42 protein-coding genes and 1 pseudogene (2 of these 43 cut by a window edge) are annotated in these 57,671 nt (G+C 56.1%); 20 read left to right on the top strand and 23 right to left on the bottom strand.

Annotated elements, in window-relative coordinates; translation table 11 throughout:
- Positions 1 to 533 carry the final stretch of a lysophospholipid transporter LplT gene (lplT, locus tag B9Z44_RS00920; protein ID WP_108401443.1) on the top strand. It extends 673 nt beyond the left edge of the window, so only the last 533 of its 1,206 coding nucleotides appear in the window; its start codon lies off the left edge, out of view; it ends in the stop codon at positions 531 to 533.
- Here the strand turns inward: lplT and B9Z44_RS00915 are convergent, their stop codons facing one another.
- Positions 534 to 1,727, bottom strand: a complete 1,194-nt coding sequence (locus B9Z44_RS00915; protein WP_108401442.1) for a glycosyltransferase family 4 protein — start codon at positions 1,725 to 1,727, stop codon at positions 534 to 536.
- A 151-nt stretch (positions 1,728 to 1,878) separates the two neighbouring features.
- Here B9Z44_RS00915 and B9Z44_RS00910 point away from each other — a divergent pair, with 151 nt between their 5' ends.
- Positions 1,879 to 2,487 carry a hypothetical protein gene (locus B9Z44_RS00910; protein WP_108401441.1) on the top strand — a complete coding sequence of 203 codons (609 nt, stop codon included), beginning with the start codon at positions 1,879 to 1,881 and terminating at the stop codon, positions 2,485 to 2,487.
- Between the two features lie 55 nt (positions 2,488 to 2,542).
- On the opposite strand, the gene B9Z44_RS00905 is transcribed toward B9Z44_RS00910, so the two are convergent.
- Complete coding sequence (locus B9Z44_RS00905) at positions 2,543 to 4,174, bottom strand: aminotransferase class III-fold pyridoxal phosphate-dependent enzyme (RefSeq protein ID WP_245912734.1); 1,632 nt, start codon at positions 4,172 to 4,174, stop codon at positions 2,543 to 2,545.
- A 152-nt stretch (positions 4,175 to 4,326) separates the two neighbouring features.
- On the opposite strand from B9Z44_RS00905, the gene asd reads away from it, so the two are divergent.
- Entirely contained in the window at positions 4,327 to 5,106 is a 780-nt protein-coding gene (gene asd, locus B9Z44_RS00900; protein WP_245912733.1) for an archaetidylserine decarboxylase, read from the top strand.
- A 3-nt stretch (positions 5,107 to 5,109) separates the two neighbouring features.
- On the opposite strand, the gene B9Z44_RS00895 is transcribed toward asd, so the two are convergent.
- Positions 5,110 to 6,342 (bottom strand): MgtC/SapB family protein, encoded by a 1,233-nt coding sequence (locus B9Z44_RS00895; RefSeq protein ID WP_108401439.1) that lies wholly within the window; start codon positions 6,340 to 6,342, stop codon positions 5,110 to 5,112.
- A 124-nt stretch (positions 6,343 to 6,466) separates the two neighbouring features.
- Between B9Z44_RS00895 and ppk1 the strand changes: the two genes are divergently transcribed.
- On the top strand, positions 6,467 to 8,596 hold the full coding sequence (gene ppk1, locus B9Z44_RS00890) for a polyphosphate kinase 1 (RefSeq protein WP_108401438.1): 2,130 nt from the start codon (positions 6,467 to 6,469) through the stop codon (positions 8,594 to 8,596).
- Positions 8,597 to 8,618: 22 nt separating this feature from the next.
- On the top strand, positions 8,619 to 9,119 hold the full coding sequence (locus tag B9Z44_RS00885) for a SixA phosphatase family protein (protein ID WP_108358906.1): 501 nt from the start codon (positions 8,619 to 8,621) through the stop codon (positions 9,117 to 9,119).
- Here B9Z44_RS00885 and B9Z44_RS15435 read toward each other — a convergent pair.
- Entirely contained in the window at positions 9,088 to 9,543 is a 456-nt protein-coding gene (locus B9Z44_RS15435; RefSeq protein ID WP_108401437.1) for a hypothetical protein, read from the bottom strand. The two genes, B9Z44_RS00885 and B9Z44_RS15435, sit on opposite strands and share 32 nt — an antisense overlap.
- A 73-nt stretch (positions 9,544 to 9,616) precedes the next feature.
- Positions 9,617 to 11,125 (bottom strand): exopolyphosphatase, encoded by a 1,509-nt coding sequence (gene ppx, locus B9Z44_RS00875; protein WP_108401436.1) that lies wholly within the window; start codon positions 11,123 to 11,125, stop codon positions 9,617 to 9,619.
- Positions 11,126 to 11,221: 96 nt separating this feature from the next.
- On the opposite strand from ppx, the gene B9Z44_RS00870 reads away from it, so the two are divergent.
- Positions 11,222 to 13,132: a PhoX family protein gene (locus B9Z44_RS00870; RefSeq protein ID WP_108401435.1), complete on the top strand. Its 1,911-nt coding sequence runs from the start codon at positions 11,222 to 11,224 to the stop codon at positions 13,130 to 13,132.
- 13 nt (positions 13,133 to 13,145) lie between these two features.
- Here the strand turns inward: B9Z44_RS00870 and B9Z44_RS00865 are convergent, their stop codons facing one another.
- The 6 genes and pseudogenes from B9Z44_RS00865 to B9Z44_RS15240 form a co-directional block, all read right to left on the bottom strand.
- A complete protein-coding gene (locus tag B9Z44_RS00865; RefSeq protein ID WP_108401434.1) occupies positions 13,146 to 14,477 on the bottom strand; it encodes a leucine-rich repeat-containing protein kinase family protein in 1,332 nt (443 codons plus the stop codon).
- Between the two features lie 16 nt (positions 14,478 to 14,493).
- Positions 14,494 to 15,843 (bottom strand): chromate efflux transporter, encoded by a 1,350-nt coding sequence (chrA, locus tag B9Z44_RS00860; protein ID WP_108401433.1) that lies wholly within the window; start codon positions 15,841 to 15,843, stop codon positions 14,494 to 14,496.
- Positions 15,840 to 17,510, bottom strand: a complete 1,671-nt coding sequence (locus B9Z44_RS00855; protein ID WP_108401432.1) for an FAD-dependent oxidoreductase — start codon at positions 17,508 to 17,510, stop codon at positions 15,840 to 15,842. Before B9Z44_RS00855 ends, chrA begins: the two co-directional genes overlap by 4 nt.
- Positions 17,511 to 17,516: 6 nt before the next feature.
- Positions 17,517 to 17,789, bottom strand: coding sequence for an oxidative damage protection protein (locus tag B9Z44_RS00850; protein WP_104797267.1), 273 nt, complete (start codon positions 17,787 to 17,789; stop codon positions 17,517 to 17,519).
- Positions 17,790 to 17,845: 56 nt separating this feature from the next.
- Positions 17,846 to 19,507, bottom strand: a complete 1,662-nt coding sequence (locus B9Z44_RS00845) for a rhodanese homology domain-containing protein (RefSeq protein ID WP_170108508.1) — start codon at positions 19,505 to 19,507, stop codon at positions 17,846 to 17,848.
- Positions 19,508 to 19,576: 69 nt separating this feature from the next.
- A pseudogene (locus B9Z44_RS15240) lies at positions 19,577 to 20,059 on the bottom strand (cysteine dioxygenase family protein); the annotation flags it as partial.
- Positions 20,060 to 20,147: 88 nt separating this feature from the next.
- Between B9Z44_RS15240 and B9Z44_RS00840 the strand changes: the two are divergent.
- Positions 20,148 to 20,669 (top strand): disulfide bond formation protein B, encoded by a 522-nt coding sequence (locus tag B9Z44_RS00840; protein WP_233246863.1) that lies wholly within the window; start codon positions 20,148 to 20,150, stop codon positions 20,667 to 20,669.
- Here B9Z44_RS00840 and B9Z44_RS00835 read toward each other — a convergent pair.
- Both B9Z44_RS00835 and B9Z44_RS00830 read right to left on the bottom strand, forming a co-directional pair.
- A complete protein-coding gene (locus tag B9Z44_RS00835; protein ID WP_108401430.1) occupies positions 20,636 to 21,334 on the bottom strand; it encodes a response regulator transcription factor in 699 nt (232 codons plus the stop codon). The two genes, B9Z44_RS00840 and B9Z44_RS00835, sit on opposite strands and share 34 nt — an antisense overlap.
- A gap of 45 nt (positions 21,335 to 21,379) precedes the next feature.
- Entirely contained in the window at positions 21,380 to 23,140 is a 1,761-nt protein-coding gene (locus B9Z44_RS00830; RefSeq protein ID WP_108401429.1) for a sensor histidine kinase, read from the bottom strand.
- A gap of 491 nt (positions 23,141 to 23,631) precedes the next feature.
- On the opposite strand from B9Z44_RS00830, the gene B9Z44_RS00825 reads away from it, so the two are divergent.
- The 4 genes from B9Z44_RS00825 (at position 23,632) to B9Z44_RS00810 (ending at position 38,408) form a co-directional block, all read left to right on the top strand.
- Positions 23,632 to 25,173, top strand: coding sequence for a ShlB/FhaC/HecB family hemolysin secretion/activation protein (locus B9Z44_RS00825; RefSeq protein WP_170108450.1), 1,542 nt, complete (start codon positions 23,632 to 23,634; stop codon positions 25,171 to 25,173).
- A gap of 14 nt (positions 25,174 to 25,187) precedes the next feature.
- Positions 25,188 to 31,829: a two-partner secretion domain-containing protein gene (locus tag B9Z44_RS00820; protein ID WP_108401428.1), complete on the top strand. Its 6,642-nt coding sequence runs from the start codon at positions 25,188 to 25,190 to the stop codon at positions 31,827 to 31,829.
- A 154-nt stretch (positions 31,830 to 31,983) separates the two neighbouring features.
- Positions 31,984 to 33,576 carry a ShlB/FhaC/HecB family hemolysin secretion/activation protein gene (locus tag B9Z44_RS00815; protein WP_170108449.1) on the top strand — a complete coding sequence of 531 codons (1,593 nt, stop codon included), beginning with the start codon at positions 31,984 to 31,986 and terminating at the stop codon, positions 33,574 to 33,576.
- 11 nt (positions 33,577 to 33,587) lie between these two features.
- Positions 33,588 to 38,408, top strand: coding sequence for a two-partner secretion domain-containing protein (locus tag B9Z44_RS00810; RefSeq protein ID WP_108401426.1), 4,821 nt, complete (start codon positions 33,588 to 33,590; stop codon positions 38,406 to 38,408).
- Between the two features lie 53 nt (positions 38,409 to 38,461).
- On the opposite strand, the gene argA is transcribed toward B9Z44_RS00810, so the two are convergent.
- On the bottom strand, positions 38,462 to 39,808 hold the full coding sequence (gene argA / locus B9Z44_RS00805) for an amino-acid N-acetyltransferase (protein ID WP_108358798.1): 1,347 nt from the start codon (positions 39,806 to 39,808) through the stop codon (positions 38,462 to 38,464).
- 164 nt (positions 39,809 to 39,972) lie between these two features.
- Here argA and hrpA point away from each other — a divergent pair, with 164 nt between their 5' ends.
- From hrpA to B9Z44_RS00790, 3 genes are all read left to right on the top strand, one after another.
- The gene (gene hrpA / locus B9Z44_RS00800) at positions 39,973 to 43,875 is read left to right on the top strand and encodes an ATP-dependent RNA helicase HrpA (RefSeq protein ID WP_245912826.1); all 3,903 of its coding nucleotides are present in this window, start codon (positions 39,973 to 39,975) and stop codon (positions 43,873 to 43,875) included.
- Between the two features lie 132 nt (positions 43,876 to 44,007).
- Positions 44,008 to 44,289, top strand: a complete 282-nt coding sequence (locus tag B9Z44_RS00795) for a type II toxin-antitoxin system RelE/ParE family toxin (protein ID WP_108358797.1) — start codon at positions 44,008 to 44,010, stop codon at positions 44,287 to 44,289.
- A 12-nt stretch (positions 44,290 to 44,301) separates the two neighbouring features.
- Positions 44,302 to 44,658 (top strand): HigA family addiction module antitoxin, encoded by a 357-nt coding sequence (locus B9Z44_RS00790; RefSeq protein ID WP_108358796.1) that lies wholly within the window; start codon positions 44,302 to 44,304, stop codon positions 44,656 to 44,658.
- Between the two features lie 121 nt (positions 44,659 to 44,779).
- Here the strand turns inward: B9Z44_RS00790 and B9Z44_RS00785 are convergent, their stop codons facing one another.
- The 9 genes from B9Z44_RS00785 to lptF are packed head-to-tail and all read right to left on the bottom strand — an operon-like array spanning position 44,780 to position 52,802.
- Positions 44,780 to 45,184 carry a YkgJ family cysteine cluster protein gene (locus B9Z44_RS00785; RefSeq protein WP_108358795.1) on the bottom strand — a complete coding sequence of 135 codons (405 nt, stop codon included), beginning with the start codon at positions 45,182 to 45,184 and terminating at the stop codon, positions 44,780 to 44,782.
- Positions 45,181 to 46,104, bottom strand: a complete 924-nt coding sequence (locus tag B9Z44_RS00780) for a class I SAM-dependent methyltransferase (RefSeq protein WP_108401425.1) — start codon at positions 46,102 to 46,104, stop codon at positions 45,181 to 45,183. Before B9Z44_RS00780 ends, B9Z44_RS00785 begins: the two co-directional genes overlap by 4 nt.
- 8 nt (positions 46,105 to 46,112) lie before the next feature.
- Complete coding sequence (locus B9Z44_RS00775) at positions 46,113 to 47,051, bottom strand: cyanophycinase (RefSeq protein WP_108358793.1); 939 nt, start codon at positions 47,049 to 47,051, stop codon at positions 46,113 to 46,115.
- Positions 47,048 to 48,025: a selenoneine biosynthesis selenosugar synthase SenB gene (gene senB, locus B9Z44_RS00770; protein ID WP_108401424.1), complete on the bottom strand. Its 978-nt coding sequence runs from the start codon at positions 48,023 to 48,025 to the stop codon at positions 47,048 to 47,050. The genes B9Z44_RS00775 and senB overlap by 4 nt, the downstream gene beginning before the upstream one ends.
- Before the next feature lie 7 nt (positions 48,026 to 48,032).
- A complete protein-coding gene (locus B9Z44_RS00765) occupies positions 48,033 to 49,196 on the bottom strand; it encodes a pyridoxal phosphate-dependent aminotransferase (RefSeq protein ID WP_108401423.1) in 1,164 nt (387 codons plus the stop codon).
- 10 nt (positions 49,197 to 49,206) lie between these two features.
- Positions 49,207 to 50,148 carry a CysB family HTH-type transcriptional regulator gene (locus tag B9Z44_RS00760; RefSeq protein ID WP_108402749.1) on the bottom strand — a complete coding sequence of 314 codons (942 nt, stop codon included), beginning with the start codon at positions 50,146 to 50,148 and terminating at the stop codon, positions 49,207 to 49,209.
- Positions 50,149 to 50,205: 57 nt separating this feature from the next.
- Entirely contained in the window at positions 50,206 to 50,592 is a 387-nt protein-coding gene (locus B9Z44_RS00755) for a sirohydrochlorin chelatase (protein WP_108401422.1), read from the bottom strand.
- Between the two features lie 9 nt (positions 50,593 to 50,601).
- On the bottom strand, positions 50,602 to 51,702 hold the full coding sequence (lptG, locus tag B9Z44_RS00750; RefSeq protein WP_108358789.1) for an LPS export ABC transporter permease LptG: 1,101 nt from the start codon (positions 51,700 to 51,702) through the stop codon (positions 50,602 to 50,604).
- Positions 51,699 to 52,802 (bottom strand): LPS export ABC transporter permease LptF, encoded by a 1,104-nt coding sequence (gene lptF / locus B9Z44_RS00745; protein WP_108358788.1) that lies wholly within the window; start codon positions 52,800 to 52,802, stop codon positions 51,699 to 51,701. Before lptF ends, lptG begins: the two co-directional genes overlap by 4 nt.
- Positions 52,803 to 52,826: 24 nt before the next feature.
- On the opposite strand from lptF, the gene B9Z44_RS00740 reads away from it, so the two are divergent.
- The 6 genes from B9Z44_RS00740 to B9Z44_RS00715 form a co-directional block, all read left to right on the top strand.
- Positions 52,827 to 54,305, top strand: a complete 1,479-nt coding sequence (locus B9Z44_RS00740) for a leucyl aminopeptidase (RefSeq protein ID WP_108401421.1) — start codon at positions 52,827 to 52,829, stop codon at positions 54,303 to 54,305.
- A complete protein-coding gene (locus B9Z44_RS00735; RefSeq protein ID WP_108358786.1) occupies positions 54,302 to 54,748 on the top strand; it encodes a DNA polymerase III subunit chi in 447 nt (148 codons plus the stop codon). Before B9Z44_RS00740 ends, B9Z44_RS00735 begins: the two co-directional genes overlap by 4 nt.
- A 40-nt stretch (positions 54,749 to 54,788) precedes the next feature.
- Positions 54,789 to 55,931 carry a branched-chain amino acid ABC transporter substrate-binding protein gene (locus B9Z44_RS00730; protein WP_108401420.1) on the top strand — a complete coding sequence of 381 codons (1,143 nt, stop codon included), beginning with the start codon at positions 54,789 to 54,791 and terminating at the stop codon, positions 55,929 to 55,931.
- A gap of 193 nt (positions 55,932 to 56,124) precedes the next feature.
- A complete protein-coding gene (locus B9Z44_RS00725; protein WP_108358784.1) occupies positions 56,125 to 56,316 on the top strand; it encodes a hypothetical protein in 192 nt (63 codons plus the stop codon).
- Between the two features lie 161 nt (positions 56,317 to 56,477).
- Positions 56,478 to 57,521, top strand: a complete 1,044-nt coding sequence (locus B9Z44_RS00720) for a rod shape-determining protein (protein ID WP_108401419.1) — start codon at positions 56,478 to 56,480, stop codon at positions 57,519 to 57,521.
- A 52-nt stretch (positions 57,522 to 57,573) separates the two neighbouring features.
- Positions 57,574 to 57,671, top strand: partial view of a hypothetical protein gene (locus tag B9Z44_RS00715; RefSeq protein ID WP_108401418.1) — the beginning only. It continues 331 nt past the right edge of the window; 98 of the gene's 429 nt are visible here — the first part of the coding sequence; its start codon is at positions 57,574 to 57,576; its stop codon lies off the right edge, out of view.

The following is a 57,671-nucleotide window of genomic DNA, read 5'->3' as shown; positions in this document are numbered from 1 at the left end:
TGTATGTCACCACCTTGTATTGGGGTGTGGGTGCGGTGATGCAGTTTGCTGTGCTCTTGTGGGCGCAGGGTTCGTTGGGCATGACACTCAAGTTCGGGGCTTACTTGCAAGCCTTGGTGGCCGTTGGTGTGGTTTTTGGGGCTTACATGGCTGGACGGTCATTCAAGCTGCACTCGGCCCGACAGGCTTTGCCTTGGGGCTTGTGGTTGGCGGTGTTGCTGCCGTTGATGGTCACCATTTCAAACCTGTGGCTCGCCATTGCGCTGTTGCTGTGCGTCGGTGTGGCGGGCGGCATGTTGTTGGTGCCCATGAATGCCTTGTTGCAACACAGGGGCATGCAAGTGCTCAGCTCAGGACGGTCAATTGCGGTTCAAGGCTTTAACGAAAACCTTTCCGTGCTGTTGATGTTGGCCGCCTACAGTGCTTTGTTGGCTTTTGGAATGTCATTGACTTACATCATGCTGCTGTTGGCGGTCCTGCTGGTTGCAGGCATCGCGCCGCTTTGCCTGCTGCTTTGGCGTCAGTTCCGCTGATTACCCCATCTCGATGGTGCGCTGAAAGATGTCTTCCACTTGTGCCGCAATTTCATCCCAGCCCAGGTGCGCCACGCTGGCACGTGTGAATTCACGTGCCAGACGCAAGGTGTTGGTCTCTCGGGTGATGTCCACGGCACGTTGGATGTAGGTCTGTGGCTCGTTGCTGTCAACCAGCCAACCATTTTTGTGATTTGTGACGAAGTCGCTGGCGGCTGCGCAGTCAAACGCCAACACGGGAGTGCCACTGGCTAAGGCTTCTAAGGTGACATTGCCAAAGGTTTCCGTCAAGCTTGGAAACAGCAGCAAGTCTGCGCTGGCGTACAAGGTGCTTAATTGATCGTGGCTACACATGCCCATGAAGATGGCATCTGGGCACTTTGTTTGAGTCAACGCGCGCATGGGGCCATCACCTGCAAACACCATCTTCACGCGCCGGCCTGCGGCGATGAGGGCTTGGTAGGTTTGAATGGTCAGGTCTAAATTCTTTTCAGCCGCCAATCGACCGACCGACAGCAGCACCATCGTGTCAGGTGTGACGCCCCAGCTGGCTCGCATCACGTCGCTGTGCTTGTCGGGGTGGAACAGGTGAGTGTCCACGCCGCGTGCCACCACTTTGAGGTTTTTAAAGCCCATGGCGTCCAGTTGATACTTCATGGCTTGTGTGGGCACCATGGTGAAAGCCGTGCGGTTATGGAACTTGCGCAGGTAGGCCACGATGGGTTTGCTTAACCACCCCACGCCGTAGTGCTGACAGTAGCTGTGAAAGTTGGTGCGGAAATCTGAGGTCACAGGCAAGCGAAGAATGTGCGCCGCTTGCAACGCCGACCAGCTCAGCGGACCTTCTGTGGCAATGTGTACCAAGTCGGGGCGCTTGATGCTCCAAGCTTTGAGCAGGGCTTTTTTGCTAGGCAAGCCCAGCTTGAGCTGTGGGTAGCGTGGAATCGGTAGCCCGCGCAACAGCAATTCAGACCAACCCGTTTGTTCATGTCCTTCGTCATTTTTGTCTTGACGTGGACGAATCAGCTGAATGGTGTGGTGACGCAGACCCAAATGATGAACCAGTTTCGCCAACGTGACAGCCACGCCATTGACCTCAGGGGGCCAGGTTTCGGTCACAACGGCAATGCGCAAGAAGCGTTGTGCGGGTTCAAAGTTTTCAACTGTGATGGGTATGTTGGGTGATCGTTCCATGCAGCCATGTTTGCTGTTGAATTTAACAACTTGATGACATGACAGGTTTTTGATGTTTTTATTTCACCTGCATTTCTTATCTGTTGTCATTGTTTTTTCACATGACAAGCTCATGATCGCTAAGTCTTGAAACACATGAGGACCATCAGACGTGAAAAACTTTTTAGAAGCCTTGCGCATCCAGCGTTGGGATGACCATCGCTATTACCACCACTGCCGCATCAATCAATCTTTGCATTTGCTCAGTGCGATTTGTTTTTTGATCTCGTATGCTTTATTGTTTGTGAATCCCGCTTGGGCCGCTTTGTTGGCTTGGTTGGTGTCGATGGTGGCGAGACAATCGGGCCATTTCTTTTTTGAACCCTTGGGCTATGACCATGTGAACGAAGCCAGCAACGAGTTCAAAGAAGAAATCAAAGTGGGCTTTAACCTGCGCCGTAAAGTGGTGTTGCTCAGCATTTGGGTGTTGCTGCCGCTGGTGATTTATTACTTCCCTGGCATGTTGGATGTGGTGCCTACGCATGAAACATGGGTCGAGTTTTCGGAAGCTGTGGGCTACTCGTGGTTGGCCTTGGGTGTGGGTGGTTTGTTGTTTCGCACCATTCACTTGTGCTTCATCAAAGATGTGCAAACAGGTTTGGTGTGGATGATCAAAATTCTCACAGACCCATTCCACGACGTGTACCTGTATCACAAAGCACCTTTGCAGCTGTTGCGTGGTCAGCGTTTTGACGAAGCGTTTTTGCACTCAGCTCAATAAAATACGCCATTGAAGATTGAAAGGCGTTCAGGTGTTTCACCTGAACGCCTTTTTCTTAACGAAACAAGGTTTCTTTCAAGATGCTGCGACGGATGCTTTTGTGGGTCAGTTCAGGTGAATGCCACCACCAGCCATCGTTTTTCATTTGCGTGGCGGCCATGACAAAGCGTTGCACCACTGTTTCAAAGTCATCGTCGCTGTAGTTCAGGCTGAAAATCAAACGACCTGTGCCGACCCAGCTCAATGCCAAGCCATGGATGCGCAGGTAGTACTGCAGCATCCAGTGGTAGCGGCTCGGTTGTGTGTAAGAGAGGGTCCACACACTCGACATATTCGCGGCTTGCAGCGGGATGTCGTTGGCTTGCATGACGCTGTTGAACCGCTGCGCGCGAGAATTCCAGCGTTCATCCAGACCTTCGTACACGGCTTGAATTTCAGGTGTTTCTATTTGGTCTAAAAAAGCAGACATGGCACCCATCACCACGGGATGCTCTTTGAAGGTGCCGCGTGCAAAGCAAATATCCGCAGGGCGGTCGGCATGGAAGCGGTGCATCCACTCTTTTTTGCCACACACCACACCCACAGGGAATCCGCCCCCCAGTGTTTTGCCGTAAGTCACCATGTCGGCTTTGACGCCGAAATATTCTTGTGCGCCACCGGGGGCCAAACGAAAGCCTAAGAAGACTTCATCAAATATCAGCACCACGCCGTTGTCGGTGCACGCTTGACGTAGTTTGTGCAACCACGCGGTGTAAGCCTGTCGGTCATATGCCGCTTTGCGACTGCCGTCGACCAAAGTGGTGTCACCCGGTGCATTGGCGTTGGGGTGCAGGGCTTGCAGCGGGTTCACCAGCACGCAGGCAATGTCTTTGCGTGTACGAATCACGTCTAAGCTGCGTTCACTCATGTCACTGAGTGTGTAGGTTTCGCGCGGTGGCATGGGGTTGCCAGGGCCTGGTTGCACGTCTTCCCACCAACCGTGATAAGCGCCACAAAAGCGCACCAAGTTTTTACGCTTCGTGTGGTAGCGAGCCAAACGCACGGCCTGCATCACAGCTTCAGTACCAGACATGTGAAACGACACCTCATCCATGCCTGAAATTTTCTTGAGACGCTCTGCGTTGCTGGCAACACACGGGTGATACGCACCCAGCGTGGGGCCCAAGCTTTGTGTTTTGGCCATGCCGTCGGCCATCGTCTTTTTATAAAAATCTGCACCAAACACATTCACGCCATAAGAGCCAGTCAGGTCGTAAAACGATTGACCGTCTAAATCGGTCACGTAAACGCCAGTGGCTGATTGCAAAAACGACCCCACCTTCAAATGTTCTTGGACCAAGGGGCTGAACTGAAAGGGTACGCGGTAAGCGGAGATGAACTGCATGTCCGAGATGCTCTCTCTAGCCGCTGCCGTGGCTTGAATGCTCAAGGGGTGACGCGCTTTGAGCACTTCGGCAATTTTGAAAAAAGCTTGTCGACGAAGATTTTGTACGTCGAATGGCGCGTTGTCACATTTAAAGAACATTGGTTCATCAAAATGGTAGCCGGGCAACAGGCGAGCCAAACGTTTGGCCATGCGTGAATGACCTGCCAGCGAGCGGTGCTTGGCGCGTGAGAGTTGTAGTCGTCGATAGATAGACGGTGCCAATGTCGCCAATACGCCCAAGCTCATCCATGTGGTGTTCACAGTCAATTTCCTTGTGTAAGAGATCTACCTTTGTATTTAAATTAAGTGACAAGACGATGAAGATTCGACATCAATTGCAAAATTTTCTCCTGCAAGAGGACCTCAATTTTTTACTCACAAACCGTATACCGCGTATCACTTTGACGCGATTCATGGGGTGGTGGAGCCAGCTGCGCCATCCATGGGTTGTCAAAGGCTCTATCGCGGTGTGGCGCTGGTTCACCGATTTGGATTTGAGTGAGTCAAGGCAACAAACATTTGCCAGCGTTCACGAATGCTTCACACGTGAACTACGACCAGGTTTGCGCCCCATCAATGCTGACCCTGCTGTGATGACTTCGCCTTGCGACTGCATCGTGGGGGCATGTGGCGAAATTCGGGATGGCACGGTGTTTCAAGCCAAGGGCTTCCCGTACACCTTGGACAGCTTGTTGGGTTCTATGGAATTGGTGCAACGCTGGCCCAGCTTGTTAGAGGGCGGCACATTTGTCACTCTGCGTTTGACCAGCAGCATGTACCACCGCTTCCATGCGCCTTGCGATGCAGATTTGAATCATGTGACCTACATCTCAGGCGATACATGGAACGTGAACCCCATTGCATTGACGCGTGTGAAAGAGTTGTTTTGTAAAAACGAGCGTGCCGTGTTGCAAATGAAAACCACCCAAGGCATGCCGTTTTTGATCGTGCCTGTGGCTGCGGTGTTGGTGGCAAGCATGCGGTTTCACGCTGTGGATGTACTGTTGAACCTTCGTTACAAAGGCCCCAATGAAATCCCCTGCGATGCGAGTTATGTCAAAGGGCAGGAGATGGGGTGGTTTGAACACGGCTCGACCATCTTGGTGTTTGTGCCGCCAAGTTTTGGATTGGCCGATGGCATTGAGAGTGGCAAGCGAATTCGCATGGGGGAGTGTTTGCTCAAAAGGCTTTGAGTGTTATTCAAGCATCAGCATGGCGGCAGTGGCTGAGATGAGCATCATGCCCAAACCAGAAGCCATGCGATGGCCATAGCCTCGACTACCGCTGGCATACGATAAAAATAGTTTGGACAGGGCGCTTGATGCCAAGATAGCGATGACGCCCCACCGGGCATAAGCAGATTGAATGGGGTCCTGTTGGCTGAGTTGCGCAATGCTCACAGCGGCAGCGTGAATTTCGACCAATCCCACAAAGACTGATGCTGCAAATGTGCCTGAATCACCCACGAGATTTCTGAGCCAAGCAGAACAGAGTGTGACTGCGCTGATGGTGAGCGCAATGATCAACGCGTGCGATGCTTTGAAGGCATGGTGTGTTGATGGGAGTAAAAGGCTTTCTTTCGTGTCTGTTTGTTGTATGAAATAAATTGCACAGATCAATAAAGCAAGGCCTGCTGAGATGAGCGGCCACTTGACGGACAGCATCAACTCTGGGCTGCTTGTTGCAAGCACCATCGTGAACAAGATGAGCGAGGAGAGGGTTGACAGCAATGCGGCGGCGCTAGCCATTGATTCGAGTTCAGGTTTTTCATGTGCTTTTCTTGCATAGGTTGCGACCGCAACGGTGGAAGAAATGAAACCACTGAAAAAGCCAGCCAATGGCAAGCCCCAGCGCACACCCGATGCACGCATACAAACGTGAGCCACGATGCCAACGCCCATGATCAACACAACAATCTTCCACATGGCGTAAGGATTGAGTGCATGCCACGGGTCAATCGCTGTGGTTGGTAAAAGAGGCAAAACCACCAAGGTGGAAGCGCACAGCATCAGCGCATCCTCTAATTCATGTTCAGTCAATATCTCTTGGCTAAACCGTCGCAATGGCTTTTTGACAAATAGCAAACATGCGACAACGACGCCGATGGCTGCAGATAAAGAGGCGTCTTGCATGGCAAGACCCGAAAGAACCAAAGTTAAAAGCAAAGCAAATTCACCGGTCATGCCTGGGTCTTGTTGTGCCGAATGCCGGTAACCAATGGCAATCAACACGCCTGTGATGAGCAAGGTGGTGACAAAAGTAGATGGCCCAATGCTGAAGGTGAGTGAGCCCAATAAACCTACGATCGCATGTGTGCGTACACCTGCTTTCATCACGCCAGGTTTGTGTAAACGTTCACGAACCGTGCCAATGAGCATGCCAATGCCTAAGGCTGTCAGCAGACCAATGAGTGATGTATTCCAATTCATCTGCGTATCTTAGTGAGTCACGGTTTTTTGAAAATATGTATGTGAATTAAATGCAACCGTCACAAATGTCACATATTTGTCACGATAAATCGTCACACTCAATATCTGTAAAACAGGTGAAAAAATGACGACAGTCGCAACTGGCAAAGAGCCGCATACACAAAGAAATTCAAAGGTTGAATGGCTGGACCGTGATTTGAGTTTGCTCGCCTTCAACGCGCGCGTGCTCGATTGGGCCAAACGCGCAGAGGTGCCGCTGTTAGAGCGTTTGCGTTACCTGTGCATTGTGTCGTCTAACCTGGATGAGTTTTTTGAAGTCCGCGCCGCGCTGCACAGCAGCGTGGAGCATCCCAAGGCACCGCTGGATGCCGCAGGTACACACGCGCAGCACTCGCTCAGCAAAGTGGCCCATGCCTTGGTCGAAGAGCAATACGCGTTGTACAACGATGTGCTCACGCCTGCGTTTGCCAAAGAGGGCGTGCGTATCTTGTCGCACGGCGATCGAACTTTGACGCAGCACCAATGGGTGAAGTCTTTTTTTGAACGTGAAGTGCGTCCCTTGCTGCTGCCTGTGGGCTTAGACCCAGCACACCCGTTCCCACAAGTGGCCAACAAGTCGCTCAACTTCATCGTGCGCTTGTCAGGCAAAGATGCGTTTGGTCGTGACAACGAAATTGCGATTGTCAAAGTGCCACGCAGTTTGCCGCGTTTGATTGCTTTGCCTGAGAAGCTCTGTGGCAAGCGTCAGTTGTTTGTGTCCATTTCCAGTGTGATTCGTGCGCATTTGAAAGACCTGTTTCCGGGCCGCGATGTGGGGCAGTTTTCACAGTTCCGTGTCACGCGCCATTCGGATTTGTCCGTGGACGAAGAAGATGTGAAAAACCTGCGCACCGCGCTGCGCAAAGGCCTGGTGCATCGCAATTACGGGCAGGCTGTGCGCTTGGAGGTGTCGTCGGGTTGCTCAGAGTATTTGTCTGAATTCTTGTTGCATCAGTTTGAGTTGCCGCACTCGGCGCTGTACCGCGTGCATGGCCCTGTGAACTTGGTGCGTTTGAATCAGCTGATTGATTTGGTGGACAACCCCAAATGGTTGTTTCCGCGTTACACCGCCAGCTATCCGCAACAGATGGTGACCAATGGGTCTCTCTTTGAGCGCTTGCAAAGTGGTGATGTGATGATTCACCAGCCTTACGAAAGCTTTGATGGCGTGTTGGCGTTCTTACGCGAAGCCGTGCGCGACCCCAATGTGTTAGCCATCAAGCAAACCATTTACCGCACGGGCGCTGATTCGGTGCTGATGGAGTTGCTGCGAGAGGCGGTGCAACGCGGCAAAGAAGTGACAGTGGTGGTGGAACTCAAAGCACGCTTTGACGAAGAGGCCAACATCAACTGGGCCGAGAAGCTGGAATACATCGGTGCACAAGTGGTGTACGGGGTGGTGGGTTTGAAGACTCACGCCAAGATGCTGCTGGTCACGCGTCGCGAAGGCCGCAGCATTCGTCGCTATGCGCATTTGTCCACGGGCAACTACAACCCACGCACAGCCAAGCTCTACACCGACTTGAGCCACATCACCTGTGACCCCAAGCTCACACAAGATGTGGAGAGCGTGTTTAACCTGCTGGCGAACCAAAGCAAGATTCCACGCTTGAACAAGCTGATGATTGCACCGTTCCAGCTACAACGCAGCTTGATCGACAAGGTAGAGAAAACAGCACAAGCCGCTGCACAAGGTGTGGCCAGCCGCATCATCTTGAAGATGAACACGCTCACTGATGAAAAGCTGATGGAGGCGCTGGTGCATGCTGGGCAGGCCGGCGTGCAGATTGATTTGATCATTCGCGGTGCGTGCATGTTGCCCGCGCAGCGTCCGGGTGTGACCGACAACATCCGTGTGCGCTCCATCATTGGTCGCTTTTTAGAGCATTCACGTGTGTTTTATTTCCGCACAGGTCATGATGAGTCTTTGTATTTGTCGAGCGCCGATTGGATGAACCGCAACATGCTTCGCCGTGTCGAATTGGCATGGCCTGTGGAAGATGCTGCCTTGCGCCAACGTGTGATTGATGAGTGCTTGGTGGCTTACCTGCACGACAACGTGGACGCATGGAGCTTGAATGCCGACGGGCAGTACACGCGTGTGCAACCCATCAAGCCCAAACGTACATCCATCAAGGCGGCGCAACCGATAACACCTGTGCCATTGCATGGCGCGCAAGCCGCGCTGATGGCGCTGTATGCCGCCAAATCGTGAGACCGTCAACGAAGGGCAAACCATGGATTTGATTTTGTGGCGTCATGCAGAAGCAGAAGTTGCCCCTGAGGGCGGTGACGACTTGTCGCGCTCACTCACCAAGAAAGGCGAGCGTCAAGCCATGCGTATGGCAGCTTGGCTAGACCGTCATTTGCCTGAAGGCACGCGGGTGTTGGTCAGTCCCTCACGGCGCACGCAACAAACTGTTGCACCCTTGGGTCGTAAATTTAAATTGCGCGATGAATTGGTGCCTGAAACATCCGTGGAGGATGTGCTGCACCTTTTGAAGTGGCACCCCGAAACTGGGCCGCAACTCAAGGGGCCTGTCTTGTTGGTGGGGCATCAACCTTATTTGGGCGAGCTGGTGGCCAAGCTGCTGGGCATGCAAGAGCACACATGCCCTGTGCGCAAGGGCGGCGTGTGGTGGTTGCGCACCCGCCTACGCGACGGTCAACCCCAAACGGTGTTGCTGACCGTCGCATGTCCTGAACTTACTTCGAGTTCTTGGGACGACCGGTCTTGATGGTCGGTACATTGCTCAATGCTGCTTTGAACTGAATGTCGCTCATGGCGGCGAGGGCTTTGACGCCAGCGCGCAGCAATTCGCTTTTCTTCACAGCTTGACCGAGTTTGCCTGCGCGAACTTTCAGGCTGTCGATGACCACGTATTCGTCTTTAGGAATGGTGAAGCTGTCGCGTACCAATTTTGGTTTTTTGACTTTGGCTGGTTTCACCACTTTGACGGCTTTCACGGGCTTTGGTGCGGCTGTCTTGATGGGGGCTTTTTTAACTGCAGTTTTTGTCGTTGCTTTTTTCACAACTGGTTTTTTAACGGCAGCTTTTTTCGTGGCGGTTTTTTTCACAACAGGTTTTTTGGCTGCTGGAGTTTTGACTGTTGGTGCTTTAACGGCAGCTTGAACGAGGGCTTTTTGAGCAGTGGTGTTCACTTGTAGATTCCTTCAAAATTAATGAAGTAAACAGTTTATACGGTTTAATTAAATGCACCAAGTGTCACATATGTCACTTGTTTGTCACAAACTCAAATGCCCAAGGTGTTTTTTGCCATGAGGCGCTTTCTTGTTTCAGTAAGTGCGTCGATTGCGGATAGTCATTGACCCATGCATCAGAAGCGGTCAGGGTGATGCGTTGCTTGTGATCATCGCAGTGCAGCTTCAATATTTGGTGTTCGGGGTCTTTGCGCGCGTGGCAAAGAATCAGGCTTAGGCGCAAGGCCATCAGCAGTTTGGCAAATTCGGTTTCTTCCAGTTCGGCTTCTAATTTTTTGAGCTTGCCGCGTTGGCCCAAAACCAACAAGCCCAATCGGTGAAGCTCGGGCATGCTAAAGCCCAAAAGGTCAGCGTTGTCTAGGATGTAAGCGCCATGCTTGTGGTAGTCGCTATGAGAAATCGCAACACCTACCTCGTGCAGCTGAGCAGCCCAGCTCAGTTTGCGGCACCGTCGTTCCATGTGCGTGGCTTCATCGCTGCTCAGCTTGGGGTACATGAACTGCAACAGGTGCACGGCCACACGACCCACGCGCTGGCCTTGGGTGGTATCGACTGAGAATTTCACAGCCAACCGTTGAATCGACAAATCGCGCGTGTCTGTGTTGTGATCTTCGCGTTCCACCATTTCAAACAACACGCCATGGCGCAAGGCACCTTGTGCCACATGCAGCTTTGTGATTTGCAGCAGCGTCATCAAAGCGCGCAAGACACTCACGCCACCACCAATCACGGCGCGGCGGTCGTCTTTCAGACCTTCGAGTTGAACTTTGCTGGCTTGGCCTGCGCGAACCAAGCACTTCACCAACCAATCCAAACCTTCTAAGCTGATTTCGCCTTCAGGGAAACCAGACAAAGCCAAGATGTCGGCCACCGCACCTACCGTGCCTGATGCACCGTAGGCTTTTTGCCATTGGTCACGTGGGTACGCGGAGATGGCTTCTTCAAGCACAGCTTGTGCGGCAATTTCAGCGCGGTAAAACGCTTGTTCTGTGAACTCGCCCGTAGGGAAATACGTCATCGACCATGCCACGCTGCCCACTCGGAACGAGGCAGTTTCTCTAGCGTCTAAGCCTTGGCCTAGCACCAGCTCGGTGGAGCGTCCGCCAATGTCAATCACCAATCGACGTTCGTTGTCGCTTGGCAGCATGTGGGCGACGCCTTGGTAAATCAGGCGTGCTTCTTCGGGACCTGCGATGACTTCGATGGGGAAGCCCAAAATTTCACAGCCCTTCATCAAAAACGCTTCACGGTTTTTGGCTTCGCGCAACGTCTGTGTCGCCACAGCGCGGACCTGTGATTTTTTGAACCCAGCCAACCGCTCTGCGAATCGTGCCAAACAGTCCCAACCGCGCTGCATGGCTTCTTCGGTGAGGTTACGGTCGTCGTCTAAGCCATTGCCTTGACGCACCGTTTCTTTGAGGTAGGCCACACGCTGAATTTGACCGTGGTCATAGCGACCAATTTCGAGACGGAAGCTGTTGGAGCCTAAATCAATCGCTGCGAGGAGTGTGCCGTGTTTCATGAAAACAATATTACCGTTTATTCATGACAATCTTATGTCATTGCTTTGTCATGAATTGCGCTTAAAGTTTGCGTCACTTATTTCATTGAGGCTGCTATGAATACCTTTGACGAAAACGACCAACGCAACCATCCACGTCCGGAGGACACTGATTTCAGCCACATGGTGAACACCCTGTTGAGCCGTCGCCAATTGCTGGGCGCAGCAGGGGCGGGAGTGGGTTTGTTCTTGGGCGGTCAAGGTTTGGCGCACGCGGCCCCCGCAAGCGCGAACGCTGGCCTACGCATTGGCTTCACACCCATTGCCGCCAATTCTTTGGACACCATCACCGTGCCTGCAGGCTACCAGTGGCGCGTGTTGGCTTCGTGGGGCGATGCCATCCTGCCTGGTGGCACTGCGTTTGACCCCGCCACGCGCGGCACAGCCATCAGCCAAGGTTTGTCCATCGGCGACAACAACGATGGCATGAGCTTTTTCAGCTTGGGCGCTGACCACGGTGTGATTGCCGTCAACAACGAATACGCCAATTACGAATACCTGTTTGTCAACGGCCGTTGCAACAGCATCGAAGACACCCGCAAAGCACAAGCTGCCCATGGCGTGAGCGTGTTTGAAGTGCGTCGCATGGGGGGCGTGTGGAAGCTGCAACCCCAGGCCCGCTTGAACCGTCGTATCACGACTAACACCGACATGCGTTTGAGCGGCCCCGCCGCAGGCAGCGCTTTGTTGAAAACCCAAGCCGACCCCACAGGCACCGTGGCCTTGGGCACGTTCAACAACTGCGCCAATGGCCGCACGCCATGGGGCACGTACTTGACTTGCGAAGAAAACTTCAACGGCTACTTTGGCACCGCCGAGAGCCTGCCCCAGAATGTGGCTGAGAACGCCGCTTTCAAACGCTACGGCATCAGTGCCAAAGGTGCGGGCCTGAACTGGCACCCCTTCGATGGTCGATTCGATTTAGCCAAGAATCCCAACGAACCCAACCGTTTTGGCTGGGTGGTCGAGATTGACCCGATGGACCCCACCAGCACGCCCATCAAGCGCACGGCCTTGGGCCGTATCAAACACGAGAACGCTGAGGTGGTGGTGAACGCCGACGGCCATGTGGTGGTCTACATGGGCGACGACGAAAAGGGCGAGCACATTTACAAATTTGTGTCTGCTAAAAAGTTCGATGCCAAGAATCCAAAAGCCAATCGCGATTTGCTGGACGAGGGCACCTTGTATGTGGCGCGCTTCACCACGGTGGACGGCAAAGCCCAAGGCGATGGTGAATGGCTGGAACTGACCCATGGCAAAAATGGCTTGACCGCAGAGGCGGGTTTCAAAGACCAAGCTGAAGTGCTGGTACACACACGTTTGGCTGCCACGGTGGTGGGCGCCACCACCATGGACCGCCCCGAGTGGATTGCGGCGCACCCCACACAAGCGCAGGTGTATGTGACCCTCACCAACAACAGCGACCGCGGCACCAAGCCAAACCAAGCGGTGAACGGTCCCAACCCACGCGCCAAAAACGTGTACGGCCAAATCGTGCGTTGGACACCTAAAGGCAATGACCACACGGCCAACCAATTCACATGGGACATCTTTGCGTTGGCAGGCAACCCCACACTGCACAAAGACGCCTATGCAGGCTCGGCCAACATCACGCCCGACAACATGTTCAACAGCCCTGACGGTTTGGCCTTTGACCGCGATGGCCGCTTGTGGATTCAAACCGATGGCGACTACAGCAACGCCAAAGATTTCGCAGGCATGGGGAACAACCAAATGTTGTGTGCCAACCCTGTGACAGGCGACATCAAACGTTTCTTGGTCGGGCCAGTCGCATGTGAAATCACTGGCATGGCGTTCACGCCTGACCATAAGACGATGTTTGTGGGTATTCAACACCCAGGTGAAAAGTTGGCAGCTTCGCACTTTCCACAAGGGGGCGATGCCGTGCCGCGTTCATCCATCATCGCCATCTCACGCCGCGATGGTGGCGTGGTGGGCGCTTAAAGATTTAAGCGTTTCAGTGGCTCAAGGCCGCTAGCTCGGCGCACACCTGCGCCAAGCTAGGGCGCTGGGATGGTGTGTCATGCAAGCACCGTTGCGCGAGTTGGGCCAAGGCTTGAAGTTGGCGGGTCTGTGAATGAGCGGACGCGGCGTCACACTGCATCGTCAGTTCTTCCAGCAAACAACCCAGAGCACGTACTTCGAGTTTTTCCAAACCCTGCGCAAGTGCAGCATCGTCCGCATCAAAAAATGCCGCAGCGCCAAAGTCGCTCAAAAGGGCATTGCCTTCAGACGTGTGCAAGATGTTGTGCGCGTACAAGTCGCCATGCAAGATGCCGCGTGCGTGCAAGTGCTGCGTGACGGATGCCATGCCAATGGCCATGCGCAGTGTGGCGGGCCAGCCAAAACGTGGGTGGGTGGGGTACACATCACGCGTGCAACTCTCTAAGCTGGGAGGGTCTGCCAAGTTGCCAAATTCGGGCGGGATCAGCGGCATGACCAAGGCTTGTTTGTCGTCTGGATGTTCGACCACGCGCGCCATGGCCGACACCAAATGCGGATGCGCGCCTGCGTGCATGCAGGCCGCCATTTCGCAGTCAGGCAAGCCATCGCTGGTGACGGCACCTTTGAATAGCTTCACCGCTACGGCTTGTTCACCTTCGCGAGTCCGCAGAGTGGCTTGGTGAATCACACCAGACGCGCCTTCACCCAGTTGGTGTTGCAGTTGTAGCTGAGACCACGCGATGTGCTGCATGGGCGCATTGGCTATCGCCGCAGATTCCAAATGTTCGCAGAATGGGTTGCTTGCGTAGGCCAGCCAAGTCAAGCGTGGCATGTTGAGCAGCCAGCTGGGAAATTCAGTCAACGCATTGGCTGATATGCGAAGGAGTTCTAAGCGGCTGCACTTCGCCAGCTCTGGTGGCAGGCGACGTAGATGATTGCCAGCCAGTGCGAGCTTTTGCATCTTCGTGCATTGCCCAATTTCAGCGGGAAATTCAGTGAGTGCGTTGTCCGTGAGAATGAGCCAGCGCAACATCGGAGGCAAAGCCTTGGGCGAGACATGCGCGATGCGGTTGGCTTTGAAGCCCACCATGCTGAGCTGCTGACATTGGCCCAGCACTTCGGGCAATTCGGTGAACGGGTTGTCCGAGCAAAAAATCACGCGTAGCTTGTGCAAGCGTGGCAGGTCATCGGGCAGGGCGCTCAGTTGGTTGCCCGATAAATCTAAGATTTCCAGCGAATCAGCCAATTCAAAAATTTCGCGTGGAAACTCGGTCAAGCCGCAGCGCAGTTGCAAGCGTTCGATGCCAGCCAGTTCGCCACGACGCAGTTGTTCAAGGGTGTGCATGCTTCAGCGCAAGGAGTTAAAGCGGAATGAGCTTGATGGCCAAACCCACCAAGGCACACAGGGTGATGACTTCCATCACGCCGCGTTTGTATTTGAACAAGGCCACTGCTGCCGCGATGGCAATGAGTGCCGAGCGCACATCAAACGCACCTGCAAAACCTTCGGGCCACAACAGGTGGTAGCCAAAGAACAAAGCGAGGTTGAGCACAACGCCGACCACCGCCGCAGTGATGGCGGTGAGGGGGGCGGTGAATTTGAGGTTACGGTGCGTGCTCTCGACCAAGGGGCCGCCCGCCAAGATGAAAATGAACGAGGGCAAGAACGTGAACCACGTCACGAGGCAAGCGGCCAAGGCACCTGCAGCGAACAAACTCTCAGGCCCCAGCAGCGCTTTGACATAACCACCGATGAACGCCACAAACGCCACCACCATGATGAGCGGACCGGGTGTGGTTTCGCCCAAGGCCAAGCCGTCCATCATTTGTGTGGGTGTGACCCAGCCAAACTGACCGACCGCACCTTGGTACACATAGGGCAGTACGGCATACGCGCCACCAAAAGTGAGCAAGGCCGCTTTGGTGAAGAACCAACCCATTTGCGTGAAGCTGTGGTCCCAACCAAACACCGCACACAGCACGCCCATGGGCACGGCCCACAACACGGCACCGGCCAACAATACTTGGACCAAACCTGCGTAGCTGAAATGCGCATGTGCCGGTGTGGGCGTGTGGTCGTCAATCAAGGCAGGGCCATACGAAGCGTTGGAGGCACCATGCCCACCGCCGGTTTGAAAGGTGTGAGGCGACACGCGGCCACCCACATAGCCCACGGCAGCCGCCACACCCACGATGAACGGAAAGGGCACATCGAGTGCAAAGATGGCCACAAATGATGCCGCAGCGATGGCCCACAACACGTTGTTCTTCAGCGCACGCGAACCAATGCGATGGGCCGCTTGCACCACGATGGCCGTGATCGCAGGCTTGATGCCAAAGAACAAACCGGCCACCCAAGGCACATCGCCAAACGCGATGTACACCCACGACAGCGCAATGAGGATGCCCAACGACGGCAACACAAACAACGCTCCCGCCACCACGCCGCCCCAACGCTTGTGCATGAGCCAGCCGATGTACGTGACCAACTGTTGTGCTTCAGGCCCAGGCAACACCATGCAGTAGTTGAGTGCGTGCAAGAAGCGTCGCTCAGACAACCAACGGCGGCGTTCCACCAGCTCTTGATGCAGGATGGCAATTTGCCCCGCAGGTCCACCAAAGCTGATGAAGCCTAGCTTGAGCCAAAACCAAAAGGCGCTGGCCAGGCTGACAGGGGCAGGGGCTGTGTGATCGTGTGAGGTGTGAGTCATTTATTGAACCGCGTGGCATCTAAAAACTTGGCCAATCGTGCTTCGATGGGCAAAGGCTCGCCATGCCATTGTGTAGCCAGCAGTTCACTGCACAGCAAACCCAGTGTCAAACCGCGCGAGCCCATGGCCGCATTCATGTACAAGCCCTCGGGTGTGTTGGGCACGCGTCCTGTCATGGGCAAGCGGTCGTGCACGCCGCAGCGCACACCGGCCCAACCGTGTACGCGTGGGGCGTCTGTGCCCACGGTGGCAAACAAGGGGGCGAGTGCGGCAGCGGTGTCTGGCTCTAAAGCCTGCAAGCGTTCTAAGTTCTCGGCATGGTCGGCGTCCAGCAAGCGCGCATCGCCGTTGATGCGGTCGTAGGTGGCGCCGGTGTACCAAGCGGGTCCGTCGGGCGAGGTGATGTTGTGCACAAAGCTGCCATTGCCGTTCACAGGTGTGGCAGGCATGTACGTACCCGCAGGTACATCGGCCATCAAGCCCCAAGACACCTGTCCGCGTAGCGGGTTGATGCGCGGTGCGCTGCCGTCCTCAGTGGCGGTGGCAATGAGAGCCGCAGAGCCAGGGCCTGCTGCTAACACCACGCGCGATGACTCGACTAAGACTTTGTTACCTTGCAGAACTTGCCACTTTGATGCGCTTGTGTTTGCAAGGTGAGCGGGATTTGTGGTCTGCGGTGTTGGTGCGTTGGAAGCCTCGTGCTTCTCGTGCGTGATGCACTTGAGTGCATCCACTTTCGCGTGGCCTTGCCAACGAATGTTGGGATGAGCTAACAACGCACGCACCAATTGCGCAGGCCTGAGCCACGCGCCGTGTGGGTGCCAATACGCGTCATCGGGGGCGGGCGGTGGTGCTTTGTGTGTCCAGTCGTTCGCGGTATGTGCGTGTTCGTGGAGCCAGCTCAGTGGCACACCGCCGCGTCGGGTTTTGCCGGGCAGGCGGCGTTCACGCACGCCGGTGCAACCCCAATCCACACCTTCGGTCAGCAACAAGCGCATGGTTTGTTCCATGAGTCGCAAGCCTGCACGCGAGAGACGTGACACACCACTGTCGTCGTGCGAGGTGTGTGGCGCGACCACGCCCACGGGCAAGCCCGATGCACCCGCAGCAGGCGCATCCCCTGCATCCAGCACCGTCACTTGCCAGCCGCGTTCGGCCAGTGCGCGTGCTGTGCCTGCGCCTGCAATGCCTGCACCAATGATGGTGACGGTGCGCTCGTTCAAAGCGGGGGCATCGACAGGTGGGGTGCACAGGCCCATGGGGTGTGCGCGTAGCACGTCGGCAAACTCGGGCCAGTCTTTGTGTTGACCCACGCACAGCGTGAGCGAAAGGCGGGCATGGCTGTGCGAATTCTGTGATGTCTCAGTCGTGTGGCGGCGTGCATCGCCATTCAGCGCAAACCGCAAGCGATGTATGCCAGGCAGCAAGCCCCAGCATTGTTCGGCCAGTTGTTGTGCGAATGAAAGAAGCTCTGTGTGTGCAGCGGCAGTTGTTAGCAACGCATCTGCCTGCAAAGGCTGTGCGGTGTGTGCCACCACATGCAAGTGCGTGGGGCGTGCAGCATCTGCGGTCCAGTCGTGCCACAGACGTAGAAAAGCCAGCTCGTCAAAGCTGGCTTGGGTGTGGCACCAGCTGTTACAGCCGTGCCATGCGTTGCGACGCGTCACGCAGTTTTATGCGCTCGGCGGCACGTAGCCTTGCACGGCGTCAGCGCCGTCGCCAAAGAAATGTTTTTCCATTTGACGCTTCAGGTATTCACGGGCGCGCAGGTCGGCCAAGTTCAAACGGTTTTCGTTCACCAACATGGTTTGTTGCTTGATCCAATCGGCCCAAGCTTGCTTGCTGACGCTTTCCCAAATGCGCTTGCCCAGCTCGCCTGGGTACGGTGGCAAGTCGAGGCCCTCTGCTTCGGTGCCGAGTTTGATGCATTGAACGGTGCGTGACATGTGATGTGCTTTTCTGTGATCAGGGTTAAAAACTTCAGGCAAGACTGTAGCAATATTTAAATCACCCTGAAATGGTGTGTGCCATCGCGGGCGAGCTGCTCAACCAAACCAAACTCCCAGTCGAGGTAGCCCTGCATGGCTTCCACGGGGTTGTTGGTGCCCTCGTAGGGGCGGCGGTAGCGGTCCACGCGCTCAACGGCGATTTGGTGGTCGCCTGTTTGCAGCTTGCCACCGGCGGCCACCCAAGCGGCGTTGCCGCCTTCCAGCCACACCACGTCCACGCCTGCTTTGGCCAGCGCTTGGACATCGGCCACGGCAAAGCGTGACACGCTGCCGTTTTGGCAGGTCAGCACATAGCGGTAGCCTTTGTGAGCGGCCGCGAGCGATTCTTTGAGCTGCGTGCGCAGCACCCACCACGCGCTGTGGATGTGGCCTTGGATGTATTGGGCGCTGGTGCTGAAGTCCAGCACCACGGTGTGGCTGTTGCGGTCGGCCAGCCAAGCTTTGACTTGTTCAACGTTGACGGATGTGACTTGACCTTGTGTATCTGGCAATGGCAACGGCGGTGTGTCGGTGTGTGTGAAGTCTTCGGCCGTGAGGCCTGACACCACATACACCTCCCAACCCATTTGGGCTAGCCACGAGGCCGACATGTGGGCGCGTGTGCCATCGGTGTCGCACAGCACGATGCGTGCGCCACGCACGGCAGCTTGGTGGTCGGTCTCTTGCACCAGCTGGCCGCCGGGGGCGCTGCGTGCACCGGCCACATGGCCCGCTGCGTATTCTTCGGGTGTGCGCACATCAAAGAAATACGTGGTCCGTGTGGGGTCGGCCAACCATGTGTTGAGCTCATCCAAACGCACGCGTTTCACACCAGCGCGCATGGCCACCGCAAATGCGCTGGCAGCGGCTTTGGCTCGGGTGGCGTCGTCCACCTCGGGGAAATGATCGCTCGCACCTTTGACCAGCTCTTGGCCTGCCAAGGTCCAACCAATCGTGCCGTTGCGCAGGGCGCTCACGGGGTTGGGAATGCCTGAGTTGATGAGCGACTGCGTACCAATGATGCTGCGCGTGCGGCCCGCACAGTTCACGATGATGCGCGTGGTGGCATTGGGCGCGAGTGCGCGGGCACGTAACACCAGCTCAGCCCCAGGCACGCTGATGCCGCTGGGAATGCTCATGGTTTGGTACTCGTCAAAACGGCGTGCGTCCATCACCACCACATTGGCTTTGGCATCGATGAGGGCTTTGACTTCTTGCGCGGAGAGCGACGGCGTGTGACGCTTGGATTCGACCAACTCACCAAACGATTTGCTGGGCACGTTGACATCGCGGAACACTTCGCCGCCTGCGTCTTGCCAGCCTTGGAGGCCACCGGCAAGCAGATGCACGTTGGTGTAGCCCATGCGTTTCAAGGTGCGGGCTGCGGGCAGGGCGAGGTCGTCGCCATTGAACGCAGTGCCGTACACCACGATGAAGGTGTCCAAGCGAGGGATGCGCGTCCAAGCATCGGCTTCGATACGGCCCAATGGCAAGTTGGCTGCAAACAGGGGGTGGCATTGGGCGAATGGGTCTTCCTCGCGCACGTCGAGGATGGCGATTTCTTGGCGTTGCAAGAGGGTTTCGCGAATTTGGGCAAATGCCGCGGATGGGAACTCACCTGCGGTGAGGGGAAACTCTTTTGGTTCATCCGTCTTGGCATTGCTGTAGCCCGAAATAAATTCTTTCACCGTGCCGTCTTCATGGAACACGTGGCGGCTCACCTTGCCAATATCGGCGCCGTAGACATGGATGCTGATGGAGGCTTGGTCGGCGAATGCATTCCACACCCGGTGCACATCGCCAATGGTGGGTGACACGGCTTCGACATGGCCTTGCTCTAAACGGATTTGCTCGCCGCTGGGCTGCCAATGGCCTTGTGCATTTTTGGCAAACGGCTGGCACAGCTCTGCGCCGCGCAACATGCCAATCAAGCCCCACACGGTGTGGTCGTGGATGGGGGTGGCTTGGCCAGGGCCCCACACAAAGCTCACCACCGAAAAGCGGTCGTCTGGATCGGCGTAGAGCAAAAACTGTTGGTAGCGCTCGGGGTTGGGCTGGGCGTAGGCGTCAGGCAGCCAATCGTCTTGGGCCACCAGCTCGGCCAGCAGGGTTTTGCCACTCGCCAAAATGGCAGCTTCGTCGGTTGTCCCTTCGAGCAAATCGTCTAGGTCAGTGACGAATTTTTGTAAACGGTGTGTATCGGCGAGCTGTGGCGTGCGTAAAGTCATGGCTTTGTATCGTGTAATGTGCGCTGGTCGCGTCAGTGCTGATTGTTTCACAGCGACAATTGAATCTTGCCCCTTTGGAGACAGTGTTGTGCTTGTAAAACTTTTGGATAGTCCTCGCCGCATTTGGTTGTTCATCTTCGTGGTGTGTGCGGGTTTGTTGAGCTTTGGTATGTATTTGCAACATGTGGTGGGTTTAGAGCCTTGCCCCATGTGCATCGTGCAGCGCTATGTGATGGTGCTGATGGGTTTGGTGGCCTTGTTGGGGGCAGGTTTGTCGGGTCGTACCGCCTCGTTGATGGCCGGCAGCGTGCTGGTGCTCTTGGCGGGGAGTGGTGCCTACGTGGCGGCCCGCCAAACTTGGTTGCAGTGGTACCCCCCCGAGGTGGTGTCATGTGGCCGCGACTTCTACGGCATGATCGAAACTTTCCCCTTGCAACGTGCCATTCCCATGATCTTTAAAGGGGGTGGCGATTGCAGCAAGGTGGACTGGACCTTTTTAGGCGGCTCGATTGCCAACTGGTCGTTTGTGGCGTTTGTGGGGTTGGGGTTGTTGGCTTTGGCCACAGTGATTCGTCATCACTGCATGACCACAGGCACACACAAGGTGTAACCCACCTTGTGCAAGGCTTTGATGCTGGGTCTTGGTGCTCCGATCGAAGCTAGCTTTTTGCGTAACCGGGTCATGCGCATCTCAATCGTGGCGGCAGATGGCAAGGTGTCTTTCCCTGAAGCCACAATTTCGGCCACTTGCCAACGTTCTAGGCTTTGACCTGGCGCACGTGTCAGCGCACTCAGAATCAAAGCATCGCTGGTTGTTAAATCCACATCACCGTCGGGTCCGCTGAGCTGCATGCGCGACAAGTTGAGGGTGATGGTGTGGTGGTGTTGTTGATTGATAGTGCGCAGTCGTTTTCCCACCGCAGCCACACCTGCCATTAACTCTTGCGGATGCACGGGTTTGGTGAGGTACAGATCGGCACCACTTTCATAGCCAATCACCTTATCGCCAATTTGTGTGCGTGCGGTGGTGATGACGATGCCGACATTCGGGTGTGAGGCTCTCAGCCGTCGCGTCAAACTCAAGCCATCTTCGTCTGGCAAGTTCAGATCAATCACATAGACGTCGGGCAGAAAACCACCGGTCACGTCGTTGAGGTCTTCTGCTTGTGGAACGCCGCGCACGAAATGTCCTTGGTTCTGCAGAAAAGCCAACGTGGCTTCGCGCAGTTCATCGTTGTCTTCAATCACCAATATTTTCAGCGCGACGTTTTGCATAGATCTAGGATTCTGTGACTTTCACATTCGTATTCCCAACAATAACTAACGCCGCATGGTCAGGTCAGGCACCCAAACGGTGAACACGGGGTGGCCAGCTTGCGCCGTGTAACTGATCGTGCCTTGCAGCAAATCAAGCAAACCTTTGACCAAAAAAAGCCCCAAGCCAGACCCCGAAACTCGGCGCGCCTGTGGGCTGCGGTAATACTTTTCAAACAGCTGTGCCGCATCAGGCAACCCTGTGCTTCCAGCTTGGTTGGCCACCTGCCACAGCCAACCGCTTTGGTCTTGCTTGCGCGTGAACTGAAGAGAAACTTGAACGCGACCTTGCGGTGCGCCATATTTGCACGCGTTGTCCAGCAGGTTGCCCAGCACGATAGACAACATTTGAGCATCGGTGTGTAGCAAGCCCGATGTATTGGGCGCAGAAAAATCAACTTGTCCCGGATAGCGACAGCTTTGAATGCATGATTGTGTGAGCGCAATTGGGTCAACGCTTTGCAAATACGGTTCTAGCCCTTGGTCTGCCAGCTGTCCTGTGTGGACACAGCGTTCGATCACTTGGTTCATGTCAGCAATCGTGCGGTCCATCACCTCTCGCTTGAGTTCACCCACTTCCATTCGCATACGCAGAGTGGCCAGTGGTGTTTTCAACTCGTGGGCCAGCATGGCAAAGAGCTGGCTTTGCTCTTCGCGGTGGTGTTTTTCACTTGCGACCTTTTGTTCGCTGCGTTCAAGCTCTCTGACGATGGCTTGTTGTTCGTGTTGAAGCGTTCTGGCACGCACTTGTAACATGATGAACATCACCACACCATCCATCACCGCATGTGTCAATGTGCCTATCACCATGATGGGGTGCGCCTTGATCCAACCCAAATGAATCAACGGTGGCAACGAGCTCAATGCGCTGTAAACGAGTAGATAAACCAATAAAAGTTTCAGAGGAATTGGCTGAACCACCTTGTGAGGTATGGCTGTGAGAAGAGTGATTAGCAACAGCGAGAAAGCCAAAAGAATCGCAATGTTTCCAATTTTTAACATCTCAATGGTGAGATCCAAAAATTGCAACAAAGACAGTGATGCAATAGAAATGGCCAACACCCGACAGGCGATGAGACACATGCGTGCAGGGCGATAACTTTCGATGAACTTAGCTAAAAACCACAGTGTCACGCTGATGACCCAAATGAACGAGGTGGAAGAAATTGTGGTCAACACCCCCTCTGACAAGTAGGGACCAACCACGATGCGTGCAAAACCTAATAAGAAGAACGCCCATGTAGTTGCAAAGATTTGTTTGAACGCGAAAGCACCTATCAAGCCGTCGCGACTGATCCACCACTGAGCCGCTGCCCAAATCGCAAACATGCCAGAGGCTGCCGTGAAAAACCCCATCAACCATTCCTGCAAACGGTTTTGCAATTGCGCCTGAGTAGACGGCAAAACCTCCATATTTATGGAACGTGTACTGGTGGTATGGAGTTGTAAATAAATGTTTCGCTCATGGTTAAGCGCGGGGATTTGAAATGTGAAATTGATCGAAGCCAAGCTGTCATCGTTTGGTGGCAATGCATCACCGCTCTTAAGCACTAGGTTTGCGCTGGGGTCATACAGCGTCAGGTAGTCTAGGTAGGGTGGTTTGATCTGCACGATCCAAGACGTGCGCGTGTCGTGTGCTGCCGCTTTGAGTTTGGTGCGGATCCAAATCGTTTCTGGGCCGTAGCCCCAACTCTGCCATCGCGCCATCGGCTGCCAGTCGGGGCTGGCTGTCACCTCTTGCAAGCTGGCGTGTCCAGTTTTGTCCATCAACCACTCTTGTGACTGAATCAATGTTGCCTGGCTAGTGGCCGCAGTGCAGCCTGTGAGAATCAGCAGGGCTGCTACCAGCGCGAGTAACCAAAGACGGAATGGTGGTTTTAAAGAAGTGATGAGCACAACGTGAGGATTGGTTAGTTTTTGCCTATTGATTCATCGAGGTCAATCATACTTTTGTAAGGTTGCCAAGGCCTTGGGCTGTCTTTTGGTGATCGTTTGATAGCTTTTGTTAGGTTTGATTTGTTGTTTTTCGCATAGTTATACCAATTGCGACAAATTTATCAAATCAAATGACAAAAACAACTTCGCCAAAAATTCAATTCACCCAAATCGCTTGCGCCGTGATGTTACTGGCAGCATCTTGTTCGGCGGTTGCGCAAACCATTCCTGATGCAGGCGCTTTGCAAAAGCAAAACGAGCAAAGCCTGAAGCGCCAAACACCGCCCACATTGACTCCTCGGCCACATACGGCCCCTCCTGTCATGAAAAAAGAAGGTGAGCAAACGGTTAGCGTCTCGCGCTTTGAATTCACAGGCAACACCCTGCTGAACAACGAGGCACTTGGCCTCGCTGTTGATCCCTTCCTGAATCGCCCCTTGAGCTTTGCTGAGTTGCAACAAGCGGTGGATGCGGTGGCCATGGCTTACCGTGATGCGGGCTGGATTGTGCGGACCTACTTACCTCAGCAACAAATCACGCGAGGCGTGGTTGCCATTCACGTCATCGAAGCTGTGTTTGGTGAGGTGCGCCTGCAAGGCGAACCGGTAACGCGTGTAGACGCTTCACAACTCACCGACATTGTTGACAGCGTGTTGCACAAAGGCGAACCGCTGAGCGCACAAGACATCGATCGTGCCTTGCTTTTGCTGGACGATTTGCCAGGTGTCAACGTCGTGGGCAGCTTGTACGAAGGTCGTGAGCGCAGTGAAACTAACTTGGCTTTGACCGCCACTGATGAAGCCTGGCTGGTTGGCAATGTGGCCTATGACAACGCAGGCGCTACCTCTACAGGCACCAAAAGACTGAGTGCCAACCTCATGCTCAACAGCCCCTTGCGTTTGGGGGATGCACTGGCCGTCAACCTATTGAAAACCGAAGGCAGTGATTTTCAACGCATGGCCTACACCTTGCCCGTGGGCAACGATGGTTTGCGTGCCGGTGTCCATGCAAGTTCGATGCACTACGACTTGCTCGCCAGCTTCAGCACTGCGGGCTACCAAGGCACCGCAGAAACCATGGGCGTAGACCTGAGCTACCCCTTGGTGCGCAGCCAACTTCAAAACCTCAACCTCGTATTCAGCTACGACAGCAAACGCTTTGACAACTGGAGCAGCGCTGGCGCTATGTCTAACTACCGTTTGAATGTTTACAACCTCAGCCTCAACGGCAACAAGCTAGACAACTGGGGCGGTGGCGGTGCCAACACCGCATCTGTGGCGCTGAGCAATGGCCGCGTCAATCTGGATGGCTCGGCCAATCAAGCCGACGACCTTGCAGGTGCTGCCACCCAAGGCTACTTCACCAAACTCAACCTCAACCTCAGCCGACTGCAAAGCCTGAGCAACGATTTAAGTTGGTTTGTTTCGGCTGCATGGCAAACCGCCAGCCAGAACCTTGACTCATCCGAGAAGATGTACTTGGGTGGTGTCAACGGCGTACGCGCCTTTCCGACCAGCGAAGGCGGTGGTGCGCTGGGTCGAACCTTGACCAACGAACTGCGCCAACGCTTGGATGATCGATTCACCCTCACGGCGTTTTATGACTACGGGCGTGTTCAAGAGTTTCGCAACAACCAACGCGCGGTGGCCGACAACTCAGGCAACACCCTGAATACCTCACTCAACAGCTATGCCCTCAAAGGTTGGGGCTTGTCCTTGGGCTGGCAAGGCCCCAAAGGTGTTGACGTCAAAGCCACCGTGGCACATCGCACGCACAGCAACCCCTTGGCACAAACCAATGGGCTAGATCGTGACGGCACCCTCAAAACCACCCGTGTGTGGGTCAGCACCAGCATCGCGTTTTAAAGCAGAGAATAAAAATGAAAAACAACGGCAGCCTCAATCGCAACTTTCGTCACGTCTGGTCTGACGCCACCCAAAGCTGGCACGTTGCCCCAGAAACCGCACGCGGCGCTGGCAAGCGCAGTGGCTCGGGCCACGGTGCCTGCGCCATCATGGGCGGCGTCTTAACGTCGGTGGCCATGGCTGCCATTGCCACCTTGTCACATGCGCAGCAAGCGCCCCCCGTTACCCAGTTGCCCACAGGCGCAAGTGTGGTGCGAGGCGCAGCCACCATTGGGCAAACCAGCACTGCCAACAGCGCGGTGATGAACATCAACCAATCCACCCAACGCGCGGCCATCAACTGGAACACCTTCAACGTCGGTGCCAGCGCCATCGTGAACTTCAACCAGCCCAACAGCAGCGCAGTCACCCTCAACCGGGTCAACGACGTCAATGCGAGCCAAATCTTTGGCCGCATCAACGCACCGGGCCAAGTGTTTTTGACCAACCCCAATGGCGTGTATTTCTCGCCCAGCGCGCAAGTGGACGTGGGCGCTTTGGTGGCCACCACACACAGCATCAGCGACGACAACTTCATGGCGGGCAACTACCGCTTTGAGCGCAATGGCGCCACTGGCAAAGTGCTCAACGACGGGCAGTTAAACGCGGCACTCGGTGGCTACATCGCGTTGTTAGCCCCTGAGGTGCAAAACGGCGGTGTCGTCGTGGCCCAAGCAGGCACCGTGGCCATGGCCGCGGGCGAGGTGGTGACGCTTAATTTTGATGGCAACCAGCACTTGGCAGGCATCACCACCACCGCCGCCACTTTGGAAACCTTGATTGAAAACCGCCAAGCCATTCGTGCCCCTGGGGGTTTGATCATCCTGTCGGCCAAATCGGTGGCTGACCTACAGGCCGGTGTGGTCAACAACACGGGCGCGGTCGAAGCCACGCAGCTCAACATGGTTGATGGCGTCATTCGCTTAGACGCCTCGCAAGCCGTCATTCAAACCGGCACCTTGCGTGCGCCGCAAATCAGCGTGGCCACCAAAAACCTGATCGACGCTGGCACATGGGACGCCAGCGCCGCAGGCAATGGCAGCACCGCACGCGGAGGCCGCATTCACGTGGTGGCTGACGAAAACATCGAACAAACCCAAGCCGCCCAATGGCACGCCGATGGCGACCAAGCAGGCAGCATCTGGATGCAAGCCAAGCAAAGCGCCTACGTGTCTGGCAGCTTGAGTGCCAGTGGTGGGCGGGGCGGCGATGTGTCCATCACCGCGCCTAGCTTGACCTTGGCCGGTGCCTCTGTCCACGCCGACGGTGACCTGGGTGGTGGCACCCTGCGCATCGGTGGCGGCTGGCAAGGCGGTGACGCCGATCTACCCAACGCCGACAAAGTAACAGTCATGGCCACCCAGCTCAGCGCCAATGCACGGGACAACGGCGATGCAGGCACTGTGGTGGTGTGGTCAGAAAACCAAACCCAATTTGGCGGTCACATCAGTGCCCAGGGCGGCGCGCAAGCTGGTCATGGCGGACAAGTTGAAGTGTCTAGCCACCAAAACTTGGTGCAGGCCGGCACCATCGATGTGTCAGCCCCACACGGCAACAACGGGCAAGTGTTGTTTGACCCCAAAAACATTGAAATCATCAGTTCGGTTGTAAACCCTTCGGTATTGAGCTTGACCGACACCCTTGCCGCCAACCGTAGCTTGGGTGCAACTCTGACGAAAGAGCTGCTCAATAGCACCACCTCTAGCTCGTTGAACCGAATTTTGGTGACCTCGGAAACTGATTCAACCGTTGCAACCAGTGCGGGATCAATCAAAGTTTTCAACGCCACCACAGGTGCGCTTGTGTCTAGCCTCACAGGCAGTTCTGCCAACGACAAAGTCGGCGTAGGTGCCTTGACTGACCTTGGGGCAGGCAAATACACCTTCACCAACTCATGGTGGGGAAGCGCTGGTACGTTAACCAATGCGAAGGGGGCGGTGACATGGTTTGACGGCACATTGGGTGTGTCGGGTGTGGTATCCAGCAGCAACAGCTTGGTCGGCACGGCCACTGGCGATCAAGTCGGCACCACGGGCGTGACTGCCTTGACCAATGGCAACTACATCGTGCGTTCAGCGCTTTGGGGTGGCGGCACTACGACCACGGCCAAAGGTGCCATCACCTGGGGCAGCGGTACTTTTGGGGTGATGGGTAATGTGTCTAGCACCAACAGCTTGGTGGGTGGCGCGGCGGGCGACAACGTCGGTTCTGACACGATCACCTCGCTTGGCAACGGCAACTATGTGGTGAAGTCCCCGATGTGGGGCAGTGCCAATGGCACCCCCAATGCCGGCAAGGGGGCCGTGACCTGGATCAACGGCAGCACAGGCCTCATTGGTACCTTAGGTAGCACAAACAGTTTGGTAGGTGGTGCCTTGAATGACCGCGTGGGTGCCAACGGTATCACCGTTTTGACCAATGGCAACTACCTCGTGCTCTCGGCCAACTGGTCCACAGCCAAAGGCGCGATCACGTGGGGCAGTGGTACCTCGGGCGTCAGTGGTGTGGTGGCCAATACCAACAGTTTGGTGGGCGGTTCTAACTATTATTTCGTCGGTAAATCGGCGGTGGTGCTGAATAACGGAAATGCAGTTGTTCTTTCTGCATCGTGGGGCAGTGGTAACTCAAGCGGCACCAATCCCAAAGGCGCGGTGACTTGGGTGAACGGCAGCACAGGCATCACCGGCACATTGAATAACACCAACAGCTTGGTGGGAACTTTGACGAATGACCAAGTGGGCGCTACAGGTATTACTGCATTGTCGAACGGTAACTACATCGTGCGTTCGGCGCTTTGGAATGGGGGTACAACTTCTACGGCCTATGGTGCTGTCACCTGGGGTAGTGGTGTCTCGGGTGTGGTTGGCGGTGTGTCCGCCGCCAATAGCTTGGTTGGCTCAAGTCCCGGTGATCGAGTGGGTCTTTTCATCACAAACTTGTTGAATGGCAATGCTGTGGTTTCGACGCCCTATTGGTCAGGTGCTAGGGGAGCCTCGACCTGGGTGGACGGCACTCGTGGCATTAGCGGTTATGTGTCCAACACCAATAGCCTTGTCGGCACCAATGCGTTGGATTATGTTGGTACCAGAGGGGCCGATTTGCTCAGCAATGGTAATTATGTTGTGCGCAATGACCTTTGGAACGGGGGATTGGGGGCCATGACATGGGGCAGTGGCACTTCGGGGGTAGTCGGTGATGTGTCAAGCGCCAACAGCTTGGTGGGTGTCAATCCCAATGATGCTGTTGCTAGTGGTAGCAATAACATTATCGCGTTAGGCAACGGTAAATATCTCTTGAAAACACTGTCGTACGGTAACGATGGGTCCGGTAATTCTAGTTTTACGAAAGGGGCTATTACCTGGTTTGACGGGGCCGTTGGCATTACCGGTTTTCTCTCTAGCGCCAACAGCCTGATTGGAGATGCTGTTGGGGACGCGATTGGATCCGTCAGCTACATCACTGTTCTGGCTAATGGCAACTACTTCATTCGCTCTCCGCTTTGGGGTAGCGGGGGGGTCGCAAGTGCAGCAAAAGGTGCTATCACGTGGGGCAATGGTGCCACTGGTACGACAGGTGTTGTGTCGAGTCTTAACAGCTTGGTGGGAGCGGCTAACGGTGATAGTTTAGGTTCTGGCGCCACCTCACTGACAGCGTTGAACAATGGCAACGTAGTGATCACATCGCCGTTGTGGGGTAGTGGTAACAGCACGACCGCCAATGCCAAGGGGGCGGTGACTTGGATTGACGGTTCGACAGGTCTCAGTGGGACGCTGAGTAGCAGCAATAGCTTGGTGGGTAGCGCACAGGGTGATCGTTTGGGGTCCGGCGGCGTCACGGCCTTGTCGAATGGCAACTACATTGTGCTGTCGCCATTTTTTCAAGGTGGGATTTCGGCCACGACTGCTTCATCGAAGGGCGCCATCACCTGGGGTAGTGGCACTTTGGGTTTGACCGGCGTGGTCTCTACCAGCAACAGCTTGGTGGGAGCGGCTAACGGCGATAGTTTAGGTTCTGGCGGCGCAGTGACAGCGTTGAACAATGGCAACGTAGTGATCACATCGCCGTTGTGGGGTAGTGGTGACGGCACGACCGACAATGCCAAGGGTGCGGCGACCTGGATGAATGGGGTTACAGGCCTGACAGGAACCTTGAGTGATCTCAACAGCCTCGTGGGTGACGCTGCTGGTGATCGGGTGGGGGCGACGGGTGTAACCGCTTTGACAAACGGTAACTTCGTCGTGCGCTCTGCATTTTGGGGCGGCGGGGTTTCGGCCACTGCAGCTTTGTCAAAAGGTGCCATCACTTGGGGCAGCGGTACTTCGGGCATTTCAGGTGTGCTGTCTAGTAACAATAGCTTGGTGGGGTTCGCCGCGGGTGACCACGTTGGTTCTGGTGCAGTCACTGCGCTGAGCAATGGCGATGCAGTGGTTATGTCGCCGTTGTGGGGTAGTGGTAACGGCACGACCGCCAATGCCAAGGGCGCTGCAACCTGGATCACCGGTTCCACCGGTGTCACGGGTATTTTGGATAGCAGTGGCACCAACAGCTTGCTTGGTTCAACGGCGGGTGATCAACTAGGTTCTGGTGGCGCTGTTGTGTTGTTGGACGGACGTGTGGTTTTGTCATCCCCCGAATGGCGTGACCCTGTGTCAGGAGCCGTTCTTGCAGGGCGTGTTGATATCTTGGGCCCAGTGTCGTCCTCAAGCCTGACGTCCACCGTGGGGTTTAGCACGGCAGCATCGGCAACCAGCAAGTTTTTGGCTTCTGATTTGGTGGCACTACTGGATGCAGGCACGTCGGTGACGCTGCAAGCCAGCAACGACATCACGGTCAGCGCAGCTGTCAATTCAGCGCCTGTGTCGTCTAGCGGCGGGTTGACCTTGCAAGCAGGGCGCTCGGTGTTGCTCAATGCGGGCATTGGGCTGGGAAATGCGAACTTGTCGATCATCGGCAACGAATGGGTCACACCCGTCAATGGCGTGGGTGGTGGTGTGGTGGATGCAGAGCGCGATGCAGGCAATGCCGTGATCACGCAAGCAGCCAACACCAGCCTCAACGTGGGCACGGGTACGCTGGAAGTGATTTTGCGCGGCAGCAATGGCGGCGGCAAAACCAACGAAGGCACTGGGGCCATCACGCTGCGAAACGTGACCGCTTCACACATCAGTGTGACCAACGATGGCACCACTGTCGGCAGCGACATTGCCTTAGGCACGACGAATGCCGCTCAGGATTTGACGCTCACCACCCAAGGTGGCGCGATCGATGTGGGCACCAGCACGGTGGGTGGCAACTTGGTGGTTAATAGCCACAACGGGGCCATCACGCAAGCAGGTGCGTTGACTGTTACAGGTACCTCAAGCCTTGATGCAGGCACAGGCGATGTCACGTTGGCTAACGTGGGCAACGACTTCACAGGTGCAGTGTCGGCAACAGGTGCAGCCGTGCAACTGACAGATGCCAATGCGTTGACTTTGGGCACAGTCGCGACGACCGGCGATTTTCTGGTGGCCAGCAATGGCGCATTGGATTTGGGCCTTCTGACCGTAGGCGGTGCCCTCAGTGCCAACAGCACGAATGGTGACATCACCCAAACGGGCGTTTTGACGGTCACCGGTACTTCAACGCTGGGCGCGGGGACAGGGCGTGTGACGTTGACAAATGCTGCCAACCAATTCGGTGGTGCAGTAACCACCACTGCGAGCTCGGTGGATGTGCAAGGCAACGCGGGCTTAACCCCGACTGGCTTGGTGTCCTCTACGACAGCGACAGGGGCCTCGGCGCAGGCCCCCGCGATCAGCGGCACGGTTACCCCAGGTGCTACTGTGAGCGTGTATGACGGCACAACGTTGTTGGGTACCGCCACTGCGGACGCCGTGACAGGTGCTTGGACCTACCAAGTGGGTAGCAGTTTGAGTACCGGTTCGCATTCGATCACAGCAAGACAAACTGTTGGCGGTGTGACGTCAGTGTCAACGCCTTTGACTTTTGTTGTGACTGGACAACCGTCTGCGACGTTGCCTCCGGTGATTCCTCCAGTGGTGCCAGTTGTTCCTCCTGTGGTGGCTCCAGTGCTCGTCCAACCGCCTGCACCTCCTTTGGAGATCCAAGTTGCGCCTGAGCCTGCACCGACATCTGAAACCACTACAGAGTCAACAGATCAGAAGAACAAAGTTGCGGCTAAGGCAGTACCTGCTATTGAACCGGCGCTAAAAGTAGCCAGCGGCGCACCGGCATCTGCGGACAGCAACTTGAGTTCAAGTTTTGTGGCGATCAACGCAGCTAAATCGGATGCCACCGTGGTGGTGAATGTGCTGAGAGCGCCAACCGCTCAGAGTGTGGGGTTGATCACGGTGACATTGCCGATGGGTCTGACCAGTTCGGATGTAGAGACTTTGATTCCGCTGGTTGATCACATCAGTAGCGCTGATTCAACATCAAAAAATGAGGTGCTGCTGACTTTGCCAAATGGCAAACAGTTGCCCTCATGGATCACGTACAACACCGAGAAAAAGGCGCTGGTTTTAGTGGCGGTGCCGGACGCGAGTTTCCCATTCCAGATGTTGATGAATGTGGACGGACAGCGTTCTTTACTTCAAATTCAAAAAGGCCGTTAAGGCTTAAAAGTGACGTGCCATGACATCCATGAAAAACTCTAAGAATTATTTTTCCAAAATCTCCGGCGTGATTGGGCTTTCCGTCGTTTCTTGTGTTGCTTACGCACAGGCAACGCCTGATGCTGGCTCGTTGCTCAGGCAAACAGAGCGAGACTTGAATCCACAACGCGCACCGGCTGCACAGGTGCGTCGCGAGGTGTTGGAAAGTTCAGTGGTGAAGCCTGGTGAGACTAGCGTGACGGTTACGCAGTTCAAATTTGTGGGCAACACAATGTTGAGCGACGCGCAGTTGCAAGCGGCTGTTGCGCCTTACTTGAATCAAGCGCTGACGTTTGCTCAGTTGCAGCAGGTCACAGATGCCGCGACGAATGCGTATCGTGAGGCCGGATGGTTGGTGCGGACGTTTTTACCTGCTCAAAAAATTACGAATGGTGTTTTCACGATTCAGGTGGAAGAGGCGGTGTTTGGCAAGGTGGTGTTGGTGGATGCGCCGCAACGCGTGGATGCCGCCGTGTTGAAGGGCTTTGTGGATGCCGCGCAAGTGGCCGGTGCGCCCTTGAGTGCCAAGAAGATTGATCGAGCCTTGCTGTTGCTGGGGGACTTGCCGGGCGTCATCGTCGCTGGAAATTTGATTGAAGGCGAGAAGCCAAGCGAAACAGATATTTTGATCAAGGCCGTTGATGGCAGCGCATTGGCTGGCAACGTTAGTGTTGACAACTATGGTTCACGTTCAACAGGGGTTGAGCGTGTGTTGGCGAGCCTCAATATCAACGGCCCTTTGCAACTGGGCGACCAATTGGGGCTTACCGCCCTCAAAACACAGGGCAGCGACTACCAACGCGTGGGCTTCACCCTGCCTGTGGGTTACGACGGCCTGCGTGCAGGCGCACATGCCACACACCTGAGCTATGGACTGGTGGGCGACTTTGCCAGCATGGGGAGTAATGGTTCTTCGCTTTCCACAGGCTTGGATGTGAGCTATCCGCTCTTGCGCAGCCAACCGACCAACATCAACCTGATGGCCAACTACGAACAAAAACGGTTTGATAACAACAACCTCTCGGGCTCGGTGTCTCACTACAACATCGATGTCTACAGCATTGGCGTGAATGCCAACCAGCTTGACAACTGGAACGGTGGCGGCATGAGCAACGCTTCGGCCACGCTGACCACGGGGCAGGTCAACTTAGATGGCTCTGCCAACCAAAGCACAGACACGAATGGCCCAGCCACCGCAGGCAACTTCGTCAAACTCAGCCTGAGTTTGAGCCGTCTGCAAAAACTCGACACAACCCTCAGTGCCTACGTCGCGGTGAACATGCAGATGGCCAACAAAAACTTGGACAGCAGCGAACGCATGTATTTAGGTGGTGCTAGTGGTGTGCGTGCTTATCCCAGCAGTGAAGGGGGAGGCTCGCAAGGCAACACCTTCACGGCTGAACTGCGCCAACAACTGAATAGCCATTACACCGTTACAGGGTTTTATGACCGAGGTCATGTGCAAGCCTTTAAGAACAACGCCTATGCCGATGGCACGGCGCATTTGAACTCTGACAGCTTCTCTAACAACTACAGCCTCAGCGGCTACGGCGTGTCGCTGGCTTGGCAGTCGCTCAAGGGCACCGAGTTGCGGGCTACGCTCGCACACCGCAAAGGCCGCAACCCATTGGCTGACAACAAAGACAACGACCAAGACGGCACCCGCAAGTTCAACCGCTTGTGGCTCAACGCATCGGTGAACTTTTAAGGAATAAAAAAATGAATGGTCACGCCTCTCTTAATCGTTTGTACCGTCTGGTTTGGTCGCAGGTCACGCAAAGCTGGCACGCGGTGTCTGAATTGACCAAGAGCAGTGGTAAGGGCGGCTCACGCAGTCGCCAGCTTGTGCTCAGCACCCTTGCAAGCGTGGTGTTGGCGGGGGGAAGTTTCAAGCTCTACGCACAACAAGCACCACCCGTTGCCACGCAGTTACCGACAGGTGGTGTGGTGGCCCAAGGCGCAGCCAGCGTTGCGCAAACGGCCACAGCACAGGCGGCGCGCATGACCATCAACCAAAGCAGTCAACGTGCGGTGATCAACTGGAACAGTTTTAACGTTGGGCAAAACGCTTCGGTGGTGTTTAACCAGCCCAACGCGCAAGCCGTCACACTCAACCGCATTGCCGATCAAAACCCCAGTCAAATTTATGGGCAGATGCAAGCCAATGGGCAAGTGTTTTTGACCAACCCCAATGGTGTGTATTTCTCTCCTACCTCGCAGGTGGATGTGGGGGCTTTGGTGGCGACCACGCACAGCATCAGCGACGCCAACTTCATGGCGGGCAGCAACGTGTTCAGTCGCAACGGTGCGACAGGCAAAGTGGTCAACGATGGTCAGTTGAACGCCGCACTGGGCGGCTACATCGCGTTGCTGGCACCCGAGGTGCAAAACGCTGGCGTGGTGATTGCTCGCGCGGGTTCGGTGGCGTTGGCGTCTGGTGAGGTGGTGACCTTAAATTTTGATGGCAACCACAGCTTGGCTGGTATCAGCACAACGCCAAGCACGATGGCTTCTTTGATTGAAAACCGTCAAGCCGTTCAGGCCCCTGATGGCCAAATTATTATTTCAGCCGTGGCATTGGATAAGTTGCAAGCGGGCGTTATTCGAAACAGCGGCCGTCTGTCTGCAAACAGTCTTTCAAACAAAGGCGGACAGATCGTTCTTGAGGCGGATGACATCACACTCAGCGCCACCAGCGCCATTTCTGCCACAGGCCCGACCGGCGGTGGCACGGTGTTGGTCGGTGGTGATTGGCAAGGCGGGGGCAATGTACGCCAGGCCACCAAGGTCACGATGGATGCGGGTGCAACAATTGATGCCAGCGCAACAGACGCAGGCGATGGCGGCAAAGTGGTGTTGTGGAGCGATGTGCGCAACGCAGCGTCGCAAACGCAGGTTCATGGCCGCATTGATGCAAACGCCGGTCCTCGCTCGGGCAATGGCGGTGAGATTGAAACATCAGGTCATGCGCTGCACGTGAACGGAATTGGCATATCAACCCAAGCGCCTGCTGGTGCAACAGGCACATGGCTGTTAGACCCGACGGATTTCACGATTGCGCCCACAGGGGGAGACATCACTGGCGCCGCCCTGAGCGCCGCTATTGACAGCTCGAGGGTGGTGATTCAGTCTGACAGTTCTTTGAATGGAAATATTCCGGGGACACACATTGGCACGGCCAATTCTGGAGGGCTGGGGGACATCGTCATCAATGACAACATCAGTTGGACGACCAAGACTTCGAGCATCATCTTGAAAGCCAGCGGTGTGATTTACGGGACGGGCAACATTGCATTCAATGCAACTTCTACCTCGTACTTTCAAACCCCGCTGGAAGGGGTTATTTCTTTCAACCAAGCGGGCGACTCAGTGGCGCGAGGTTTAAGCTATTCAGGCGTCATCAGTGGCGGTATCACGTTGAATCAAACGTTTGGTAGCACTGTATACAGCTCCAAAATGCCTGTCACAATTTTTGTCAATAACTTGGCGTCTGGATCTTCTGGAATTTTTGCCATGTCAGGTGTGAGCACGATCGATGCCCCAACACTCATGTTGAGCAAAGGCTCACTCAGCCTTCAAGGCGCGGGTGGTTTTTCTAGTTCAGCCGTGAAAGTCATGATGTTGAATGACGCCAATTTAGATATCAGTGGAAAAACTGGAAATTTAAATATTGCTGAATTGAGTTCTTCACCCACCGCGACTGCGCCAACTATTTTTTTAGGTGCTAATTCGCTGGAAATCAATGCAATTCCCAGCTTGCTCAGTTATGCGTCATGGTCAACCCCGAATCTGTCGTACAACACTTTCAATGGTGTTATCTCAGGTACTGGGGGGGTATCCCTGTCGGGCTCGTCACAGTTGATGCCAGGGCAAGTTGCAGGCCTCACCTTCAAAGGTGTGAATACTTATACAGGGCCTACGACGATCCATGCGGACACGATCTTGAGGCTTGAAGGCGCTGGGAGCGTGGCTGCCTCATCAAAGATCACGAATGATGGATTTTTGGATATCGGTGGCGTAACTACGGGCGCTTCCATCACCAGTTTGTCTGGGAGCGGTCATGTTTATTTGAGCTCTCCTGCTACAAACGCGGTAGACACCTCTTCTTATCCCAACACATTGATTCCTGTGGCCGCAGGTTCTGCGAAGCGTTTAACCATCACAAACGCCAGCGATACGTTCAGTGGCGTTATCAGTGGCACGGGCGCATTGACCGTTGCGGGCGGTACGCAGGTGTTGACCGGCACAAACACGTACACAGGCGACACGACCATCGACAACGGTGCGACGCTGCAAATTGGTAATGGTGGGTCTGCGGGCGCGCTGTCTGCCACGACACACATCGTTGACAACGGAACGTTGACATTTAACTTAACCGGCTCACCAACAGTTGCGAATGCGATTTCTGGATCTGGCGCTATTCACAATGACGGAACTGCTTCGCTCGCGCTGACAGGAAGCGTGACCAACACAGGAAGCAATGTCCAAAATCCAGGGGTTATTTGTGCAGGCCCTTGTCCGTTTGACATCACGACCTTGACAACGCTTGCGCAAATTCAAGCGATCACCAATTCTGAAATTATTGGGTTGACGACAGGCAATATTCAAAGCTTGACCGCAACACAAATTGGGTATTTTTCAACTTCGCAAATCACTCAGTTTTCTGGTGCGCAATTGGCAGCGATGTCAACAACGCAAGTCACGGCTATGACGACCTCACAAGTGGCCGCATTGAGCAGCACGCAGCTGGGTGCTGTGACTGCCGTACAAATGGCAGCGCTGACCACTGCACAAGTGGCGGCGATGACGACCTCACAAGTGGCCGCATTGAGCAGCACGCAGCTGGGTGCTGTGACTGCCGCACAAATGGCAGCGCTGACCACTGCACAAGTGGCGGCTATGACGACCTCACAAGTGGCCGCATTGAGTAGCACGCAGCTGGGTGCTGTGACTGCCGCACAAATGGCAGCGCTGACCACCGCACAAGTCTCAGCCATGACGACCTCACAAGTGGCCGCGTTGAGCAGCACGCAGTTGGGGGCCATGACAACGAGTCAATTGGCTGCATTTACAACGGCTCAAGTTGCGGCGCTGACCTCGTCACAACTTGCTGCCTTGTCTTCCGCACAGCAAGGCGCTTTGCCGTCATCCAACAGCTCAAGCTCAAGCGTGAGTTCATCTACAACCCCCGCACAAATTCAGTCGTTGTCGAATGCTCAGGTGGCGCAGCTGACGCCCAATCAGCTTGGAGGCTTGTCTTCAGCCCAGTTGATGGCGTTCACACCTTCACAGCTGTCAGACATGACGCCTTCACAACAAGCTGCGATGCAGGCTGTCAATCCTGTGTTGTCGGTTTTGTTCAGCCAGGCCAACGCCAATAACCCCGCCACTGTGGGCGGCGCTTTGAGTGCCAGTGCTTCAACGACAGGGCCATCGACATCATCCTCAGGTGCCCAAGGCTCACAAGCCACGACAGCACCCAATGCCGTGGTTCCTACATTGGCAGGCAGCGCACCGTCGCCTAGCACCATCATGGGTTTGTCGGGTTCACAAATAGGCAATATGTCTGTGGCAAGTGTGCAAGCCATCTCGCCCACAGCGCTGTCTGTTTTCTCAGGGGCACAAGTGGCCGCGATGAGTGCGAACCAGTTGAGTGCCTTGTCACCCGCACAGGTGCAAAGTCTGTCGGTACAACAAATGGAATCGCTTAGCCCCAGCCAAGCGCAAGCGGTGATGAGCAGTAATGCGAATGCCTTGTCACCCGTGCAACGCTCAACGCTTGTGGCTTTAGCCAACGGCTCGGTCGCAACTGGCGCAACTGCAACAGGAGGTGTCATGAGCGCGAGCCCATCCGCGAGGGCTGGGGAGGCGCCAACACTGACAGCCACCCAAGTGCAATCGCTCCAGCCTGCAGACATTCGTCAACTCACGCAGGCTCAAATCAGCAGAATGACGCCATCGCAGGTGCAGACGTTGAGTGTCAAACAAATGGCAGCGTTGAGTCCTGAGCAGTTGTCAACCATGAGCCGCCAGCAAGCAGTGGCCTTGATGCGTAACCGTCCCAATTGGTTGAACTCGACACCAAGTTCATTCACCCCTGGGCAACGCGCAGCGGTGAACGAACTGCTGAGTGCCACCGTCAGTACCAGCAATGCTGTGACATTGAATGCGAGTAACGGCATTTTGCCTGTGACCGTGATGGGCACTACGACAACTGGGGTTGGTGTACGTTTTGATGGGCAAGGAAGTAGCGCCATCAAATTGCAGATGGCGGATGTCCCAGCGAATAAGACAGTGTCACCTGGCAACTTGAACGCACGTTACACAACCATCGAAACACGTAACGCCAACAATGAAGTGGTGACGTTCAAAGGCGCAATTATTGGAGGTCGATTGGTGCTTGCACCAAACGGTGCATCGGCGCGTCAGATGGCCAAAACAGAGCTGCCCAATGTGTTGTCTTCCGCGATTGATACGCTGGCAGGTGGCAAGCCAATTGCACTTGATAGCCTGAAAGGAGTTGTCTTGAATATGCGCTGAACCAGCTCTTAGCCTCAACGCAAAGACCGACTTCGATGAGAAGTCGGTCTTTTTTACAGCTTTTTCACCAAGACCAAGCTCCTGCGGTCGGTGTTGTATTTGCGTTTGCGTGCCTCGGGCAACCAGTCGGGATCAACCTGTACAAAGCCGCGTTTCAAGAACCAGTGCTTGGTGCGCGTGGTCAACACAAAAATGCTCTTGAGGCCTTTGTTGCGGGCGCGTTGTTCGATGCGCTTGAGCACCTTTTCGCCATCGCCTTGGCCTTGCGATTGGGGTGACACAGTCAGTGCCGCCATCTCCGCCGTTTGGGCTTCAGGGTAGGGGTAGAGCGCTGCGCAGGCGAAGATCACGCCGTCATGTTCGATGACGGTGTATTGGCCGACATCGCGTTCAATCTCGTTGCGGTCACGCTTGACCAAGGTGCCGTCTTTTTCAAACGGCTCAATCAGTTGCAAGATGCCGCCCACATCTTCATGCGTGGCTTCGCGCAGGCTTTCCAGTTTCTCGTCGACCACCATGGTGCCAATGCCGTCATGCATGTACACCTCCAGCAGCAGCGAGCCATCCACCGCAAACGGCAAGATGTGGCTACGTTCCACGCCCGTCTCGCAGGCCTTCACGCAATGCTGCAAGTAAAACGCAATATCGGAGGGGTCTGTGGTGTGGGGCAGGGTGGCCAGCAGTTGTTTGGCGGCGTCCAAAGGCAGTTCGGTGTCGATGGGGTTGTCTTCGCTCTCTGGCTCCATGGGGCGAATGCGAATGCCCGGTGTTTCGGTCACAAACAGCAGTTTGTCCGCTTGCAAAGCGGTGGCCACCGATGTGGCGACTTCTTCCATGGTCAGGTTGAACGCTTCGCCCGTGGGTGAGAAGCCAAACGGCGAGATGAGCACCATCGAACCCGCGGTGAGGGTTTGGGTGATGCCCGCCACATCCACCTTGCGCACCAGGCCCGAATGTTGAAAGTCGATGCCGTCCAAGATGCCCACAGGGCGGGCGGTGATGAAGTTGCCAGAAATCACGCGCACCGTGGCGCCCGCCATGGGCGTGTTGGGCAGGGCTTGGCTGAAAGCGGCCTCAATCTCAAAGCGCAGTTGACCTGCGGCTTCTTGCGCACAGTCGAGGGCCACACCGTCGGTGATGCGCATGCCGTGTGAGTAATGGGGCGCATGGCCTTTGGCGGCCAGCTGCTCGTTCACCTGTGGGCGAAAGCCGTGAACCAACACAATGCGCACGCCCATGCTTTGGATGAGGGCCAAGTCTTGCGCCAAGTTGGGCAGCTTGCCTGCCGCAATGGCCTCGCCCGCGATGCCAACGACAAAGGTCTTGCCGCGATGCATGTGAATGTAGGGCGCGACCGAACGGAACCAAGGCACAAAGGTGAAGTCAAAAACGGCGGACATGTGGGCTGGTTTGTGGCGGGTAAGTGGGTGAGCGTTCTCGGTGAGAGCCGGACGGGGATAATTGCGGATTGTCTATCAAGTTAGTGCCTGTTTTGTCTACGTCCGTTCCCTTCCAGATTGAATTTCCAGAATCGTTGCCTGTCTCGGCCAGACGCGAGGAAATCATGGCTGCCATGCAGGCCCACCAAGTGGTCATCGTGTGTGGTGAAACGGGCTCTGGCAAAACCACGCAGCTGCCCAAAATGGCGCTGGCTCTGGGGCGCGGTCAAGGTAGGGAGCTGGGGCCCAACCCCAAGCCAGGCCAACGCAAACAAATCATTGGCCACACCCAGCCGCGCCGCATTGCCGCCAGCTCGGTGGCCAAGCGCATTGCCGAAGAGCTGAACACGCCCTTGGGCGATGTGGTGGGTTTCAAGGTGCGCTTTCAAGACAGGCTGAGCAAAGACGCCTCGGTCAAGTTGATGACCGACGGTATCTTGTTGGCCGAAACGCAAAACGACCCGCTGCTCAAGGCCTACGACACCATCATCATTGACGAGGCCCACGAGCGCAGCCTGAACATCGACTTCCTTCTGGGCTATTTGCGCGAAATCTTGCCGCGCAGGCCGGACCTAAAAATCATCGTCACCTCGGCCACGATTGATGCGGATCGTTTTGCGCAACACTTCGCCTCGGCCAAAGGCCCAGCCCCAGTGTTGATGGTCTCGGGCCGCACCTTCCCCGTGGAGATGCGTTACCGCCCTTTCGAAGAAAGCCGTGACTACGACCTGAACAACGCCATCGCCGACGGCGTGGACGAGCTGTGGAGCAACCCGTCGCAGCAGGGCGACATCTTGGTGTTCTTGCCCGGTGAGCGCGAGATTCGCGAAGCGGCAGACCACCTGCGCGCCCACCTGAGCCACTCGCCTGTGATGCGCAGCGCCGAAGTGCTGCCGCTGTTCGCCCGACTGTCCAGCGCCGAGCAAGACCGTGTGTTTGACACCCGTGGCGGGCGCCGCATTGTGTTGGCCACCAACGTGGCCGAAACCTCGCTGACGGTGCCCGGCATTCGCTACGTGATTGATGCGGGCAACGCCCGCGTCAAGCGCTACAGCTGGCGCAGCAAGGTGGAGCAGTTGATGGTCGAGCCCATCAGCCAAGCCGCCGCCAACCAACGCGCAGGCCGATGCGGCCGCGTGGCCAACGGCATTTGCATTCGCCTGTACGACGAGGTGGACTTCAACGGCCGTTCGCGCTTTACCGACCCCGAAATTTTGCGTTCATCGCTGGCGGGGGTGATCTTGCGCATGAAGGCGCTGCACTTGGGCAACGTGGAGCAGTTCCCGTTCTTGGAGGCGCCGCGCCCCAAAGCCATCGCCGACGGTTACCAACTCTTGAGCGAACTCGGCGCGGTGGACGACGACAACGAACTCACGCCCATGGGCCGCGAGCTGTCCAAATTGCCCCTCGACCCCCGCGTGGGCCGCATGATTTTGGAAGCGCGTGACCGCAACGCCTTAGACGAAGTCTTGGTCATCGCCTCGGCCTTGAGCGTGCAAGACGTGCGCGACCGCCCGATGGAAGCGCAAGCCGCTGCCGATCAAGCCCACGCCAAGTTTGACGACGACCGCAGCGAATTCAGCGGCTACCTCAACCTCTGGAAATGGCTCGAAAACTCACGCGGTGGCAAAAATAACGAGCACAAGCTGAGCAACCGCCAATACGAAGCGCTGTTGCGCCAAAACTTCATCAACGTGCGTCGTGTGCGCGAATGGCGCGACACCCACTCGCAGTTGCTGACCGTGGTGACGGAGCACAAGTGGCGCCTGAACACCTTGCCCGCCAGCTACGAGCAATTGCATTTGTCCATGCTGGCAGGCCTGCTGGGCAACGTGGGCTGCAAGCTCGAACCCGCTGCGGGACAAACCAGCAGCAACGAATATCTGGGCGCACGCAGCATCAAGTTTTACCCGCACCCTGGCGCGCATTTGCGCAAGAAGCCTGGGCGCTGGGTGGTGGTGGCCGAGTTGGTCGAGACCACGCGTTTGTTTGGCCGTGGCATTGCCGCCATCGAGCCGCAGTGGTTGGAGCAAGTGGGCAGCCATTTGCTGAAAAAGCAATTGCTCGACCCGCATTGGGAAAAGAAAGCGGGCGAAGTCAAAGCGCTAGAACGCGCCACCTTGTACGGCTTGGTGGCCTACAACGGCCGCCGCGTCAGCTACAGCAAAGTGGACTTGGCGGGTGCCCGCGAAATCTTCATTCGCGAAGCCTTGGTGGCGGGCGAGCTCGACACCAAGCTGCCGTTCTTGGCGGCCAATCAAAAGCTCATTGCGCAAGTGGAAGAGCTGGAACACAAGTCGCGCCGCCAAGACGTGTTGGTCGACGACGCGCTGATTTACGCCTTTTACGACCAGCAGTTGCCCGCCGAGGTGTGCGGCTTGGTGACGCTGGAAACTTGGTACCGCGACGAGGTGAAACGCCAGCCCAAACTGCTGCACCTCACCCGCGAAGAGCTGATGCGTCACCAAGCCGCAGGCATCACCACGCAAGCGTTTCCGAAGACGCTGCGCCTTGGCGGTGTGGACTGCGCGGCCGACTATTTGCACGAACCCGGCGACGCCAAAGATGGCCTGACCGTGACCGTGCCGTTGTTTGTGCTGAACCAAGTGAGCGAAGAGCGCGCCGAGTGGCTGGTGCCGGGCATGCTGAACCAAAAAATTCATGCCTTGCTCAAAACCCTGCACCAACGGCCCCGCTCGCGTTTGGTGCCTTTGCCTGACAGCGCCGCCCGCTTGACCGAGGCCTTGTCGTCTGACGTGGCGTTTGGCGCTGGCCCGTTGGTGGACGCCTTGCTCAAGCTGGTGCGCGACGCCACCCAAGTGGACGTGAAGCGCGCCGACTTCAAACTCGACATGCTGGCCCCGCACCTGTTCATGAACTTTCGGGTGGTGGACGAACACGGGCGTCAGTTGGGCCACGGCCGCAACTTGGGCGCGTTGAAAGCCGAGTTGGGCAGCCAAGCGCGTGGCGCGTTTCAGGCGTTGGCGGCTTTGAAAGGTGTGGGCACTTTGAGTGCTGGTGCGGGCGTTGACGGAGCTGCGGCGTTGGCTGATGGGGAGCCGCGGGTTCCTCATGCCTCACAGAAATCGTCACCCGCGGCTCCCCATCAGCCAACACCTTCTGGTCGTGTGGCGTCTGTTGCTGCGTCTGCTGCTCAGCGTTACACCAGCTGGACTTTTGGCGAGCTGCCCGAGTTGATGGAGATCACCAAAGGCAACCAAACCCTCATTGGCTTTCCGGCCTTGGTGGATGTGGGCGATGCCGTGTCCATCGAGGTGTTTGACGAGCCCGAAGTGGCCGCCACCAAACACCGCGCGGGCCTTCGTCGCTTGTTTGCCATGCAGATCAAAGACGCGCTCAAGTACTTGGAGAAAAACTTGCCCGACCTGCAAAAAATGTCGGTCGCGTACATGATGGTCGGCAAGTCGCCTGACGGCTCAGGCGGCGGCACTGCCGAAGAGTTGAAACAACAAATTTTGGACGTGGCCTTGGACCGAGCCTTCTTGCTCGACCCACTCCCAACAAGCGAGGCCGATTTCAAACGCCGCCTCGACGAAGGCCGTGGCCGACTCACCCTCATTGCCAACGAAGTGGCCCGCTTGGCCGCCACCGTGTTGACCGAGTTTGCCGCGGCCAACCGCAAAGTCAAAGACACCAAAATCAGCCCCGACAGCGTGGCCGACGCCGCCCAGCAACTGCAACGCTTGGTGGGCAAACGCTTCATCACCGACACCCCATTTGCCCAACTGCAACACTTCGCCCGCTACCTCAAGGCCGTGGTGCTGCGCCTCGATAAACTGCGCGCCGACCCCGCACGCGACGCCGCCAAACTGGCCGAACTCAAACCGCTGGAGCAAAAGTATTGGCGCTTGGTGGCCGAGCGCAAAGGCGTGACCGATGCGCGCATGCAAGAGTTCAGGTGGTTACTGGAAGAGCTGCGCGTGAGCTTCTTCGCGCAAGAGCTGCGCACGCCGCAGCCGGTGAGTGTCAAGCGGCTGGATAAGGCTTGGCAGCACTTGAGTTATTGAGTTTGTAAAACGCATTGCTGAAGCTCAACTTGCTCAATTAATTTGGCGACTTATCTAAGCTGATGTCTTGCCCAGCAAGTCAAATGTTGCCTTGCTTTTTATAAACAAATTGTTTATACTGCGAGCCAGTGGATGATTCAACACTTCGCCAACGACGAAACTGAAAAACTGTTCGCCACAGGTAGGTCACGCCGTCTTCCGCCAGAAATACTCAAACGTGCAGTGATGCGATTGGCTCAGCTGCATGCAGCCACCGAAGTGGATGACCTGCGAATGCCTCCGTCAAACCGATTGGAAGCATTGACGGGGAATTTACAGGGCAAGTGGAGTGTGCGCATCAATGACCGTTGGCGTTTGTGCTTTCGGTTTGAGCGGGGTCATGCCCATGATGTTGAAATTGTGGATTACCACTGAGGAGTAATGACGATGACTGCCCTAAAACCAAAGAACGGTTTGCCCGCCATTCACCCTGGTGAATTTTTGCGCGAAGCATTGGACGAACTGGGCATGACCCAAGCGTCGTTTGCCGAGGCCATTGGCGTGTCACCCATGCGTGTGTCACATCTGCTCAAAGGCGACCGTCCTGTGACTGCTGAGATGGCTTTGCGTTTGGGCCGTGCTTTAGGCCAAACGCCCCAATACTGGCTGAACTTGCAAGCCACCTTCGATTTGAAAGTGGCGCAGTTGGAAATGAAAGACAGCCTCAAGGCGGTGCGGATGTTAGCGGTGGCTCGAGTAGTTAATCAACCGCTGCTGCAACGATGCCTCGCCCAAAGGTCTTAACCGTGCATAGTCCAACAACTCGACCAAATGCGCCCCTTTGCCTTGCTACTCGTACAACACGTTTTCTGCCTGCTGCACATAGTGCCAAGGTGGGCTATCGCGTTGTTCTGCAGTTAGGTTGTTAACGCGTTTTTTTCACCGCCCCAAACGGACAGTGATTCGGCCTTGGTCCCACTTGCGGGTGCAGTCGGCAGGTGTTGGGGCGTTTGTCGTAAACGGTACAGCGGCGGGTTTGGGCATCTAAGAATTGGCAGTCGCCGCTGGCACGGCGGGCGAGGGTGAAGATGCTGTTCTTGAAATTGAAGTGCTCAATCAGACCTGCCTTGCTTAAGCGTTTGGCGATTTGTTTGGGTTCTTCGTGTTCGGCTTCAAAAGGGTCGACCAGTTCTAAGCGCACCAAGTCTGGCAGCTTGACTTCGACGGGCATGGTGCAGCAGTTGGCAGCGCAGGTGTCGCACAGGCCATTGCGATAGCGTGTCCAGGTTTCTGGGCGGTCCACATCGACCACTGAAATGGGCGATCTCATAGATCAGGGGCCTTGTACACCAGCACTTTGAGCGCGCGTTCGGGCGACACATCGGCAAACACTGCGGGGTTGGGGACGCGTTGTTCAAACACAAGTTCTGGCGCGAGTTCTTGCATTTGGTCTTGCAAAAAAGAGAGGCCCAGTTCGGGGGCGTTGAGGCACAACAAGGCGTGTCCGCCAGGTGCTAATAGTTCTGGCAAACGGCGCATGAGGCGGGCGTAATCTTTGGTAGCCACAAAGCTGCCTTTTTGGTAGCTGGGCGGGTCCACGATGACGAGTCCGTAGGGGCCACTGCGTGTGATCTTGCCCCAGGTTTTGAAAATGTCGTGCGCTAAAAAACTCGCACCCGAGTTGAGGCCGTTGAGCTGGTGGTTTTGCTGGCCTGTGGCCATGGCGCCGTGGCTCATGTCCACGTTCACCACGTGTTTGGCGCCGGCCTGTTGTGCCACGACAGAGAAGGCGCAGGTGTAGGCAAACAGGTTGAGCACTTTGAGTTTGGGGTGGGCGGCCACATGGTGGCGTACCCAGCGGCGGCCTTCGGCCATGTCGAGAAACAGGCCGTGGTTTTGGCCTTTGAGCACATGGACCCGAAAGCGTGCGCCTTGCTCGGTGACCGCATGGGGTTCGGGGACTGCGCCGCTCATCAGCCGCGTTTCGGTTTGGCTTTCATGGCGGCACTGAAACACCCAGTTGAGGGGCTGCTCGGGAGCGATGTGTGCCCAGCGTGCTTGCAAGGCGGCATGAACAGCGGCCAGTTCATCGTCGGTGGTGGGTTTGAAGCTGGTGAGCACGAGCACGGGCGGGAAAGCGTCGAGCACCCAATGCTCACAGCCTGGGTGCAAACCGCCTCGGCCATGAAACACGCGGTGTGCGTCGCTCGAGAGTGCCATCGTGGCGATGGCGTTGAGGAGGGCTTGCATGACGATGTTTAACCGCGCATGGGCCCTGTTTTGGCCAGCATCGAGAGTGCATCCCACAGCAGCACAGGTTGTTTGCGGTTCTTGGGGTTGCTGGGCAATACGTAACGATTGCCTGCGGGCAGCACATGCAGTTGCAGCCCAAGCATTTCGAGTTTGTCGCCACCATCCGCGTTGTCAAAGTTGCTGCGCATGCGGCGCGGGTCGACCAGCGTGACGGCGCCACGTCCCACAATTTCGACCGATTGGTTGGGCTCGATGACCAACGCTGTGTCTTCGTCAATGCCGACACCTAAGAGGTCTGGGCGTTGTGCCAAGGCCGAGAGCAAACGGCTCAGGCGATGGCGCTGCGAGAAGTGTTGGTCCACGATGGCGTTGGGCATGAAGCTTAGGCCGATGTCCATGGATACCCCATCTTTTTCTGGTGTGGGGGTGGGCGTGCCTTGGGCCAACATGTGGCGCGACATGACGGCTGCGCCTGCACTGGTGCCTGCAATGCAGGTGTTGTTCAGATGAAAGGCTCGGTGCATGGCTTGTGCGGCAGGGGACTCCCACAGACATTGCATGAGTCGGTTTTGATCGCCACCTGTGATGAAAATGCCATCAGCCTCTGCCAGTTGGCTGACCACGTTGGGCTCAGATGCATCGTCGCGGGTGAGCATGGGCACCACCTCGCAGTTGAGCGCACCTAGGTCTTGAAACACAGCTTGGTAGCTGGCCCACACCACATCGGGTACGCCGCTGGCGGCGTTGATGACACGAATTTTGGCGTTCGGGCCACCGCTGAGTTCAAGAAACTTGCGCAGGATGATGCGGTCTTGCTTGCGGTCTTCCGCGCCCCCAATGATGACCAGGCGGCCTTGTGTTTTGGTGGCTTGTGCGGCTGAGCCAAAGGGCAGGGCTGCGCTGGCCAGCAGCGCGAAAAGCTGGCGGCGATGAAGGTGTGTCATACGGGGTCAAAAGCAGAAGTCAGCAGCGCGCACAGGCTGGCTTGTTCGCGCTCGGGTTGAAACAAGGGGGCACGTGCTTGGCATGCCTGGGTCAGTTGGGCCAATAAGCCATCCGCATGTGTTTGGGTTTGCTTGCATTCGCGCAGCAGAGCTGCAAGCTGGGTGGCGTTGCCGGGTTCAAAGTAGCCGGGGTAGTTGTCCCCCAGCATGCCCACATTGCCCGACACCCGCGAAGCCAACACAGGCGTGCCACTGAGCACAGCTTCCATGATGACGTGTGCGCCGCCTTCTAGGCGACTGGTGTGTACCAACACGTGCGCGCGTTGAATGCTGCGGCGTGTTTGTTTGTGGGGCAGTTCGCCCAACCAGCGGTAGTGCGGGCATTGGCTGGCCACGTGTTGGGCTTCTTTGGCCAACGCAGGGTCTAGGGTCTTGCCAATGTGGTCGATGTAAATGCCTTCGTCCGCGCGCAAGGCTTGCGCGGTTTGCCACAGCACCTGCGGCCATTTTTCATCGCGCAGATGTCCCACCATGACCACACGCAAATGCGCGTGTGTTTTGTCGACGGCGGGTAGCGGCGTACTGGATTGGTAAATGATGTGTGCTTTGTGGCGCAGGTGGACGGGCAGCGCTTGCAGGCCTTGCGCTTGCAGGACGATGAGGTGGTGTGCCAGCTCTAGCGAGCGCTGGGCATCGGCATCGTGGTCAATGTCTTTGTACAGATCGGTGCCTGTGAGGGCCAGCACCAGAGGGCGTTCAGGATGCGCGCTTGCCCATGCGGCCACCGATGGTGCCGAGCGCCGCGCGTGCAAGGCCAGCATCACATCCGCGTCGTGGCCATCCGGCCATGCAGGGCTGATGCGGACTTGAAACGAGGCCGACAACATGTGGGCCCAGCGTTGAGCCGTTTGCCAATTGCCGTTGTTGGCGTCAGCCAAGGCTGGCGTGACGAGACACAGAGTGGGCAGGTGCATGCAGTGCTTACAGGCGAGCCAGTCGGCCTAGTGCCAATTTCAAAGTTTCGTCTTTCTTGGCGTAGCAAAAGCGCACCACGCGTTGGTCAAACCCATCGGCGTAAAAGGCGGAGAGGGGAATGGCGGCCACGCCAATTTCAGAAGTGAGCCATTTGCAGAAGTCGGCTTCGCTCAGGTCTTTCTCTGGCACGCCCAGGTTGGCTATGCGCACGCACTGAAAGTAGCTGCCTTCGGAGGGCAGCAGCTCAAACTTGGTTTGGGCCAAGCCTTGGCGAAACAGATCGCGCTTGGCGGCGTAAAAGGCGGGCAGTTGCAAGTAAGGCTGCGGGTCTTGCAGGAATGCGGCCAAGCCGTGTTGTACCGGTGTGTTGACGGTGAACACGTTGAACTGGTGCACCTTGCGAAATTCGGCGCTGTAGGCTGCAGGCGCGGCTACATAGCCAATTTTCCAACCCGTGACGTGGAAGGTTTTGCCAAAACTCGACACGATGAACGCACGCTCGGCCAAGCCGGGGAAGCTTGAGGCGCTTAAGTGTTGCAGCGGCGCGTAGACCATGTGCTCGTACACCTCGTCGCTGATCAGCACGATGTTGGTGGGGGCAAGCAGCTCTTGCAGCGTGAGCATTTCCTCGCGCGTCCACACGGTGGCGCTGGGGTTGTGCGGGCTGTTGACGATGATGGCGCGTGTCTTGGGTGTGATGGCCGCTGCGATTTTGTCGAAGTCTGGGCGGAAGGTGCCTGGCGTGAGCGGCACGCGCACGGCCACGCCGCCCGCCATGTCGATGTTGGGGATGTAGCTGTCGTAGCAGGGTTCGAGCACGATGACTTCGTCACCCGCACGCACCACCGCCAAGATGATGCTGAGGATGGCTTGTGTCGCACCTGCAGTGATGGTGATTTCGCTGGTGGCGTCGTAGCGGTATTGGTAGAGCGACTCAATCTTGTCTGCCACGGCTTCGCGCAGCGCGGGCACGCCGGTCATGGGCGGGTATTGGTTGAGGCCGTGCGTCATGGCGTCGTTCACGCAGGCCACGAGCTTGGGGTCGCAGTCAAAGTCGGGAAAGCCTTGGCCGAGGTTGACGGCATTTTTCTCAGTGGCCAACGCCGACATGACCGTGAAGATGGTGGTGCCGATTTTGGGAAACTTGGTGTCGAGGTGCGGTGTGGTCATGTTGCGTGGCTTACATATTGAAGTCAGTAGGGTGGCCGTCGAGGGCCTTCATGATGAGGTTGCGGTCGAGGCGGTCGCTCAAGAGCGCTGCAAAGTCGTACACAAAGTGGCGAATGTAGGCGCTGCGCTTGAACGCAATACGCGCCACGTTTTTGCCAAACAGCTGCGAGGCGGGGCGGGCGACGAGGTCGTCGTCCAAGCCGTCTTTCACGGCCATCTCGGCCACGATGCCCACGCCCAAACCTAAGCGCACGTAGGTCTTGATCACGTCTGAGTCAATCGCTTCAAGCGCAATGCGTGGCGAGAGGTTCTTCGCTGCAAAGGCTTTGTCAATGCGGGTGCGGCCTGTGAACGACGGGTGGTAGGTGATGATGGGCTCAGCCGCCAAGTCCTCGAGCGTGATGCGCACTTTGCCCGCCAGCGGGTGTGATTTGGGGATGACCAACATGTGCTCCCACTCGTAGCAGGGCAGGGTCACCAGCTCGGGGTATTCAGAGAGTGATTCGGTGGCAATGCCAATCTCGGCCACTTCGTCCATCACCATTTGCGCCACTTGCGCAGGGGCGCCTTGGTGTAGGCTGATGTTCACATTGGGGTAGGCCTCGCGCAGCTTGGCCACGGGTACGGGCAGCACATAACGGGCTTGGGTGTGGGTGGTGGCGATGGACAAGGTGCCGCTGTCTTCGGCGCTGAACTGCTCGCCAATGCGCTTCAAGTTGCCCACCTCGCGCAAGATGACCTCAATGCTGCGCAGCACATGCTGGCCTGGTTCGGTCACGCGCTTGAGGCGCTTGCCGTGGCGCGAGAAGATTTCGATGCCGAGTTCTTCTTCCAGCTCAATGATGGCTTTGGAGACGCCGGGCTGAGACGTGTGGAGTGATTTGGCCACCTCGGTGAGGTTGAGGTTGCGGCGGACGGCTTCTTGGACGAAACGAAATTGATGTAAGTTCATGGCGCGGTGGCGTGATTTACCACTCATTATGCCTTAATGATCTAATTAAACGGTTTCTTATGCTTTTGATGTGGACTGACTGTTGGCGCGCCCCAGTGCGATTTCAGCGAGCAAGTCCAGCAAGGTATCTTGCTCACCCACGGCGGGTTGACAGGTGATGTCGATGTTTGGGTGCTTGGCTTTGAGGGCGTGCATCAGTTCGGGTAAATCTTCGCGCGCATGTCGACCCACGCCCAAGAACATGGGCACCACGCATAAGCTGGTCGCGCCTTCGGCGACCAAGGCATTGGCCACATGGGGCAGGTCGGGTTCGGTCAGCTCAAGGTAGGCGCAGCGCACCACGGTGCTGGGCGAGCGCTGAGCAATGCGTTCGGCCACGGTTTGGATGGGCTTGTGCCACAGCGGGTCGCGTGAGCCGTGGGCAAACAAAATGATGGCGTGCATGTAAAAACCTTATTGGCGCAGCACCAGCCAGCCAAAGGCTGCCAGTGAGGCGAGGGTGTAGAGCATGCCAGGTGCCGCGGCTGCAAACCAGGGTGCCCAGCTGTTGATGTTGCCGATGTAGCTGAACACGTTGTTGAGCAAAAAGAAGCTGATGCCTGCCAAGACCCCACCAAACACATGGCTGGCAATGTTGCCGCTGCGGAAATGCAGGTATGCAAAGGGGAGCGCAAGCACCACCATCACCAGACAACTCAGTGGGTAGAACACTTTTTTCCAGAACTCAATCTCAAAGCGTTGCGTGGTTTGGCCGTTGGCGCTCAAGTGTTGGATGTATTGAAACAAGTCAATCGTGCCCATGCGTTCGGGCTTGAGCAGGGCAACAGAGATCATCTCAGAGGTGATGCCGGTGGGCCAACGCTGGCTGTCCGCATGCTTGCGCGCCAGTGCCGATTCATTGTTTTGGCGAACGACCTCGTTGCGTTCGATGTTGCGCAAGTCCCAGGCCTCATCGTTGGACAGCAAGCCCACCTCTGCTTTGGTGAGTGCGACCCATTGACCGTCTTTGTTGAATTCAAAAATTCGGATGCCTTTGGGGTTGCCTTCAGGCGTGAGGGTGCTCACATTCACAGCGTAGCTGCGGTCGTCTTGGCGCTCGCGCAACCAAGCACCGGTTTGCCCCACGGTGATTTGCCCCAAGTAGCGCGACTTCAAGAGTTGGCCGTAGCGGTCACAAAACGGTGACAAGTAGTCGCCCACCGCAAACGTCAGCACCACAAACGCCAACCCCAAGCCCATCAGGTTGCGCAGCGCCAAAGTAGGCCCAAGTCCACTGGTGCGAAGGATGGTGAACTCTGAACTTTGTGCCAAACGTGCCATCACAAAAATAGTGCCGATCAACACCGAGATAGGGAGCAATTCATACAAGTGGCTAGGCACGAGCAGCAGCACGTACGAGAACGCGTGGCTCACTTGGTAGTTACCGCCGTTTTTGCCGACGTTTTGCAGTTCGTCCACAAAGTCGAAAAAGAAAAACAGCGCCAAAAAGCTCAGCGTCACAAACGCCACGGCAATCAGCACTTCGCCGTAAATCAGTCGTCGCAAGGTTTTCATGCGGCAGTTTCCTTGGCGCGGCGTTTGACCAACAGGTTGCGCCAGCTCCAGTTGTTATGGCGGATGGCTAACCAAGTCATGGCAAACAGGAACACGCCGCCGTGCAAGGCAATCAGGTTCGGCAAGAACTGAACTTTGCCCGAACTGATCCAGCTTTGGCTGAGGTTGATGAAGTTGTAATACACCACAAAGATGAACAAAGCCAGGGCCAAGTTGCCGCCGCGCCCCACTCGGTGGTTGGCACTGGTGATGGCCAAGGCGATGACCAACAAGTTAAATGCCGCAATGGCCAGACCCAAACGCCAAGCCAACTCACCCAAATTGCTGGGTGTTCGATTGCGCAGGAGCTGCAGCGAATGGATGGTTTTGGTGGGTTGCTCGGCTGCGGCCTTCACATCTTGGCTGATTCGTGTGCCGTAGACCTTAAATTCGCTGACTTTCAGCTCGGTCTCGCCGTTGGTTTGCTCCACGCGCTGGCCAATGTCTAACACCAAGAAACGGTCTTCATCGATGGTTTCAACGTGGCCCTTTTTGGCAGACGTCATGGCTTGCTTGCCACGCTCGCTCGAAGAGATGAAGACGTTTTTGCCTTCTTTGTTCTCCACGCTTTCCTTGTCAACGAAGAACACCCGCAAACCATTGGCAGACTCTTGGAACTGACCGGGCGAGACGCGTTCTAAATCGCCGCGTTGTTCAAAGCGCTCTTTGAGTTCACTGATTTGCTGGTTGGACCAAGGCCACACCAGCAACACCAAAACACTGACCGTCAGCAGCGTGGGCCACGCAAAGCGAATCATGGGCTTCAGGATGGCGCGCAAGCCGCGGCCGCTGACCAACCAAATCACCATTTCACTTTCCAAATACATGCGAGACAGGGTGCCAACCGATGCGATGAACAGGCTCATGGTGAGCACGGTGGGCAAGTGTCCCAACATGGTGTAGCCCATGACCAAACTGATTTCAGTTGGGTTGACGCTGCCGCTCGAGGCCTGACCGAGCGTGCGGATGAGCATCATGGTCATCACGATGGTGACCAAGACGATGAGCGTGGCGCCAAAACTGCGTGCCAGCTCTTTGCGAATGGAGGAATGGAATAACATCAGCGACAGAGGAAAACCGCAATTATGAACTTCGAGCTCAAGACCCTAGATTTACACGCTGCAGCCACGCATAAAACCGATGCGTTGATTATCTTGGTATCTGCCAAGGACAAGCCTGCCAAAGACGTTTTGTCGCAACTTATTTCTGAGGCACGCAAAAGCGGTGATTTAGACGAGTCGCCCGCCAAGCTGCTCAGCGTGTGGCGCCCGCAGGGCGTGAGCGCCAAACGTGTGGTTTTAGTGTCCAGTGGCGATGGCAGCGCTCGCATCGTGCGCCAAGCCGTGACAGCGGCAGTGGCTTCGCTCAAGACGGCTAAGCCCGCCCACATCACCGTGTGTTTGGCCGATGCCAGCGCACATCGCCTGCAAGCCGCGGCTCAAGCTGTGGCCGACACCAGCTATGTGTACACCGCCACCAAACCCTCGGCCAAAGCCGCAGGCTTGACGCGCGTGGTGTTGGCTTTGCCAACGGCTGAAAAGACCAAAGCCGCCAAACACGAGTTTGACCTTGCCCGTGCCCAAGTGGCCGGTGTGTCACTGGCCAAAGAGTGGGGCAACCGTCCCGCCAACCACGCCACCCCTACCCATTTGGCCGATGTAGCCAAGACATTGGGCAAGAAGGCGGGCATTCAATGCCAGGTGTTGGGCCCCAAAGAAATCGAAAAACTCGGCATGGGCTCGTTTGCTGCGGTGGCACGTGGCTCGGTCGAGCCTTTGCGCTTCATCGTGTTGCAGTACACCGGTGCCGCTAAATCAGTTGTGCCCACCGTCTTAGTGGGCAAGGGCATCACGTTTGACACGGGGGGTATCTCCCTCAAACCAGGCCCCGGCATGGACGAGATGAAGTTCGACATGTGCGGTGCTGCCAGCGTGCTGGGCACGTTTGAGGCGCTGTCGCACTTGAAGCCCGCCATCAACGTGGTGGGTCTTATCCCCACCTGCGAAAACATGCCTGACGCTACGGCTTTGAAGCCCGGTGATGTGATCACCAGCATGAGCGGTCAAACCATTGAGGTGCTCAACACCGACGCCGAAGGCCGCTTGATTTTGTGTGACGCCTTGACCTACGCCACACGCTTCAAACCCCGTGCGGTGATTGACATTGCCACCCTCACTGGCGCTTGCGTGATTTCGCTGGGCCATGTGCGCAGTGGTTTGTTCTCGCCCTCGGACGACTTGGCAAATGCCTTGTTTGCCGCTGGCGAAGCTGCCCTTGACCCATGCTGGCGCTTGCCTTTGGACGAGGAATATGCAGAAGGTCTCAAGTCCAACTTCGCCGATGTGGCCAACGTGGCAGGGCGTGAGGGGGGCTCCATCACCGCTGCCAAGTTCTTGCAGCGTTTTGCCAAAGACTACCCTTGGGCACATTTGGACATCGCGGGTTCAGCCTGGAAGAGCGGCGCTGCCAAAGGCGCGACAGGCCGCCCCGTGGGCTTGCTGTTGCAATACCTGTTGGGCACGATTCAGGCCGCGTCAAAAACGCCTGCAAAGAAAGCGAAATGACCGAAATCGCTTTTCACTTCAACGCGCCCGACAAACTGGCCTACGCCTGCCGCTTGCTGCGCAAGGCCGTGGCCAGCGGCGCGCGCGTGGTGGTGACGGGCGCACCCGCCTCGTTGCAAGCGCTTGACACCTTGTTGTGGACCTTCTCGCCTCTTGAGTTTGTGGCGCATTGCCGTGCTGGTAGCCCCGCTGAACAGCTGATGGCATCGCCCGTGGTGTTGGCTGCACAAATTGAAGGCGGGCCCGAGCTGCCGCACCATCAAGTGCTGCTGAATTTGGGCGGCGAGGTGGCAGCAGGTTACGAGCGCTTTGAGCGCACGATTGAAGTGGTCACCCTTGACGACGAAGACCGTCAGCAAGCGCGTCAGCGCTGGAAGCACTACGCGGATCGCGGGTATTCCATCACGCGCCATGATTTAAAGCTGAAGGACACTTCGGCCTGATTTTTCTGTGTTTTTCTTTTCCACTTTTAAGGAGTTTTTGATGCATCTCTCTTTCAAATTGACAGCCGTTGCAACTTTGGCTGCGCTCAGCAGTTTGGCTCTGGCGCAAGAGCAAGTGGTGAAGATTGGTCATGTGGCACCTGTCAGCGGTGCCATTGCTCACTTAGGCAAAGACAACGAATACGGTGCACGTTTGGCCATTGAAGAGCTCAATGCCAAAGGTGTCAACATCAACGGCAAAAAAGTGAAATTGGAATTGGTGGCCGAAGACGATGCCGCCGATCCCAAGCAAGGCACAGCCGCCGCGCAAAAGTTGGTGGACGCCAAAGTCAGTGGCGTGATTGGGCACTTGAATTCAGGCACAACCATTCCCGCCTCCAAGATTTACAGCGACGCCGGTATTCCCCAAATTTCTCCCTCGTCGACCAACCCCAAGTACACACGTCAAGGCTACAAAACAGCCTTCCGTGTGGTGGCGGATGACGTGCATTTGGGCGGCACCTTGGGTCGCTATGCCGTGAATGAGCTCAAAGGCAAATCGATTGCCGTGATCGACGACCGCACAGCCTACGGCCAAGGTGTGGCTGAAGAATTCGAAAAAGCGGTCAAGGCCGCTGGCGGCAATTTAGTCGGTCATGAGTTCACCACCGACAAAGCCACTGACTTCATGCCCATCTTGACCACCCTCAAAGGCAAGAAGCCAGACATCATCTTCTTTGGCGGTATGGACGCCGTGGGTGGCCCGATGATGAAGCAAATGAAGTCGCTGGGCATCAAAGCCAAGTTCATGGGCGGTGACGGTATTTGCACCAACGAGATGATCAAGCTTGCAGGTGACGCCATGGCTGACGGCCAAGTGGTGTGTGCGGAGGCGGGCGGTGTGGACGGTGCGTTGAAGAAGGGCATGGATGACTTCAGCGCCAAGTTCAAGAAGCGCTTCAACGACGACGTGAAGCTGTATTCGCCTTATGTGTATGACGCCGTGTATGTGATGGTCGATGCCATGCAACGCGCCAAGTCCAGCGAACCCGCCAAGTATTTGCCGGAGTTGGCCAAAACTACGGGTTTCAAAGGCGTGACGGGTACGATTTCGTTCGATGCCAAAGGCGATATCAAGAACGGCGCGCTCACGCTCTATACCTTCAAGGCGGGTAAGCGCGATCAAATCGCAGTCGTTCGTTAATTCTTAATCATTCATCTTTGATTTCTAAAAACCACCTTCGGGTGGTTTTTTTATGGGTTTCGAAAATAATAAACTTATATAAATCAAACACTTACCGTTTTGTTTTTGATTTGATCTTAATTATTTTATAAATTGTGTACACCGAATGAAACTCTGACGCGTTGATTTCTGACTAAGTTCTCAGGAGCCTAAATTGGATAAATCAGTTGTTCAGATCGAATCGCCAGATGTGGCCGTGGAGCGTCGCTTCAAAATCGTGTCTTCAGAAAAGACCGGCATCAAAGCCACGTTCGATCGCATCCGCGCTCAGCTCGCCCAAGAGGCCGAGCAACGAAGCCGTCCAGCTTCGCGCATGTATTCCGGTTTCAGGGCTGTGAAAGCTTAAGCTCAATTTATTTTCAAAGGCGCCTTGATGGCGCCTTTTTTATTTAACCTATTTAATTAGTTTTTCTTTAAATTCAAAGTTTCGTACACCCTGAAGCGTATGGACGGCTCAGGCGGCTGTGCTGATAATTTCCCGCGACGATTGCCAGACGCGAGGTTATTTTGCTTTCTAAATTGACGAAGTTTTTTTCGACCGACATTGCCATTGACTTAGGCACAGCCAATACGCTGATTTACACCAAAGAAAACGGCATCGTTTTGGATGAACCATCGGTGGTGGTGATTAAAAAAGACGGCAAGATCTATGGCAAAACCTCTGTGTTGGCCATTGGGAACGAAGCCAAAGCCATGTTGGGGCGTGTGCCGGCAGGCATTGAGGCGATTCGCCCCATGAAAGATGGCGTGATCGCCGACTTCACTGTGACCGAGGTGATGCTCAAGCATTTCATCAAGCTGGCGCATCCCCAGATGTTCTTCAAGCCCAGCCCACGAATTGTGATTTGCGTGCCCTGTGGCTCTACCCAAGTTGAGCGGCGCGCCATTCGTGAATCTGCTGTGGGCGCTGGAGCCTCTGAGGTCTATTTGATTGAAGAGCCCATGGCGGCCGCCATCGGCGCTGGTTTGCCTGTGACAGAGCCTTGCGGTTCCATGGTGGTGGACATTGGTGGTGGCACCACCGAGGTCGGCATTGTTTCTCTGGGCGGCATGGTTTACAAAAACAGCGCGCGCATCGGTGGTGACAAATTTGACGAAGCCATTGTCAATTACATCCGTCGCAATTTCGGCATGTTGATTGGCGAGCAAACGGCGGAGCGTATCAAGAAACAAATTGCCACTGCATTTCCGACGGGCGACGTGAGGGAAATGGAAATCACTGGGCGTAACTTGAGTCAAGGTATTCCGCAAAGCTTCACCATCAGCTCCACCGAAATCTTGGAGGCTTTGACCGACACGCTCAACAACTTGGTCTCCACGGTCAAGATTGCGCTGGAACGCACGCCGCCAGAGCTGAGCTCTGACATTGCTGAGCGCGGCATCATGCTCACGGGCGGTGGCGCTTTGTTGCGCGACTTGGACCGTTTGATTTCTGAAGAAACCGGTTTGCCGGTGTTGATCGCAGAAGATCCTTTGACCTGCGTGGCGCGTGGTTGCGGTTTGGCACTGGAGCAGTTGCACAGCGTCAGTGGCATCTTCACGGCAGATTGATAAGGCCTCCGCTTCAGCAGGGCTTAAGCTGGCTTGGTTTAAGATTCCAGCCGTGACGCAGCAAACCTCCCTATTCAAAACGATGTGCCTTTACTTGGCCATTGCGCTGGTCGCCTTGTTGGCGATCGGCCCGTTTTTGCACGCGCATTA

It is taken from the genome of Limnohabitans curvus, assembly GCF_003063475.1.
Classification (GTDB): domain Bacteria; phylum Pseudomonadota; class Gammaproteobacteria; order Burkholderiales; family Burkholderiaceae_C; genus Limnohabitans; species Limnohabitans curvus.
This window is presented reverse-complemented; position numbering and strand designations above follow the sequence as displayed.

Excerpts from the sequence above, each read along its gene's own strand:
- ppx (WP_108401436.1), bottom strand. The coding sequence starts at position 11,125 with ATGAAACACGGCACACTCCTCGCAGCGATTGATTTAGGCTCCAACAGC.
- B9Z44_RS00780 (WP_108401425.1), bottom strand. The coding sequence starts at position 46,104 with ATGCAAGCCCTCCTCAACGCCATCGCCACGATGGCACTCTCGAGCGAC.
- B9Z44_RS00825 (WP_170108450.1), top strand. The coding sequence starts at position 23,632 with ATGAAAAAAGAAGGTGAGCAAACGGTTAGCGTCTCGCGCTTTGAATTC.
- chrA (WP_108401433.1), bottom strand. The coding sequence starts at position 15,843 with ATGACTCACACCTCACACGATCACACAGCCCCTGCCCCTGTCAGCCTG.
- B9Z44_RS00730 (WP_108401420.1), top strand. The coding sequence starts at position 54,789 with ATGCATCTCTCTTTCAAATTGACAGCCGTTGCAACTTTGGCTGCGCTC.
- B9Z44_RS00790 (WP_108358796.1), top strand. The coding sequence starts at position 44,302 with ATGACTGCCCTAAAACCAAAGAACGGTTTGCCCGCCATTCACCCTGGT.
- B9Z44_RS00785 (WP_108358795.1), bottom strand. The coding sequence starts at position 45,184 with ATGAGATCGCCCATTTCAGTGGTCGATGTGGACCGCCCAGAAACCTGG.
- B9Z44_RS00795 (WP_108358797.1), top strand. The coding sequence starts at position 44,008 with ATGATTCAACACTTCGCCAACGACGAAACTGAAAAACTGTTCGCCACA.
- B9Z44_RS00895 (WP_108401439.1), bottom strand. The coding sequence starts at position 6,342 with ATGAATTGGAATACATCACTCATTGGTCTGCTGACAGCCTTAGGCATT.
- B9Z44_RS00915 (WP_108401442.1), bottom strand. The coding sequence starts at position 1,727 with ATGGAACGATCACCCAACATACCCATCACAGTTGAAAACTTTGAACCC.
- B9Z44_RS00740 (WP_108401421.1), top strand. The coding sequence starts at position 52,827 with ATGAACTTCGAGCTCAAGACCCTAGATTTACACGCTGCAGCCACGCAT.
- hrpA (WP_245912826.1), top strand. The coding sequence starts at position 39,973 with ATGGCTGCCATGCAGGCCCACCAAGTGGTCATCGTGTGTGGTGAAACG.
- B9Z44_RS00865 (WP_108401434.1), bottom strand. The coding sequence starts at position 14,477 with ATGCACACCCTTGAACAACTGCGTCGTGGCGAACTGGCTGGCATCGAA.
- argA (WP_108358798.1), bottom strand. The coding sequence starts at position 39,808 with ATGTCCGCCGTTTTTGACTTCACCTTTGTGCCTTGGTTCCGTTCGGTC.
- B9Z44_RS00835 (WP_108401430.1), bottom strand. The coding sequence starts at position 21,334 with ATGCAAAACGTCGCGCTGAAAATATTGGTGATTGAAGACAACGATGAA.
- B9Z44_RS00765 (WP_108401423.1), bottom strand. The coding sequence starts at position 49,196 with ATGACCACACCGCACCTCGACACCAAGTTTCCCAAAATCGGCACCACC.
- senB (WP_108401424.1), bottom strand. The coding sequence starts at position 48,025 with ATGCACCTGCCCACTCTGTGTCTCGTCACGCCAGCCTTGGCTGACGCC.
- B9Z44_RS00885 (WP_108358906.1), top strand. The coding sequence starts at position 8,619 with ATGGATTTGATTTTGTGGCGTCATGCAGAAGCAGAAGTTGCCCCTGAG.
- B9Z44_RS00775 (WP_108358793.1), bottom strand. The coding sequence starts at position 47,051 with ATGACACACCTTCATCGCCGCCAGCTTTTCGCGCTGCTGGCCAGCGCA.
- B9Z44_RS00830 (WP_108401429.1), bottom strand. The coding sequence starts at position 23,140 with ATGGACAAAACTGGACACGCCAGCTTGCAAGAGGTGACAGCCAGCCCC.
- B9Z44_RS00850 (WP_104797267.1), bottom strand. The coding sequence starts at position 17,789 with ATGTCACGCACCGTTCAATGCATCAAACTCGGCACCGAAGCAGAGGGC.
- asd (WP_245912733.1), top strand. The coding sequence starts at position 4,327 with ATGGGGTGGTGGAGCCAGCTGCGCCATCCATGGGTTGTCAAAGGCTCT.
- B9Z44_RS00760 (WP_108402749.1), bottom strand. The coding sequence starts at position 50,148 with ATGAACTTACATCAATTTCGTTTCGTCCAAGAAGCCGTCCGCCGCAAC.
- B9Z44_RS00870 (WP_108401435.1), top strand. The coding sequence starts at position 11,222 with ATGAATACCTTTGACGAAAACGACCAACGCAACCATCCACGTCCGGAG.
- ppk1 (WP_108401438.1), top strand. The coding sequence starts at position 6,467 with ATGACGACAGTCGCAACTGGCAAAGAGCCGCATACACAAAGAAATTCA.
- B9Z44_RS00810 (WP_108401426.1), top strand. The coding sequence starts at position 33,588 with ATGAATGGTCACGCCTCTCTTAATCGTTTGTACCGTCTGGTTTGGTCG.
- B9Z44_RS00820 (WP_108401428.1), top strand. The coding sequence starts at position 25,188 with ATGAAAAACAACGGCAGCCTCAATCGCAACTTTCGTCACGTCTGGTCT.
- lptF (WP_108358788.1), bottom strand. The coding sequence starts at position 52,802 with ATGTTATTCCATTCCTCCATTCGCAAAGAGCTGGCACGCAGTTTTGGC.
- lptG (WP_108358789.1), bottom strand. The coding sequence starts at position 51,702 with ATGAAAACCTTGCGACGACTGATTTACGGCGAAGTGCTGATTGCCGTG.
- B9Z44_RS00755 (WP_108401422.1), bottom strand. The coding sequence starts at position 50,592 with ATGCACGCCATCATTTTGTTTGCCCACGGCTCACGCGACCCGCTGTGG.
- B9Z44_RS00735 (WP_108358786.1), top strand. The coding sequence starts at position 54,302 with ATGACCGAAATCGCTTTTCACTTCAACGCGCCCGACAAACTGGCCTAC.